The sequence below is a fragment of the Vibrio sp. M260121 genome, from assembly GCF_036533715.1.
In the GTDB taxonomy this organism is placed as follows: Bacteria; Pseudomonadota; Gammaproteobacteria; order Enterobacterales; family Vibrionaceae; genus Vibrio.
Map to the genome: position 1 here is coordinate 1 of NZ_JATABF010000025.1, position 57,671 is coordinate 57,671.

The 57,671-nt window shown below is 43.5% G+C and carries 50 protein-coding genes, 1 tRNA gene and 1 other RNA gene (1 of these 52 running past the window's edge); 24 read left to right on the forward strand and 28 right to left on the reverse strand.

The window, feature by feature from the left end; all coding sequences use genetic code 11:
• Window positions 1-255 precede the first annotated feature (255 nt).
• The 5 genes from QTO06_RS14355 to QTO06_RS14375 all read right to left on the reverse strand — a co-directional run bounded on the left by QTO06_RS14355 (window position 256) and on the right by QTO06_RS14375 (window position 4,949).
• Window positions 256-1,815, reverse strand: coding sequence for an AbgT family transporter (locus QTO06_RS14355; protein WP_050905587.1), 1,560 nt, complete (start codon window positions 1,813-1,815; stop codon window positions 256-258).
• Between the two features lie 287 nt (window positions 1,816-2,102).
• Window positions 2,103-2,513 (reverse strand): type IV pilus modification PilV family protein, encoded by a 411-nt coding sequence (locus tag QTO06_RS14360; RefSeq protein ID WP_331408637.1) that lies wholly within the window; start codon window positions 2,511-2,513, stop codon window positions 2,103-2,105.
• Window positions 2,503-3,798, reverse strand: coding sequence for a hypothetical protein (locus QTO06_RS14365; protein WP_331408639.1), 1,296 nt, complete (start codon window positions 3,796-3,798; stop codon window positions 2,503-2,505). Before QTO06_RS14365 ends, QTO06_RS14360 begins: the two co-directional genes overlap by 11 nt.
• A complete protein-coding gene (locus QTO06_RS14370) occupies window positions 3,798-4,424 on the reverse strand; it encodes a PilW family protein (RefSeq protein WP_047482223.1) in 627 nt (208 codons plus the stop codon). The genes QTO06_RS14365 and QTO06_RS14370 overlap by 1 nt, the downstream gene beginning before the upstream one ends.
• Before the next feature lie 9 nt (window positions 4,425-4,433).
• Window positions 4,434-4,949 carry a GspH/FimT family pseudopilin gene (locus tag QTO06_RS14375; RefSeq protein WP_331408641.1) on the reverse strand — a complete coding sequence of 172 codons (516 nt, stop codon included), beginning with the start codon at window positions 4,947-4,949 and terminating at the stop codon, window positions 4,434-4,436.
• Between the two features lie 103 nt (window positions 4,950-5,052).
• Between QTO06_RS14375 and QTO06_RS14380 the strand changes: the two genes are divergently transcribed.
• Window positions 5,053-5,487 carry a type IV pilin protein gene (locus tag QTO06_RS14380; protein ID WP_331408642.1) on the forward strand — a complete coding sequence of 145 codons (435 nt, stop codon included), beginning with the start codon at window positions 5,053-5,055 and terminating at the stop codon, window positions 5,485-5,487.
• A gap of 103 nt (window positions 5,488-5,590) precedes the next feature.
• On the opposite strand, the gene dnaJ is transcribed toward QTO06_RS14380, so the two are convergent.
• Together dnaJ and dnaK are read right to left on the reverse strand one after the other, a co-directional pair.
• Window positions 5,591-6,739: a molecular chaperone DnaJ gene (gene dnaJ, locus QTO06_RS14385; protein ID WP_005440230.1), complete on the reverse strand. Its 1,149-nt coding sequence runs from the start codon at window positions 6,737-6,739 to the stop codon at window positions 5,591-5,593.
• Between the two features lie 204 nt (window positions 6,740-6,943).
• Window positions 6,944-8,860, reverse strand: coding sequence for a molecular chaperone DnaK (gene dnaK, locus QTO06_RS14390; protein WP_005440231.1), 1,917 nt, complete (start codon window positions 8,858-8,860; stop codon window positions 6,944-6,946).
• 326 nt (window positions 8,861-9,186) lie between these two features.
• Here dnaK and QTO06_RS14395 point away from each other — a divergent pair, with 326 nt between their 5' ends.
• The gene (locus QTO06_RS14395) at window positions 9,187-9,546 is read left to right on the forward strand and encodes a four helix bundle protein (RefSeq protein ID WP_050918157.1); all 360 of its coding nucleotides are present in this window, start codon (window positions 9,187-9,189) and stop codon (window positions 9,544-9,546) included.
• A gap of 316 nt (window positions 9,547-9,862) precedes the next feature.
• Here the strand turns inward: QTO06_RS14395 and QTO06_RS14400 are convergent, their stop codons facing one another.
• Together QTO06_RS14400 and grpE are read right to left on the reverse strand one after the other, a co-directional pair.
• Complete coding sequence (locus QTO06_RS14400; protein WP_010648318.1) at window positions 9,863-11,137, reverse strand: dicarboxylate/amino acid:cation symporter; 1,275 nt, start codon at window positions 11,135-11,137, stop codon at window positions 9,863-9,865.
• A gap of 419 nt (window positions 11,138-11,556) precedes the next feature.
• Window positions 11,557-12,153, reverse strand: coding sequence for a nucleotide exchange factor GrpE (gene grpE / locus QTO06_RS14405; RefSeq protein ID WP_005533732.1), 597 nt, complete (start codon window positions 12,151-12,153; stop codon window positions 11,557-11,559).
• 145 nt (window positions 12,154-12,298) lie between these two features.
• Between grpE and nadK the strand changes: the two genes are divergently transcribed.
• The 4 genes from nadK (at window position 12,299) to bamE (ending at window position 17,168) form a co-directional block, all read left to right on the forward strand.
• Complete coding sequence (gene nadK / locus QTO06_RS14410; RefSeq protein ID WP_005533734.1) at window positions 12,299-13,183, forward strand: NAD(+) kinase; 885 nt, start codon at window positions 12,299-12,301, stop codon at window positions 13,181-13,183.
• A gap of 236 nt (window positions 13,184-13,419) precedes the next feature.
• Window positions 13,420-14,607, forward strand: a complete 1,188-nt coding sequence (locus QTO06_RS14415; RefSeq protein ID WP_331408646.1) for a DUF3103 domain-containing protein — start codon at window positions 13,420-13,422, stop codon at window positions 14,605-14,607.
• 168 nt (window positions 14,608-14,775) lie between these two features.
• Window positions 14,776-16,440: a DNA repair protein RecN gene (gene recN / locus QTO06_RS14420; RefSeq protein WP_331408647.1), complete on the forward strand. Its 1,665-nt coding sequence runs from the start codon at window positions 14,776-14,778 to the stop codon at window positions 16,438-16,440.
• 368 nt (window positions 16,441-16,808) lie between these two features.
• Window positions 16,809-17,168, forward strand: a complete 360-nt coding sequence (bamE, locus tag QTO06_RS14425; RefSeq protein WP_005424693.1) for an outer membrane protein assembly factor BamE — start codon at window positions 16,809-16,811, stop codon at window positions 17,166-17,168.
• Window positions 17,169-17,309: 141 nt separating this feature from the next.
• Here the strand turns inward: bamE and QTO06_RS14430 are convergent, their stop codons facing one another.
• Both QTO06_RS14430 and QTO06_RS14435 read right to left on the reverse strand, forming a co-directional pair.
• The gene (locus tag QTO06_RS14430; RefSeq protein WP_045383397.1) at window positions 17,310-17,666 is read right to left on the reverse strand and encodes an RnfH family protein; all 357 of its coding nucleotides are present in this window, start codon (window positions 17,664-17,666) and stop codon (window positions 17,310-17,312) included.
• Window positions 17,656-18,099 carry an SRPBCC family protein gene (locus QTO06_RS14435; RefSeq protein ID WP_038890695.1) on the reverse strand — a complete coding sequence of 148 codons (444 nt, stop codon included), beginning with the start codon at window positions 18,097-18,099 and terminating at the stop codon, window positions 17,656-17,658. Before QTO06_RS14435 ends, QTO06_RS14430 begins: the two co-directional genes overlap by 11 nt.
• A 118-nt stretch (window positions 18,100-18,217) precedes the next feature.
• Between QTO06_RS14435 and smpB the strand changes: the two genes are divergently transcribed.
• The 3 genes from smpB to QTO06_RS14450 all read left to right on the forward strand — a co-directional run bounded on the left by smpB (window position 18,218) and on the right by QTO06_RS14450 (window position 20,543).
• A complete protein-coding gene (smpB, locus tag QTO06_RS14440) occupies window positions 18,218-18,703 on the forward strand; it encodes an SsrA-binding protein SmpB (RefSeq protein WP_005424760.1) in 486 nt (161 codons plus the stop codon).
• Between the two features lie 68 nt (window positions 18,704-18,771).
• Window positions 18,772-19,139: a transfer-messenger RNA gene (gene ssrA / locus QTO06_RS14445) on the forward strand.
• Window positions 19,140-19,304: 165 nt separating this feature from the next.
• Window positions 19,305-20,543 carry an integrase domain-containing protein gene (locus QTO06_RS14450; RefSeq protein WP_140291916.1) on the forward strand — a complete coding sequence of 413 codons (1,239 nt, stop codon included), beginning with the start codon at window positions 19,305-19,307 and terminating at the stop codon, window positions 20,541-20,543.
• Between the two features lie 77 nt (window positions 20,544-20,620).
• Here the strand turns inward: QTO06_RS14450 and QTO06_RS14455 are convergent, their stop codons facing one another.
• The 4 genes from QTO06_RS14455 to QTO06_RS14470 are packed head-to-tail and all read right to left on the reverse strand — an operon-like array spanning window position 20,621 to window position 27,627.
• Complete coding sequence (locus QTO06_RS14455; protein WP_276462648.1) at window positions 20,621-22,261, reverse strand: type I restriction-modification system subunit M; 1,641 nt, start codon at window positions 22,259-22,261, stop codon at window positions 20,621-20,623.
• A gap of 11 nt (window positions 22,262-22,272) precedes the next feature.
• A complete protein-coding gene (locus tag QTO06_RS14460; protein ID WP_276462647.1) occupies window positions 22,273-23,343 on the reverse strand; it encodes an AAA family ATPase in 1,071 nt (356 codons plus the stop codon).
• A complete protein-coding gene (locus tag QTO06_RS14465) occupies window positions 23,340-24,545 on the reverse strand; it encodes a restriction endonuclease subunit S (RefSeq protein WP_276462645.1) in 1,206 nt (401 codons plus the stop codon). Before QTO06_RS14465 ends, QTO06_RS14460 begins: the two co-directional genes overlap by 4 nt.
• The gene (locus tag QTO06_RS14470; protein WP_276462644.1) at window positions 24,538-27,627 is read right to left on the reverse strand and encodes a type I restriction endonuclease subunit R; all 3,090 of its coding nucleotides are present in this window, start codon (window positions 27,625-27,627) and stop codon (window positions 24,538-24,540) included. The genes QTO06_RS14465 and QTO06_RS14470 overlap by 8 nt, the downstream gene beginning before the upstream one ends.
• Window positions 27,628-28,119: 492 nt before the next feature.
• On the opposite strand from QTO06_RS14470, the gene QTO06_RS14475 reads away from it, so the two are divergent.
• Together QTO06_RS14475 and QTO06_RS14480 are read left to right on the forward strand one after the other, a co-directional pair.
• The gene (locus QTO06_RS14475) at window positions 28,120-28,557 is read left to right on the forward strand and encodes a DUF2787 family protein (RefSeq protein ID WP_140252924.1); all 438 of its coding nucleotides are present in this window, start codon (window positions 28,120-28,122) and stop codon (window positions 28,555-28,557) included.
• 436 nt (window positions 28,558-28,993) lie between these two features.
• Complete coding sequence (locus QTO06_RS14480; protein ID WP_276462642.1) at window positions 28,994-30,049, forward strand: formylglycine-generating enzyme family protein; 1,056 nt, start codon at window positions 28,994-28,996, stop codon at window positions 30,047-30,049.
• A gap of 54 nt (window positions 30,050-30,103) precedes the next feature.
• Here QTO06_RS14480 and QTO06_RS14485 read toward each other — a convergent pair whose 3' ends face one another.
• From QTO06_RS14485 to tssI, 3 genes are read right to left on the reverse strand one after another with little or no spacing between them, the layout of a single operon-like run.
• Window positions 30,104-32,647 carry a LysM peptidoglycan-binding domain-containing protein gene (locus tag QTO06_RS14485; RefSeq protein WP_331408656.1) on the reverse strand — a complete coding sequence of 848 codons (2,544 nt, stop codon included), beginning with the start codon at window positions 32,645-32,647 and terminating at the stop codon, window positions 30,104-30,106.
• Window positions 32,647-33,234: a DUF4123 domain-containing protein gene (locus tag QTO06_RS14490; protein ID WP_331408657.1), complete on the reverse strand. Its 588-nt coding sequence runs from the start codon at window positions 33,232-33,234 to the stop codon at window positions 32,647-32,649. Before QTO06_RS14490 ends, QTO06_RS14485 begins: the two co-directional genes overlap by 1 nt.
• Complete coding sequence (tssI, locus tag QTO06_RS14495; protein ID WP_331408659.1) at window positions 33,216-35,474, reverse strand: type VI secretion system Vgr family protein; 2,259 nt, start codon at window positions 35,472-35,474, stop codon at window positions 33,216-33,218. Before tssI ends, QTO06_RS14490 begins: the two co-directional genes overlap by 19 nt.
• 351 nt (window positions 35,475-35,825) lie before the next feature.
• Here tssI and QTO06_RS14500 point away from each other — a divergent pair.
• Window positions 35,826-35,900: transfer RNA gene (locus QTO06_RS14500), tRNA-Gly, on the forward strand.
• Window positions 35,901-35,902: 2 nt separating this feature from the next.
• Here the strand turns inward: QTO06_RS14500 and QTO06_RS14505 are convergent.
• The 7 genes from QTO06_RS14505 to QTO06_RS14535 all read right to left on the reverse strand — a co-directional run bounded on the left by QTO06_RS14505 (window position 35,903) and on the right by QTO06_RS14535 (window position 39,629).
• The gene (locus QTO06_RS14505; RefSeq protein WP_331408660.1) at window positions 35,903-36,274 is read right to left on the reverse strand and encodes a hypothetical protein; all 372 of its coding nucleotides are present in this window, start codon (window positions 36,272-36,274) and stop codon (window positions 35,903-35,905) included.
• A gap of 210 nt (window positions 36,275-36,484) precedes the next feature.
• Complete coding sequence (locus QTO06_RS14510; protein ID WP_012129587.1) at window positions 36,485-36,823, reverse strand: hypothetical protein; 339 nt, start codon at window positions 36,821-36,823, stop codon at window positions 36,485-36,487.
• A 9-nt stretch (window positions 36,824-36,832) separates the two neighbouring features.
• Window positions 36,833-37,417, reverse strand: a complete 585-nt coding sequence (locus tag QTO06_RS14515; protein WP_276462637.1) for a DUF2913 family protein — start codon at window positions 37,415-37,417, stop codon at window positions 36,833-36,835.
• Window positions 37,418-37,590: 173 nt separating this feature from the next.
• The gene (locus QTO06_RS14520; RefSeq protein ID WP_276462635.1) at window positions 37,591-38,493 is read right to left on the reverse strand and encodes an LPD25 domain-containing protein; all 903 of its coding nucleotides are present in this window, start codon (window positions 38,491-38,493) and stop codon (window positions 37,591-37,593) included.
• Window positions 38,494-38,572: 79 nt separating this feature from the next.
• On the reverse strand, window positions 38,573-39,055 hold the full coding sequence (locus QTO06_RS14525; protein ID WP_276462634.1) for a DUF2787 domain-containing protein: 483 nt from the start codon (window positions 39,053-39,055) through the stop codon (window positions 38,573-38,575).
• A gap of 11 nt (window positions 39,056-39,066) precedes the next feature.
• Entirely contained in the window at window positions 39,067-39,291 is a 225-nt protein-coding gene (locus tag QTO06_RS14530) for a hypothetical protein (RefSeq protein WP_039540862.1), read from the reverse strand.
• A 161-nt stretch (window positions 39,292-39,452) separates the two neighbouring features.
• A complete protein-coding gene (locus QTO06_RS14535; protein WP_039540865.1) occupies window positions 39,453-39,629 on the reverse strand; it encodes an AlpA family transcriptional regulator in 177 nt (58 codons plus the stop codon).
• A 145-nt stretch (window positions 39,630-39,774) separates the two neighbouring features.
• On the opposite strand from QTO06_RS14535, the gene radC reads away from it, so the two are divergent.
• From radC to QTO06_RS14555, 4 genes are all read left to right on the forward strand, one after another.
• Window positions 39,775-40,248 carry a RadC family protein gene (gene radC, locus QTO06_RS14540; RefSeq protein WP_039540868.1) on the forward strand — a complete coding sequence of 158 codons (474 nt, stop codon included), beginning with the start codon at window positions 39,775-39,777 and terminating at the stop codon, window positions 40,246-40,248.
• Window positions 40,245-40,676 carry a DUF2787 domain-containing protein gene (locus tag QTO06_RS14545; RefSeq protein ID WP_331408661.1) on the forward strand — a complete coding sequence of 144 codons (432 nt, stop codon included), beginning with the start codon at window positions 40,245-40,247 and terminating at the stop codon, window positions 40,674-40,676. The genes radC and QTO06_RS14545 overlap by 4 nt, the downstream gene beginning before the upstream one ends.
• A 113-nt stretch (window positions 40,677-40,789) precedes the next feature.
• The gene (locus tag QTO06_RS14550; protein WP_122020036.1) at window positions 40,790-41,614 is read left to right on the forward strand and encodes a helix-turn-helix transcriptional regulator; all 825 of its coding nucleotides are present in this window, start codon (window positions 40,790-40,792) and stop codon (window positions 41,612-41,614) included.
• Entirely contained in the window at window positions 41,611-42,768 is a 1,158-nt protein-coding gene (locus QTO06_RS14555) for a hypothetical protein (protein WP_331408664.1), read from the forward strand. Before QTO06_RS14550 ends, QTO06_RS14555 begins: the two co-directional genes overlap by 4 nt.
• Window positions 42,769-42,864: 96 nt before the next feature.
• Here the strand turns inward: QTO06_RS14555 and QTO06_RS14560 are convergent, their stop codons facing one another.
• Window positions 42,865-43,533 carry an inovirus Gp2 family protein gene (locus QTO06_RS14560; protein WP_331408665.1) on the reverse strand — a complete coding sequence of 223 codons (669 nt, stop codon included), beginning with the start codon at window positions 43,531-43,533 and terminating at the stop codon, window positions 42,865-42,867.
• A 400-nt stretch (window positions 43,534-43,933) separates the two neighbouring features.
• Here QTO06_RS14560 and QTO06_RS14565 point away from each other — a divergent pair, with 400 nt between their 5' ends.
• From QTO06_RS14565 to QTO06_RS14590, 6 genes are all read left to right on the forward strand, one after another.
• The gene (locus QTO06_RS14565; protein WP_331408666.1) at window positions 43,934-44,953 is read left to right on the forward strand and encodes a hypothetical protein; all 1,020 of its coding nucleotides are present in this window, start codon (window positions 43,934-43,936) and stop codon (window positions 44,951-44,953) included.
• Between the two features lie 459 nt (window positions 44,954-45,412).
• Window positions 45,413-46,534 (forward strand): ISAs1 family transposase, encoded by a 1,122-nt coding sequence (locus QTO06_RS14570; protein ID WP_331408667.1) that lies wholly within the window; start codon window positions 45,413-45,415, stop codon window positions 46,532-46,534.
• Between the two features lie 344 nt (window positions 46,535-46,878).
• A complete protein-coding gene (locus tag QTO06_RS14575) occupies window positions 46,879-47,772 on the forward strand; it encodes a LysR family transcriptional regulator (protein ID WP_331408668.1) in 894 nt (297 codons plus the stop codon).
• 98 nt (window positions 47,773-47,870) lie between these two features.
• On the forward strand, window positions 47,871-49,913 hold the full coding sequence (locus QTO06_RS14580; protein ID WP_331408670.1) for an FUSC family protein: 2,043 nt from the start codon (window positions 47,871-47,873) through the stop codon (window positions 49,911-49,913).
• Between the two features lie 145 nt (window positions 49,914-50,058).
• Window positions 50,059-50,634, forward strand: coding sequence for a DedA family protein (locus QTO06_RS14585; protein WP_039984988.1), 576 nt, complete (start codon window positions 50,059-50,061; stop codon window positions 50,632-50,634).
• A gap of 179 nt (window positions 50,635-50,813) precedes the next feature.
• Entirely contained in the window at window positions 50,814-52,181 is a 1,368-nt protein-coding gene (locus QTO06_RS14590) for a Na+/H+ antiporter NhaC family protein (RefSeq protein WP_005447666.1), read from the forward strand.
• 177 nt (window positions 52,182-52,358) lie between these two features.
• Here QTO06_RS14590 and QTO06_RS14595 read toward each other — a convergent pair whose 3' ends face one another.
• Window positions 52,359-53,204 carry a 3-keto-5-aminohexanoate cleavage protein gene (locus tag QTO06_RS14595; protein ID WP_017818902.1) on the reverse strand — a complete coding sequence of 282 codons (846 nt, stop codon included), beginning with the start codon at window positions 53,202-53,204 and terminating at the stop codon, window positions 52,359-52,361.
• The gene (locus QTO06_RS14600) at window positions 53,198-54,526 is read right to left on the reverse strand and encodes an aspartate aminotransferase family protein (protein ID WP_331408672.1); all 1,329 of its coding nucleotides are present in this window, start codon (window positions 54,524-54,526) and stop codon (window positions 53,198-53,200) included. The genes QTO06_RS14595 and QTO06_RS14600 overlap by 7 nt, the downstream gene beginning before the upstream one ends.
• Window positions 54,527-54,908: 382 nt before the next feature.
• Between QTO06_RS14600 and QTO06_RS14605 the strand changes: the two genes are divergently transcribed.
• Window positions 54,909-56,651, forward strand: coding sequence for an amidohydrolase (locus QTO06_RS14605; RefSeq protein WP_331408673.1), 1,743 nt, complete (start codon window positions 54,909-54,911; stop codon window positions 56,649-56,651).
• Window positions 56,652-56,821: 170 nt separating this feature from the next.
• Window positions 56,822-57,671: the 5' portion of a mechanosensitive ion channel family protein gene (locus QTO06_RS14610; RefSeq protein WP_331408674.1), read on the forward strand. The gene runs 827 nt beyond the window's last position; 850 of the gene's 1,677 nt are visible here — the first part of the coding sequence; the start codon lies at window positions 56,822-56,824; the stop codon falls past the right edge of the window.

A 57,671-nucleotide genomic window follows, 5' to 3' on the forward strand; every position in this document is an offset into this window, starting at 1 on the left:
ATGCGGGATGCGGGATGCGGGATGCGGGATGCGACTTATTTTGTTTTTCTAGGAGCACATTCTGTCAACGCTGTTTTAGCTGAGTTTCTTTCACTAATCTTTCAGTACACACTTCTCGATTTCTAAAGCGAAGCGTTCCCGACTCTCGAAGCGCAGCGTCCTGTAGGACAAAGTCCGTTCTTCAATTCCCGAAAACAAAAAAGCGCCAGTCTCTCGACCAGCGCTTTCTAAATTTACTAAATAGCTTCAGCGTTCTTACATTGTGTAAGTGTATGGCGCTTGAATACCTAGAGGAATATTTAGCATCCAGTAAACCACTAGGAAGATAGACCAGCCGATTAGCATTGCAATCGAGAATGGCATCATTAGCGATGCTAGCGTACCGATACCTGTCGACTTCACGTAACGTTGACAGTAAACCACGACTAGAGGGAAGAATACCATCAGAGGTGAAATGATGTTCGATACAGAGTCACCTACGCGGTAAGCCGCCTGAGATAGCTCAGGAGAGATACCCACAGCCATTAGCATAGGAACTAGGATTGGACCGATAAGAGCCCATTTCGCTGATGCAGAACCGATTAGAAGGTTTACAGAAGCTGTTAGAAGAATCATACCGATGATAGTTGCTTCACCAGGTAAGTTCATTGCTTTCAGACCTTCCGCACCGTAAAGCGCTAGCATCGTACCGATGTTTGATTGCGCGAATGCAGATAGGAACTGTGCACAGAAGAACGACATTACGATGTATGCGCCCATAGTAGACATAGTATCCGCCATCGCTTTGATGATGTCGTTACTTGTCTTGAACGTGCCTGAAACGCGACCGTAAACGTAACCCGGAATGATAAACAGGATGAAGATCAACGGAACGATAGACTTCATGATTGGCGCAGAGAACGCTGTGATTTCACCTTCAGGTGAACGCAGTGCAGAGTTTTCTGGGATAAGTGCCACAACAAGAAGTGCGATACCTGCCATCATAGCCCAACCAGCGTAACGGAACGCTTTAGACTCAAGCTCAGTGAAAGAACCTAGATCTGGTGCTTTCTCTGCGTCTTCGTCGATTGGAGTGTTCTTTAGGCGTGGTTCGATGATTTTCTCAGTTACGTACCAACCAATAGCAACAATGATTACTGAAGATAGACCAGTAAAGAAGATGTTCGCTAGTGGGTTAACCACGTACTCAGGGTCTAGAACCTGTGCAGCTGTTTGTGTGAAACCAGCCAATAGAGGGTCAATACCTGAAGGAATAAAGTTAGCAGAGAAACCACCTGATACACCTGCAAACGCTGCTGCGATACCCGCTAGAGGGTGACGACCTGCTGCGTGGAAGATGATACCACCAAGAGGAATAACCAGAACGTAGCCCGCATCCGCCGCTGTGTGCGATACGATTGCTACAAGAATTAGCATTGGAGTAAGAAGTTTTGCTGGCGTGAAGTTCAGCATCTTCTTAAGGCCAGTCGTGATGAAGCCAGAAGAATCGGCAACACCTACACCCAACATCGCTACAAGAACGATACCAAGTGGCGCAAAGCCAGTGAACGTTGTCACCATGTTAGCAAGAAAACTTGCCAGTGCTTCACCTGTTAGAAGGTTAGTAATAGTAAGAGCTTCGCCAGTTCGAGGGTTTAGAAGGTCGAAAGAAACATTCGACAAAAGTGCAGACGCAGCCCAAGTAATGATTAGTGCCCAGAAGAACAAAATCGCTGGATCAGGAATTTTATTACCTACTCGCTCGATAAAGTTCAGAAAGCGATCCATCCCGCTCGGCTTCGGTGACGGTGCCTTATTTACTGCTTGGTTACTCATGGTAACTCCATATGAATGATGTTGGTGCCATGGCCTATTTGAGTAATTATAACGGCCTATTTTCAACCGAGCATTCTATTAAATAGTCATTAAGAAAGCACAAGGTTCTACGCTTTTTTCCATATTTGGAGACATATTTTGCAAAAAAGCCATATCAATTAAACATAAAAAAACAGTAGCACACCATTCGCATTAACAGTTACAAAACCACCTATTAACCACCCAACCAAGCATAAAAATTGTCAATATTTACGATAAAAGCAATTGTACGAGAAATGCAAAACACCCTAGTTTTCGAACTCACTGTAACGCGAAATCATTGTTTTTAGCTCAATCGATTGCGTTTCCCCCATCCTATCTTTCCAGCTAGAAGTTATCGTGATGGTCTTGAGAGATCCGGAGCTCGTTGCTGCAGGCACTTCCCACTCAACGATATAAGATCCAGTAGCAGAAGATCCTGTTGCAATAGCAGCGAAACTGGCCGGTGTGATAGTAGACATTGCCTCAGAAGCACCTCGAGTGCGAAACCATTCGAGTTGATTTTCAGCTAAGCGTAATGCTTCCACACTTTGAATCGCGTAATCCGATTCACGTTCCATGTAAATTTGTAGCTTAGTTAAACCAAGTGCGCCAATACCAAGCAGCAGAAACGAAATCAGCACCTCGATTAAGCTAAAGCCTTTTTGTTTAGAGATCATTCCAAGAACCTTTTTTCCAACGGAAATAAATAATCGGATCAACGACCTCATCGATATTATCTCGGTTGAATGCAAAATTTAGAGAGTTAACAAAATAAGCACTATAGCCAGGGCTATCTAAAACTTGTCCCCCCGAAAAACTAAATGAGCCGCGCTGCAGGTAAACGACTTTATCTAGAGCAAGTGTGGGAAAGTTAGCAGCATCACCAAAATGATCTTTGGCCTCGAACAAGTTCCAATGCGTATCCAAATCTGTAAGTGTATTAGTCGTCAGTTGATAGAGCATGCCAGGGAATGTCATTGAGCCATGCACAGCAAAAATACCATCTTGAACCACAAGTAATATTGGCGCTTCCCCAGTAGCGGCAAAAGCTTCATTAAGATAATCAATGCCCCCTTTGATTGGTATCCCATCAGGATCAGTCTCATACTCTCCGGAGCCATTCTTTTTCGAGGAAGTAAACTCACAGGACCCATTAACCCAAATATGAGTTTTGCCTGCTGAAATTTTCTCCCCAACCTTCTTTCCACAATCGGTAACGATTTGGTTAGTTGAGTCGTCGTAATCAATCGCAGTAAAGCCCCAGCCTGATTTCACCGAGCTCCAGTTGCTGCGTTGCTCCCTAAAAATGTCGTAAAATGGCTCTAGATCTGCATCTTGAATAAAGTCCTCACCGTAACCTGAGTCAGAAGAGGTCACACTCATATGTTCTGATTTACAATCTATATTGTTGTGAACAAAATCAGCGTAAGGAGCAGAACCATGTATAACCCCTTGATTTGTAGCTCCGGCACGTGAGTGAAATGCATTCTTATAGCGAATAGCAACACACTCCCACCCACTTCCTACCAACTCGCCAGGATCTGGTGTTGAAAATGCGGAGCTACCATTTACGTATAAATCTGTACTACTTTTTAGAGCTCCGGACGCTCTTCCTCTTAAAAGAACAAGTTGTTTTTCAATGGCTCGGCTGGAGTTTGGTACAGGCTTACTTAACAGCTTATTGTCGGGTTCCAATGCTAATTGATGTAAACCTAAAGGCGTTTCACATCGGCTTGAAATTAGCGAAGCTGCAGAAGAAACATCCCCGGTACTTTGAACTAAAGAATAGAAACACTCCAATCCCCCCTCAGCACGCCAATGCTCTTGCCGCGCTTCAATTTGGTTATTGGCACGTTTGATCTGATAAAAAAGAGACTTGTAGCTACCAAGCGACATCATTAACGCAGCGACAAGTAATACACTGACAACCAGTAACGCTGCTGCACCTTGTTGTTTATTCATTATTGCCAGTTCCTTTGTTTCACAGTAAAGGACTGCTCCGTACGAATATTCGTCGCATCTTTCAATTCAGTCCCCAAGGTAACGGTTATTAAGGCACTCTTGGCGTCGGTGTTTTCTAGTACCTCACTCACAAGATCAAACCGATTAACGTGGATCGCCTTTTTGTCGAAGAGTGTGTTACACGTCCCTGTACCGGAGAGATTAGCCACATCATTGATATCCCATATAGTGGCTTGCTTCTTTTCACACACAAAGAGCGATTCAGGTGTGCCATCCCGTTGCTCATACACCACGTTTTTATACAAAGACGTAGCTCCAGAAACCCCAACGTTATAAACGTATGCAATAAGCCCAGAGTCAGCGCCACTAATGGTATAAAGTGTGTTACTTGCACCGGATATTTTGACCGAATTTCCATCGCTACCATCAAATCCTGCGCGCTGAATATCGCTCTTCATCATCTGCAGAACACTGGCCGTGTTTTGCAATAACATCAGCTCTTTAGAACGCTCCATCGCCACCTTTTGGCCACTGATATAAAGCGAACCGACAATAGCGAGAGAGATCAGCCCTAAAGAAGAAGCAATCATGAACTCAACGAGGCTGGCACCTTTTTGGTTAAACATATTCATCCCTTAAGAGCAGGTTGAGTACCCGAAGAACTCGGTATTGTTGTTATCACTACATACACGAACGCGAGCAGAAAGAGTGTGAGAGATGAGTTTGAGTGCTTTTGTAGATTCTCCTGCCGGATAAAATTTGATGTTGCCGGAAGAAGGACGACCATGAACGTCATCGAAACTGATTTGAGTCGATGAATAACTTGGCGTAACCACAATTCCGTTGTAAGCCTCTCCCGAAAATGACAACAAAACCGTACCTGCTCCTTCGGTTCCGTTATCAGTAAGTTCTATTCGCCAATTGCCATCACTTGATGAAGCCCCAGACATAATAATGTGGGCCCAGAGTCTTTCTCTGCGTAAAACCGCTTCCGACTTACCTTGAAGAACAAAACCGTGTAGCTCATCAGCTAAGCGCTGCATTTTGTTGGTTTCAAAAACATTTTGGAAAGATGGTGCTGCCGCCGCCAGTAAAACACTCATTACTGCGATGGTGATCAGAAGCTCCAACAACGTAAACCCGCGAGGCATTTCCCAAATTCCTATGCAAACGGCAAAAGGGCCGTAATTCATCTTGCGCTGATGCTATCACCTAAGAAAAATAGGCGAAAAAGTGAAAAGGGAACTACTCGTCATGATTCGAATTTCTGGTTGTAACGGATACAACAAACGATTTAGAGGGATGACATTGATCGAATTACTGATAGCCGTTGTGATCGTCGGTATCATTACTGCTATCGCCTATCCGTCTTATAGCAACCACAGTATCACTGCCCATCGCACCGTTGCGATCAGTGATATTGCTCGTCTTCAATTGGAACTCGAGACGTCTTATGACGGGGGCTATGACTGGAGTGGATTAGTATCTGGTGGGCATTGTACGATCTGCGATTCAGACTCAGACCGCTTTTCATTTAATATCGTCAGTTCAGCGACTTTAGCGTACAAAATTGAAGCGACAGCCAAGTCTGATTTAGGGCAAGATAACGACAGTTGCTTCACTGGCCAAGACAAAAAAATAACACTCACTTCAACCAACATTGAATCGCCAAGCGATTGTTGGAACTAGAGCGCATTTGCTTGCATCCATCAAGCTATCAAGCTATCAAGCGCTAAATACACAAAAGCCTGCATCGTTGCAGGCTTTTTATTGGATTCAGTTAACCACGCAATTAGCTGGTTAGGTCATCAAAGAACTTCTTCACACCGTTGAAGAAACCTTCTGATTTTGGCTTGTGCTTAGTTGCAGCATCGCCACCACAAGACTCATCAAACTCTTTCAGCAATTCTTTTTGACGAGAACTTAGGTTAACTGGAGTCTCAACCACTAGCTTAACGATTAAGTCACCCACACCGCCGCCACGAACGCCTTTCACACCTTTACCACGCATACGGAACATACGACCTGTTTGCGTTTCTGTAGGTACTTTAAGGTTCACACGACCATCTAGCGTCGGAACTTCAACTTCACCACCTAGAGCTGCCATAGCAAAGCTTACTGGCACTTCACAATATAAGTTGTTGCCTTCACGTTCAAAGATATGATGCTCTCTCACGTGAACTTGTACGTATAGGTCACCTGCTGGTGCGCCCATTTCTCCCGCTTCACCCTCGCCAGATAGACGAATACGGTCGCCAGTATCAACACCAGCTGGGATCTTAACGTTAAGTGTCTTAGTTTTCTGCTTACGACCTTGACCATGACATTCGTTACATGGGTCTTTAATGATCTTGCCTTTACCGTGACAGGTAGGACAGGTCTGTTGTACTGCAAAGAAGCCTTGACGCATCTGAACTTGACCGTGACCATGACAGGTACCACACGTTTCAGCTGACGAGCCTTTCTTCGCGCCACTACCATCACAGGTATCACAGTGTACAAGCGTAGGTACTTCGATCTCTTTTGATACACCACGAACCGCTTCTTCTAGCGACAGTTCCATGTTGTAACGTAGGTCTGCGCCACGTTGCGCGCGCTGCTGACCACCGCCACGACGGCCGCCACCAAAGATATCACCGAACACATCGCCAAAGATGTCGCCGAAATCAGCGCCACCGCCACCAAAACCGCCGCCGCCGAAGCCGCCACCGCCTTGTTCAAAAGCAGCATGGCCGTACTGATCGTACGCCGCTTTCTTTTGAGGGTCAGTGAGAATTTCATACGCTTCTTTTACTTCTTTAAACTTGTCCGCAGCAGACTCATCACCCTGGTTACGGTCTGGGTGGAATTTCATCGCTAGACGCTTGTACGCCTTTTTGATATCGCGCTCAGAGGCATCACGGCCTACGCCTAATACTTCGTAAAAATCACGTTTTGACATGTTCTTCGTCACCAATTAATTACTGCAAACGGCATGATTTACCGCTTGGTGTTTGTATCGTTCTAGGTAAGTGCACTCATTGCAAAATACTTAACTAGAAAGACAGCTTTGACAAACAGACGGGCGTAAGAGTTACCCCAAACGCCCGCACACAAAAGTCTTATCGACTCTAGGCGACCATAGGCCGCCTAGTTAGAAATAATATTATTTCTTGTCGTCTTTAACTTCTTCGAACTCAGCATCAACTACGTCGTCTTCTTTAGACTGTTGAGCATCAGCGTCAGCACCTTGTGCTTGTTGCGCTTGAGCTTGTTGTTGAGCGATTTCCATTAGCTTTTGAGCTGCCGTCATTAGCGCTTGAACTTTAGCGTCGATCGCTTCTTTGTCATCGCCTTTACGTGCAGTTTCTAGCTCAGAGATAGCTGCTTCAATCTTCTCTTTCTCTTCTGCAGGTAGCGCTTCACCAGCTTCTTCTACTTGCTTACGAGTACCGTGAATCATTTGGTCAGCTTGGTTACGTGCAGTCGCTAGCTCTTCGAACTTTTTGTCCGCTTCTTTGTTAGCTTCTGCTTCTTGAACCATTTTCTCGATGTCTTCGTCGCTTAGACCGCCAGAAGCTTGGATAGTGATCTTCTGCTCTTTACCAGTCTGCTTGTCTTTCGCCGAAACGTGTAGGATACCATCCGCATCTAGGTCGAAAGTAACTTCGATTTGTGGCATACCACGTGGTGCAGCTTGGATACCTTCTAGGTTGAATTGACCTAGAGATTTGTTGAAAGACGCTTGCTTACGCTCACCTTGAAGAACGTGGATAGTTACCGCGCTCTGGTTGTCTTCTGCTGTAGAGAAAACTTGGTTCGCTTTAGTTGGGATAGTCGTGTTTTTCTCAACTAGCTTAGTCATTACGCCGCCCATTGTCTCGATACCTAGAGACAGTGGAGTAACGTCTAGTAGAAGTACGTCTTTAACGTCACCAGCAAGTACACCACCTTGAACTGCAGCACCCATTGCTACTGCTTCATCAGGGTTTACATCGCGGCGAGCTTCTTTACCGAAGAACTCAGCAACTTTCGCTTGAACCATAGGCATACGAGTCTGACCACCAACTAGGATTACGTCAGTGATGTCGTTTACAGATAGGTCAGCGTCAGCTAGAGCAACTTTTAGTGGTTCAAGAGAACGTTGTACTAGGTCTTCAACTAGAGATTCTAGTTTCGCACGAGTCACTTTCACGTTCATGTGCTTAGGACCAGTCGCGTCTGCAGTCACGTAAGGTAGGTTTACGTCAGTTTGAGAAGTAGAAGAAAGCTCGATCTTCGCTTTTTCTGCTGCTTCTTTAACACGTTGCATCGCTAGTGGATCGTTCTTAAGGTTGATACCTTGCTCTTTGTTGAACTCGTCTACTAGGTAGTTGATTAGACGCGTATCAAAGTCTTCACCACCAAGGTGAGTGTCACCGTTAGTTGCTAGAACTTCGAACGTTTTCTCGCCTTCAACTTCATCGATTTCGATGATAGAGATATCGAATGTACCACCACCAAGGTCGTATACCGCGATAGTGCGGTCGCCGCCTGACTTGTCTAGACCGTATGCTAGAGCAGCCGCTGTTGGTTCGTTGATGATACGTTTAACTTCTAGACCTGCGATACGGCCAGCGTCTTTTGTTGCTTGACGTTGAGCATCGTTAAAGTAAGCAGGAACTGTGATAACTGCGCCAGTTACTTCCTCACCTAGGAAGTCTTCAGCAGTTTTCTTCATTTTCTTCAGGATTTCAGCTGAAACTTGAGGAGCAGCCATTTTTTGGCCTTGCGCTTCTACCCAAGCATCACCGTTGTCAGCCTTAACGATTTTGTAAGGCATGATTTCGATGTCACGTTGAACTTCTTCGTCTTCAAAACGACGACCAATTAGACGCTTAATTGCAAATAGCGTGTTAGTTGGGTTTGTTACTGCTTGACGTTTAGCAGGTTGGCCTACTAGCGTTTCGCCATCCGTGTATGCAACAACAGATGCGGTTGTACGCTCGCCTTCTGCGTTTTCAATTACGCGTGGCTTGTCACCGTCTAGAACAGCAACACAAGAGTTAGTAGTACCTAAGTCAATACCAATGATTTTACCCATCAGGCTATCTCCGAATAAATTCTATTTTCGTTTTGCTATATCCCCTATGTGGGGACGTAGAATCGGGTTTCAACCCTTACTCACAAACTAAAATAATGTTGTTTGCTTCTCTTATGCCCAATAGATAAGGGCTGCAAATGGCTTTTCAAGGGAGAGAGCAAAAAAAATTGAAAAAAGTTGCGCAAAAGAAGAGATGCGGGATGCGGGATGCGGGATGCGGGATGCGGGATGCGGGATATACTCAATATAAGCTCCCAATAACTAACACCAATTCCATACACGCAGCGTAAATTCAAATTCAATACTCATTACTTTTGAAAGTGATAATGAAATATCAAAACTTAGATGTTTGGAAAATGAGCTTTACGTTGTGTAAGCATACCTACCAAGCAGTAGAGCACATCAAAGATTATGCGTTTAAAGATCAGATTCGTCGTTCTTCACTCTCAGTACCAAGCAATATCGCCGAAGGTATTGAAAGAGGCAGTCCAAGAGAAACCGCTTACTTCCTTAACGTAGCAAAAGGCTCAACTGGTGAGCTCAAAACTCAAATTCTACTCGCCTATGAGTTTAAATATATCAGCCAGTGTGACCGCGATGCACTTTGTGAGAAATGTGAACGTATCTCCCGCATGCTCTATTCCTTAATTGCCAAGCACAAAAACCAAAGCAGCACTAATCTATAGCACTACGCTCCACAGGATTAAGTCTGTTTCCTGATGCTTCGCGAATTTTACTAATAACCGCTATGTGTGTTCTTGCAAACGAGATTCTTAACAATGCTCCTTGGTCGCTTTCGGGAATGATACTGAGTAAGTGCAGAGCTATTTTCTCGTCATACTCAAGAGTGAGGCTCGAACAAGTCGGGGATCAAATTATCTCCCTCTCAAATCTCGGAGCGCAGCGTTCCATAGGACGAAGTCCGTTCCCGGAGCGTCTCTAAAAAGAAAAAGCGAGGCCCTTAGACCTCGCTTTGAATTCGATTGAGTGAGCAATTATCAATTATGCACTTGCTTGTGCAGGCTCAGCATCCACGATTTCTTCTTTACCAATCTCGCCTTCAGACTTAGCAACAATCGTGTTTACTGCAGTGTCGCCGACTACGTTAGATGATGTACAGAACATATCGTTAATACGGTCAACCGCAGCAACAATTGCTAGACCTTCTGGTGGTAGACCCAATTGGTGAAGGATAACACCAACCATTACTACACCACCGCCAGGAACACCGCCAGCACCGATAGACAGTAGCAGAACCGTAAAGCCTAGAGTCACTAGGTCAGATACCGCGATAGGCTGACCAAATGCGTTTGCACAGAATACCGCTGCGATTGCGATGTAGATTGAAGCACCTGCCATGTTCATCGTAGCGCCCAGTGGTACACCAAAACCAGCTACCGACTTAGACACACCAATCTTGTCCGTAAGAGTGCGCATCGTTACTGGAATCGTCGCGTTTGAGCTTGCTGTAGATAGAGAGAACAGCACTTGCTCACGCGTTTTACGAGAGAACTCACGCGCAGAAATACCTGTAAACATTTGAACCGCTAGTGGGTAAACAACGAAGATCCAAAGCACCAGCATTGAAACCACAAGAGCAACATAACCTGCTACCGATGCAAGCGTTCCTGCATCCAGTGTTGCGCCAAGTTGAATCATCAGAGCGAATACACCGTATGGCGCAAGGCTCATCACAAGGCCAATCAGCTTCATCATGATTTCGTTCGCCATCTTAAAAGTACGAACCGCAGGGCCGCCTTTTGAGTCAAGCGCTTGGATAGCAAGACCTGTCAGAATTGCCATAAAGATGATTTGTAGCATGTCGCCATTTGCAAACGCCTGTACCGGGTTGCTCGGAACGATGTTCACAACCATAGAGAAGATATCCGGCGTTTCTGTTGACTTAAGTGCCACAGAGTCAGAAATCGTACCCGCTAGGTTTGCGCCAGCACCAGGCTGAACAATCATAGCAACAGTAAGAGCAGCAATAATCGCAACGACGGTATTCAAAATGTAAAGAGTAAAGGTTTTACCACCTAAGCGACCAAAAGAACGAATGTCTTTAAGCTCAACAATGCCACATACAATTGATACATAAACCAAAGGAACAACCAGAAGTTTAATCAGCGAAACGAACATGCCGCCTGCCCCTTCTGCCGTACCTAGGATATAGGTATCAAAAATCGCAATACCGCTAAATAAGTACTGAATAGCTGTACCCAGCACAAGGCCGGCGAACAAACCAATAAAAATCTTACTAGAAAGCGATTTATCCATCATAAATCTCCGAAATGTTGTGTTTGCTATTTATATTTTTATAGTTACATCTACTGATTTTTACGGCAGACCTCGCAAATAATACACACCAGAGTTACAAAATAAAGACTTTCTTTACAGAAATGTTAATGGGCAACATTAAAAGTAAATCACTAGATCCACATTCATATTCAGAATTAAATCTCGAAGGCAAGTCAGAACAGCCACTTATAGACACAGCATTCCATAAGTAAGCAATATAAAGAAAGGATGTATCCTATAAGAAAAATATTTCCCAATAAGAAAAACTTTGAAGAGGATCAAATTTCAAATTCATCGCATATTCAGAGGAGTGAATATGCTAAGGACATGTTTGAAACAAAAACGCCCGCTATTCAATAGCGGGCGTTTTAATATATTTATATCAATGGGTTAACTGATTACTTAGCAACCATAACCATTGCAGGACGTACAACACGGCCGTTTAGCTCGTAGCCTTTTTGCATCACAAACATCACTGTGTTCGAGTCGTGATCTGGGCTCTCTTGAATAGACATCGCTTGGTGGAATTCAGGGTTGAATGCTTCACCTTCTGGGTTGATCTCTTTCAAACCAAATTTCGATACTGCGTCTACAAATGTCTTGTGTGTTAACTCAACACCTTCAAGAATTGGCTTAACCACTTCGTGCTCTGCATCTGCAGCTTGGATTGCACGCTCTAGGTTATCGATAACTGGAAGTAGTTCTTCAGCGAATTTGTTCAGAGCGTACTTACGAGCTTTATCGATTTCTTGCTCAGTACGACGACGCATGTTTTCTACTTCAGCTTTAGCGCGAAGAACCGCATCTTGCTGGTCTTTCACTTTTGTTTCGCTAGACAGTAGTGCTGCTTCTAGTTGAGCAATCTTAGCGTCTTTCTCATCACCAATGTCTTCAAGTTCTGCTTCAGCTTCTTGTGCTGCCGCTTCTACTTTCTCCGCTTCTTCGATGATTTGATCAAGCTCTTCTTCTGTAACTTTGTTTTCTTCGTTGCTCATGATATCTCCAGAATTCAACTTAATGTCCTTAAAGCCACTCACGTTTTGTGGGCTTTAACCACATAAAAATTCGCATATTTAGGTAACTTGCCATTATTATGGGGATGAAGATTCCTGATTCAAGCCTCTTTAATGCGGAAATGCTATGAAAAACCCATGTAACGTGATCGCGATTATCGGAAAACCACGAGATCAGCAGGCAATTCAAACTCATAGAGAGTTGTACGAATGGCTGACATCCGAAGGTTACCAAGTGTTTATCGATGATCGCCTTGCTGCAATTTTAGACGAAATCCCGCAAAGCCAATTTGCTAGCCTCGTTGAACTGGGTAAAAACGCGGATCTCGCTATCGTTGTTGGCGGTGATGGTAACATGTTGGGCGCTGCGCGTATTTTGTCGCGCTTTGACGTGGCCGTCATCGGTGTAAACCGTGGTAACTTAGGCTTCTTAACGGACTTAAATCCGGACGACTTCAAAGAAGCATTGAAGGCTGTACTGAAAGGCGAGTACATTGAAGAAGAGCGCTTTTTGTTAGAAGCAGAGATTCATCGCCACGGACAAATCAAAAGCCACAACGCGGCCTTGAACGAAGCAGTGCTTCACCCAGGGCAAGTAGCACACATGATTGAATTTGAAGTCTACATCGATGACAGCTTTGCGTTTTCCCTACGTGCTGACGGCTTGATCGTATCGACCCCAACAGGTTCGACTGCCTACTCGCTTTCTGGTGGTGGTCCAATTCTGTCACCAAGCTTAAACGCGATATCTTTGGTGCCAATGTTTCCACATACCCTTTCAAGCCGACCACTAGTGGTGGATGGTAAGCGCCGTATTAAGCTGATCGTGTCACCAGAAAACCGCGGCACACAAGAAGTGAGCTGTGACGGGCAAGTCTCTCTACCAGTGTCTCCAGGCGATGAAATTCATATCTATCAGAGCCCAAACGTTCTCAAGCTGATCCACCCGAAGGACTACAGCTACTATCACGTACTAAGAAATAAGCTTGGCTGGTCAAGCAAACTGTTTTAGCAATAAAGGTTGGTGTGAAAGCATCAACCTTTTTTCTTCTCTGCCATAAAAGCCTCTTGTAAAAGCCAAACGACATTCAATCAAGCAACGTTAAAATTAATTTTATAAATTTAGATCTTGTGTGCAAAATTTATACAAACCTTAACGCTCGAATTGAATGCTCGATGTCCGGTGATATTCTCGCCATGAATAGAATATAAACTCTATTTCATACCAGTTATCTCAAAGGACGCATTATGAAAAAAACAATTATATTGTCCGCTCTCAGTACGTTAGCGCTTATGGGCTGCCAATCTGAGGAGGCAAAGGTTACCGATATTTCAAACGCAAAAGCCGAGGACATCACCAACACTAAACGAGCGTTGGCACAACAACTCAGTGAGAGCTACACCGACATAGAACCGATGCTGCGCCGAGACATCACCGCAGAGCACATCAATGTCCCTGTTTCTTCTTTTGTTGAACAAACTCCCCTATCAGCTTTCAGTAAACAACTTGTGCAAGCCGATACACAAATTCGCTCATGGAAAGGCATTTCAGAATACTCAGAACAGCTTCTCGAAGTTCGCCTTGCAAATGAAGAGATGCTAGATGTATGGCAAGAAGGCAAAATTAGCCCCCTATTTGCTTTTGAACCAAGTGGTGATGATGAGCAATGGCAATACATCGAAGCGTACGATGTCTATGGTCAAATCCATCAGTTGGACGTCTATCAACTTCCTGACGTGCCGGTTTTGGTTATTGATAACAATAGCTCAGCAGAACTCAAAGCTGGCCTGCAAGCCATGCAAGCAGAGATGAAAAGCTTAGGCCAAGCAACCATGGTCCAGCCATATCTATCCGATAACCAGCGAGCTAATGCCCCTCTTCTGGCTAGTGCAGCAAGCTCCACTCAACCAATTCAAACCACGCAACTTAAGAAGATTCGTCTTTCAGATGATCAAGAACCTTGGATCTCGGGTAAAGCAGAAATCTACGCCATCGTTACTGGCGTCAATCCAAGCCGTGACGAGCCAGCGTTAGATTTGGTCGAACTTCCATATTTGGATTACGACAATCAAGATTACTATCCGAACCAAATCATCATTCACTGGTCTCGTTACCGTTGGGGGGCGGCGGATATCGTCTTAATGGAGCAAGATGACGGCACCGATTACAAACAGTTAGCTAAGCTGCTTGTTCAGGTTGCAGAAGAAGTTCTGAAGGCAATTCCAGATCCAGAAGTACAGGCTTACGCCATTATTCCTCAAATCACGAACAAAATTATCGATGCGATCCCTGATGGAGCACTCACCAACGATGATGATTTTGTCGATGTTTACTACACGCTGATGCAAGACACTTCTTATGTCGACCATCCAGGTGCTGGCGTCAACGCAGTGGTTACTTTAGAGCCGCTCACAATTAACCCAACTCGCCCGTAACTTGTTCAATTTAAATAGGTCGTTGCATTTTCTGCGACCTATTTTTCCCTTCTCCCTCACAAAAAATCGCTTCTTTGAGAAAAAATACCTAACCCACCTTTACTGTATAAAGAAACAGTATATACTGTTTTCTTATACAGTATTGTTCAGTTATACAGGTAAATAAAAATGCTGGCTCATCTAAGTGTTAATAATTTTGCGATTGTTAAATCTTTACAGCTCGAGCTTTCAAAGGGCATGACCACCATCACAGGTGAAACAGGCGCAGGTAAATCTATTGCAATTGATGCTTTAGGTCTTTGTTTAGGCGGGCGTGCCGATGCAGGCATGGTGCGACAAGGCGAAGAAAAAACAGAAGTCAGCGCTGCCTTTTTACTGGACAACAATCTACACGCAACGCGTTGGCTAGAAGATAACGACCTGCTGGATGGCAGCGAATGTATCTTGCGTCGCATCATCACTAAAGAAGGACGCTCTAGAGCCTTCATCAACGGCAGCCCAGTCCCACTTTCACAACTCAAATCTCTTGGGCAGTTGTTGATCAACATCCATGGACAGCACGCCCATCATCAACTGATGAAAAGCGAGCATCAAATGGCCATGCTTGACCAATATGCAGGACATTTAAACCTACTCAAAAGCACACGAAGTGCTTACCAGCATTGGCGTCAGGCAGACAATAACCTTAAGCAACTAAAAGAGAACAGCCAGCAAAACCAGGCGCAGAAACAGTTGCTTGAATACCAAATCAAAGAACTGAATGAGTTATCGCTAGGTGAAGAAGAATTTGCAGAGCTCGAGCAAGAGCACAAACGACTGTCCAACAGCGGTGAACTTGCCGCTACCTGCCAGCAAGCCATCGAACTTATTTACGAAGGTGAAGAAGTCAATGCGCTTGGTATTTTGCAATCGGCCAATCACTCCCTAATCCAATTAGCGGAATTAGATGAGAAATTAGCTGAACTACCAAACATGCTGTCAGAGGCAATGATCCAGCTAGAAGAAACCAAAAACGAACTTCGCAGCTACCTTGACGGCATCGATGTCGATCCAGGTCGCATGGCTTATGTCGAAGAACGCTTTTCTAAAGTGATGTCGATGGCTCGCAAACACCATGTGATGCCTGATGAGCTATACCAGCACCACCAAGATCTACTGGCACAAATCGAAGCACTAGATTGCTCGAATGAACGCTTAGATGAGTTAGAACAAGAAGTGGAGCAGAAATACCAAAGCTTCTTAACCCAAGCAGAAAAACTGCACAAATCACGCAGCCGCTATGCTAAAGAATTGAACAAGCTGATCACCCAAAGCATGCACGAATTAAGCATGGAAAAGGCTGTGTTCAGCATCGAAGTGAACAACGAAAACGCGCATCCATCTCCACTAGGCATGGACAGCGTATGCTTCTTGGTTTCAACCAACCCAGGCCAACCGTTACAACCTATCGCTAAAGTCGCGTCTGGCGGTGAGCTATCACGTATCTCCTTAGCGATCCAAGTGATCACAGCGCAGAAAATTGACACACCAAGCTTGATCTTTGACGAAGTGGATGTAGGTATCAGTGGTCCAACAGCAGCTGTTGTCGGCAAGATGCTGCGCAAACTGGGCGAATCAACTCAAGTAATGTGTGTAACCCACTTGCCGCAAGTTGCTGGCTGCGGTCACCAGCAAATGTTTGTAGCCAAACACACCAAAGGCGGCCAAACTGAAACACAAATGCGCTCACTAGATGAAGAACAACGCGTGGCAGAACTCGCTCGCCTACTTGGTGGCAGCCAAATCACTGACTCTACATTGGCAAACGCAAAAGAACTGCTTATCGCGGCTTAACAGATCGGCAAGGGATGAGAAATGGATATCAGAGCAATCAACAAAACCAACTGCTTAGATCTTGTCCCTATTTTTGTTGAGTTGGAGCGATACTCTACTTGAGTTTTCACAAGCCAAATAATCGCTGAACTTTCTCCTTTATTGGCCTGACAAAAATGCCATTATTGTGCGTGACAAACTGTTCAGCTCTCGGTTTAAGCGAATTTGTGAGTCATGTTCCGTCATTTAGCGTGCAATATCGACGAATAAATGCAACTCAACTCAAAATTCGTTGTCAGATTTCCTACCATACGACGCATAGCTTTTTACATCTGCGTCGAGCTTGTTTATTATCAGCGCAGTATTTTAAAGGTTACTAAGAAATTATTATGCAATTAAAGAAGTGGTTAGTTGCCGTACCATTAGCAATGACATTGCTGACAGGATGTTCGGTATTGGAAAAACTGGTTTATCGTATTGATATCAACCAAGGCAACTATGTAGAACAAAGTGCGGTTGATAAATTAAAGTTTGGGATGACTAAAGCACAGGTTCGCTACGTTCTTGGTTCACCTATGTTGGTTGAAAATGGCTACCCAAATACGTGGTACTACATTTACCACCACACTCCAGGTCACGGTGAATCAGTGCAAAAAGATCTTATCGTTAACTTTAACGACCAAGGCACATTGGCAGACATCACTGGTGACTACCCGAAAAGCGATGCGTTTTACGAGAAGATTCAGTAAACAACCTTTATTTTCGCAGTATTCCTAAAGCCTCCGCACGGAGGCTTTTTTATTTCGGCTGGCACGCACAGAGCGAGAAAAGTAAGCTCTAAAAACAACAAAACCTCCCAGTTGAGAGGTTTTGTTTTATATCTTCAGGCATTATTCCGCTGATTTTCTCAAAGCGTTTGGCTTACCACCCGTCACTGGGTCTGCATTGCCAACCACTTTTGCTTGCTCAGCTCGTTTACGACGAATCTCTTTTGGATCCGCCAATAATGGACGGTAAATTTCGATTCGGTCTTTGTCTCGAACCGTCACATCTAGTCGAACGTTGCGGCTATAAACACCCACTTTGTTCTTCTTCAAATCAATCTCAGGGTACAATTCAAGCACACCAGACTGACGAATAATCTCTTCAACAGTGGCATGGTTATTCACCACCAAGTTAAACACTCGCTGCTCTTGAGGTAAGGCATACACCACCTCAACGTGAATCATGTCCGACTCAATACTCATAGCACTCGTACACCTGTTTCGCTCGATTGGTAAAAGCATTCACCATGTTACTGGTGAGCTCGTTGAAAATCTTGCCGAAAGCCATCTCGATCATTCTGCTTGAGAATTCAAACTCAAGCTTGAGCTCCACTTTACACGCTTGCTCGTCAAGCGCCGTAAAGATCCAGCCACCACGCAATGTCTTAAATGGTCCATCAACCAAGTTCATCATGATAGCCTGGCCTGGAATAAGCTCGTTAGACGTGGTGAATGTCTTGCTGATACCTGCTTTTGCTACATCGACAGAAGCCACCATACCCTCGCCCGAAGACTCAATGATTCGTGAACCTGAACAACCAGGTAGAAACTCAGGATACTTCGAAACATCATTGACCAGATCGAACATCTGCTCTGCACTAAAAGACACCAAAGCAGAACGGCTGATTTGCTTCATACACACTCCTATCGATACGCGTACATGTTTAAGGCTTGTGCCAATTTTACTTTTATTCCACGATAGCGCAAATAAAAGGATTTCCTAACGTATATCCAACCCGTATAATGAGGCCATTATGGTAAAGAAAAAATCAAAGCAAAAAGCGGGTAGCAACACTATCGCGCTTAATAAAAAAGCTCGCCACGAATACTTCATTGACGATGAAATTGAAGCCGGCATGGAGCTACAAGGCTGGGAAGTGAAAGCACTTCGCCAAGGCAAAGCCAATATCGCTGAAAGCTACGTTTTCATGCGTGACGGTGAAGCTTTTGTCAGCGGGATGACGATCACTCCTCTTAACCAAGCTTCTACTCACGTTGTCGCAAACCCTACGCGCGTGCGCAAACTATTGATGAGTCGTCGTGAACTCGACAACCTTCTTGGTCGCATCAACCGTGAAGGTATGACGCTAGCCGCGTTGTCACTATATTGGTCTCGCTCTTGGGTGAAGATCAAAATCGGTGTTGCGAAAGGTAAAAAGCTTCACGACAAACGTACCGATCTGAAAGAAAAAGATTGGGCTCGTGAAAAAGCACGCGTGATGAAGAGTTCACTGCGTTAAACTTGACCACTTAGACGCATAGTACTGGACAGCCTAGGCTTTTCTGTTACTATGCCGATATTACCTCTGGGGCTGATTTAGGATTCGACGGGAATTCAGAAGTCTGAGGTGCATGCCGAGGTGCGGTAGGCCTCGTTAACAAACCGCAAAAAAATAGTCGCAAACGACGAAAACTACGCACTAGCAGCTTAATAACCTGCTCAGAGCTCTCTCGCCCTAGCTTCCGCACGTAAGACGGGGACCAACGAGGGATCAAACCCAAACGCGCTAGCCCGGATTCTCCCGCCTGAGAGATGAACGGCGAATTATAATTCAGGATAGTCATTTACTAGCGTGTCGGTTCGCAGGTGGGTGGTGAATTTAAAGATCGACTAAGCATGTAGTACCAATGATGAAAGGTTTTCGGACGCGGGTTCAACTCCCGCCAGCTCCACCAACTCAATAAACTAAGACGTCCCATGACGTCTTTTTTTATGTCTTCAACAACAAAAAATCAATAGCTTAGCGTCTATTAACATCTCATAGCATCCCACAACATCTTTGACTTTTAGTAACCGCTGTAGTAACCATAGATTATGGACACTAACTAATGGTTACTACGATGCCTAGAATCACGAAACCTTTAACTGCAACAGAAGTTAAAAACGCAAAACCCAAAGAAAAAGAATATCGTCTTTCTGACGGACAAGGACTGCAACTCCGTGTACTCCCAAGTGGTTCTAAGCAGTGGCAGCTCAATTATTACCGTCCAACAAATGGAAAACGAGCTAATTTCAACTTAGGTCGACATCCAGAGATTAATCTCGCACAGGCAAGAAAAAATGCTTTACTTGCAAAAGAGCTAATTGCACAAGGTATAGACCCTCAAGAAGAGCAAAAGAGAAAGCAGCAAGAGTATAAAGAGGTTCACGAGCACACCTTTGCAAACGTAGCAAAGGAATGGTTTGAAATTAAAAAAGATTCGGTTACTCCAGACTACGCTACCGATATCTGGCGATCTCTAGAGCTTCATATTTTCCCTTACTTAGCTGAAACACCTGTTAAGGATATCACCGCTCCACTAGTCATTGAGCTGTTAAAGCCTATCGAGGCTAAAGGTAGTTTAGAGACAGTCAAACGTCTATCTCAGCGTCTCAATGAAGTGATGAACTTCGCCACCAACTGTGGGCTGGTTCAAGCTAATCCATTAACTGGCATCAAAGCCGCTTTTAAGAAGCCCAAAAAAGAAAATATGGCAGCGTTAAAACCAGCAGAGTTACCAGAGCTTATGGGAGCTATTGCAAATGCCAGTATCAAACGAACTACTCGTTGTTTATTGGAATGGCAATTGCACACTATGACTCGTCCTGCTGAAGCTTCTGGTGCTAAATGGTGTGAAATTGATATTGATGAAAAAGTTTGGACCATACCAGCAGAACGAATGAAGAAGCGCAGAGAGCACCGTATCCCACTCACAGAACAAGCTATAGAGTTACTTGACGTAATGAAACCAATTAGTGGGCATAGAGAGTTTATTTTCCCTTCTGATCGAGACCCTAAGAAACCATGTAATAGCCAAACAGCGAATATGGCCCTAAAACGCATGGGATTTGCAGGAAGGCTAGTTAGTCATGGGCTACGCTCACTAGCAAGTACAACCCTCAATGAACAAGGATTTGAAGCCGATTTGATTGAGGCTGCTTTAGCTCACATCGATGATAATCAGGTCCGCAGTGCATACAACCGTACAGACTACCTAGAACGCAGAAAACCAATGATGTGCTGGTGGAGCGGGCATATAGGAGAGGCTGCCAAAGGCAGTCTCTCAGTAACTGGTATGAGGCAATTGAAGGTTGTTTAAATTTAACTAACGACAGAAAAAACAAAGGCTGCATCACTTTATTGTGTATGCAGCCCGTAATAGGTTGAAAATTATTGCTACCTAGGCAATGGAGGCAAACCTAGCTCTTTGAGGAAGCTGTTATGTTTGTCTAAAGCCTCATTGATGTCTTTCTCAATGTTCACTAACTTCTGGTGCTCCGCTTCTAAATTCACTTTAGGTTCAGCTTTAGCCGTACTTACGTATCGCGAGATATTTAAATTGAAATCATTCTTCTCGATCTCTTCCATTGAGACTCGACGAGAATAGCGTTCCTCTTGATCTCTAAATCTATACGTATCGACTATCTTTTGAATGTCTTCTGGGCGAAGCTTATTCTGGCGTTTACCTTTTTCGAAGTTCTCTTCATCACTAGCGTTGATAAACAAAACATCATCATACTTCTTACATTTTTTGAGCACTAAAATGCAAACAGGGATACCTGTTGAAAAGAACAGATTAGAAGGTAAACCGATAACAGTATCAATGTGCCCATCTTTTAATAGCTTACTGCGTATGCGTTGCTCAGCCCCACCTCTAAACAAGACACCATGAGGCAAGATAATAGCCATAGTACCTTCGTCACTTAAAAAGTGGAAACCATGCAGTAGAAAAGCAAAATCAGCCGCTGATTTAGGGGCGATGCCGTGATTCTTGAAACGAAAATCTTCTTTAAATTCAGCTTTATCTGACTCCCATCGATAACTAAATGGTGGATTTGCAACTACAGCGTCGAATTTCATCTTTTTGGCTGGATTCTTTTCATTGAGAATATCCCAATCATTAATCAACGTATCACCATGAAATATATCAAATTCAGTATCTTTTACTCCATGGAGCAACATGTTCATGCGAGCTAAGTTATAAGTGGTGATATTTTTTTCTTGTCCATAAATCTTACCGATGCTACCACCAGCAGAGGTGATATGCTTACGCACATTTAATAGCAAAGAACCGGAGCCACATGCAAAGTCTAATACTCGATTTAAGTTCTTCTTTTTCCCCATCTTGGGTTCTTGACTGTCTAATGTGACAATTTCCGACAGGATGGTTGATATTGGTTGCGGGGTATAAAACTCACCAGCCTTTTTACCACCATTGGCAGCAAACTCGCCGATAAGGTACTCGTAAGCATCGCCTAAAATATCAGTATCAGTCGAGAACTGAGCAATACCTTCAGAAACCTTTTGGATAATAGTACATAGCTTTGCATTGCGATCTGATGGCTTTTTTCCTAACTTCTCTGAATTCAAATTGATCTCGGAGAACAAGCCTTGAAAGCTGCTATTGAAGCTTTCATTTTCAATGTAGTTAAACCCTTCCTCTAGCGTTTTGAGTAATTCATCATCTTGAAGCCTAGCCATTTCAGCGATACTTGACCAAAGATGCTCAGGCTTAATAATGTAATGCAATTTACGGCGCATTTGCGTTTCAAAAAACGAGACGTCATCAGGGTTTTCGTCATACCACACTTCCAAAGGGTTAGACATATTTAGATCCCTAAGAACATCTTTAGGTAAATCAAGGTAGTCTTTTCCTAACTCTTTCTTAGCTGCCGCTTCAAAGTTATCAGATAAGTAACGTAAAAACAGGAAAGAAAGCATATAGTCACGAAAATCATCAGCATTCATCGCACCACGCAAAGTGTCCGCGATATCCCACAGAGTTTTACCTAACTTGTTTAATTGTTCTTGAGTCATAACTTTCCCGCTTAAAATTTGAAATGATACATTTCAATCAACTTACTGAATATCATTTTAAAATCAGACTGTTCAGTCTCATTCATCATTTCAGTCTGATAATAATATGGTGTTTTGTGTGAGTGTGTATTAACAAGCTCCATTAATGATTCAACACCTTCAAATCCTAACTTTCCGAGAACTCGCCCCGAACTACCACTTCCCTGAAATGACGAAATATTCTCCAAAAGCTGCCTAAGTAACGCAAAATGATAGGTATAAAGTTGCTCATTTATAGCTTCATTAAGAACTTGGAGTAAGTGTAAATGATAAAGAAAAACATTTCTTTTTGTCTCCTCCAACACTATATCACCACCTGAACGCTTTAATACTCGACATGTCGTCAAGTTTCTGTAACGCCCACTCTTTTCACCATTAAACAAACGATTAGCTAAAATAGAAAACAAGCCTATATGGTGAGTGGTTATTATTATTTTTTTCTTTTCATAGTGAGATTCTATTTGTTCAAAAATAGTATCTGCCGTAATAAATATGTTATTCTCATCTAAACTAGATACAGGATCATCAATAAAAAGATGAGCATCCTGTTCATCAGCCCAGCCATCAACATCAAGCAACGCCAGATAAAAACACCATATAAAAATACTTTCTTCTCCTCTAGAAATTTTTATAGGGTTATTCTTATCTTCATCATCTAAAGTATAGAAACTTATAGACTCAATGCCTTTTTCAATATCTTCGAACAAATTAAATTCAAACTTAAATCGAGCATTATATAACGCCAACTTACTCTCAATAACTTGAGGGTCATCAGAAATAAAACTATGAAACTGATTAAGGTTGCTTGGTAATAATGATAGTTTAACATTAAGCCCATCATTATCTTCATCATTATCCCAGTGAAATAAATCTTCACTATAGGCATTATAATAAACTCCAGCGTGTTGACCCTCATTTTTTTCTTTGGTTACATTTTTATAAGCCACTGACAACTGAGTTTTACCAGTCCCATTAAAAGCATAAATAAGAACGATCGCTTCCTTCATTTCGCTTATTTTATTTGCAACTTCCGTTAAGTTCATTCACTAACTCTCTCTAAATAAGGAAATATACGTTGCACCAAGCCTTTTTTATGAGCTTTAAGAGCTTCTATCTTTTTATTTAGTGCGCTTATCAACTCATCAATAGAAGACAATATATCTGCTATTCTTTTTTGTTCTTTTTCTTCAGGAACCATCAATACGACCTTGGAAAAAGTAGATTTATTGATAATAGGCACAGCTTGCTTTCCTGCTAGCTCAGATATAGTTAGCGAATGGAAGCTTAGCAAATAATATAAAAAATCATCATCATATCCTGGAAAAGCAGTTATGGCATTTATTTGTTGGTTTGTAGCACAGTCGTATTTAACTTGAGCGGTCTTTCCTATTGTTGAACCAATACAAACAAAAAGAACACTACCACTTTGCACTACTCTTGATTTACGAATCCCCTCTGTTGTAAGTGTTGATTTTGTTGTTTCAATAAATCTATTTTCAGAAATATCTGCGGGTGAAACAAATAAGTGCTCACCACCATAGTATTCTTTATGCGAAGTACTTGGAGTACTCCCTGTGACTACCATCCCCATTTTAGCTATCGATGCAGGTTTCCAATCGCCCTCAAAATCACTAAACCTCAATTCAGGCACCCTTTTCCCCTCTTCTGGAAAGAGTTTCTGTATCAAGCCTTTTTTGTGTAATTTTAATGAATCTGATTTTTTCGTATTTGTTGTAATCAAGCCATCTATCGAGACAAGACAATCAGCTATTTTTTGCTGTTCTTTTTCTACTAGAGGGACATGTGTATCAACTCTATACAAATTATCTACAGATAGCCCCGGTTGAGCTTGTCCTGTCGCAAACCGATTTAAATTTAACCTACATAATTCGTAATAAAGCCATGAGTTATCAACTCCTTCCTTGGGTTCCACGACTACAGCATGCTCGGTCGCATGAAATTTTCCAGATACAAAATTAATGTTTCCGCACAGCGCACCTTGGCGACCTATAAGAGAATAGTTGCCATTATGTGTAAATGATTCAGTGAAACCACGTAAACCGTTACCACCATAACAAGGATACAAACTATCGTCCTTTTCACTCTTGATATTGGCAGCTTTAACAAATTTTCCAGCTTGCAGATCACAGACTTCTTCCAATATCTTAGGCTTCCATCCATCTTGTTCTACAAATTCAGGGAACCTTAGTTCAGGTACTAAAGTTGGATACTCAATCTTACTCATAAGCTGCTAACCCGGATATTTCACGCCCTTGGGCTAGTTTATGTAGATAAGGAACCAAATCTTCCATTAATGCTAACTCTTTCTTCGTACGTTCTTTCCAGCCAAGATCTAGTGGCTCTAACAGATCCCCCAGCTTCTCGCCATCGAAAATCATTCGTCCCATAATTCCATCAACAAACGCCTGTAAACTCTCTGTAGCTAAACCGTGCTTTATAGCCATATCATTGAGTTCATTGGTAGCCTTTTTCATTTTAAATGCTTGGTAGCCTGCATGAATTTGTGACACATCTAATGCCTCACCAGAAGGTAAACTATGAATATAAGCAATCAGCTCATCGCGCTCAGACATCAAATTCGCTTGCGAGCAGATTAAATCGATGAGTTGCTGACGAGTCATGCTTTGCTTACTTGTTCCCTGAGTCGATTTAGCAATTAATCCCATGATGTAGTCGTAATCGATTAAAGCGGATGCAAATAACACAAACTCAAACTCTAACTGTTCGACTTCTTCAGGTAAGTCCCCTCCCCCTTTATTCGTATCTAGCTTGCGTTTCAAGTCTTTGGCAGTTTCTAAATACGCACCTTTAAAACCACGTAAGGTATCAATTGGTAATGTCGCGGCAACCTGAGCTTTCTGTTCGTCATCTAGCTCTGTGTACTGTTCTAGTTGGTTCTTAAATTTTTGTACTTCTTTAAAGTGATTGATAAAAGAAGCCCTTTGCGCGTCACCGTGAAGGTTTGTTACTTCTGAAGGTTCACATGCTAAGCCTTGCTTTTGCATAAAGGCTTCTAGCTTATCAACTGCTTCTTTATATTTTTCAACGACAACAGGCGCAGGATCTACCAACCAAACCTGCTCAGCGCCTTCTTCCTTTTCACCAGAGAAAAGTTTAATCGCTTCATTAACTTCTTTTTCTTGACCTCGGAAATCTAAAATATTCCCCCAAGGCTTACTATCATTCAATACACGATTAGTACGTGAGAATGCTTGAATCAATCCATGATGCTTTAAGTTCTTATCCACATACAAAGTATTCAGATACTTGGAATCAAACCCTGTCAACAGCATATCAACGACTATGACTATATCGATCTTGTTTTTATGAGGGTAATCAGCATTGTCGTATTGCTGATCTTTAATCCGCTGCTGCACGTCTTGGTAATAAAGATCAAACTCGTTAATAGTATGATTAGTCGAATATTGTTGATTATAACCATTAATAATATCGATTAATGCTCGCTTCTTACGCTCAGGTTCAACTTCGTTATCGGCTTTTTCTTGTGGTAGATCTTCCTGTAACTGCTGGATGTCTTTCACATTTCGGGCAAGTGCATTTGAATCCGAATCTTCTTTGTCTTTATCGCTAAGCTGCGCTGGTGGTGAAAAGACACAAGCAATATTTAACGGAATATAGTCTTCAGATTCTGATGCTTTAAGTGCTTGCTGGCTCTTAAACTCTTCGAAGTATTCAATCGCATGGTTGATAGAAGCGGTCGCGAGAATTGCATTGAATCGACGGTGATTCGTCACTGCATCATGTTTCTTTAATATCTCTTGAACAACAGCTCGTGGTGGAGGTGTAGCTCTTGTAGCTGTTACTTCAGCTTCATCACTGTTAGTATTGTCGTCTGGTTGTTTGCTCGCAGAATGTTTGCCAAAAAAGTCAATATGGAAGCTGAGTACATTCTTATCTTCAATTGCATGAGTAATCGTATAGTGGTGTAGCTCTTGCTCAAAGATGCTCTCTGTGGTTTTAAACGAACCTACATTGCCATCGATCTGAATATACGTTGAATTTTTATCGAATATAGGCGTCCCCGTAAAGCCAAACAATTGTGCTTTAGGGAAAAACTCTTTAATCGCTTTATGGTTTTCACCAAACTGAGAACGGTGACATTCATCAAAGATAAAAACAATACGCTTATCTCGTAATGGTTCTAATCGCTCTTTGAAAGTTTTCTTACCCTCTTTCAATTTACTCTGGTTGCGCTTGCTGTTTTCATCTAACGCTAAGCCGAGTTTCTGGATCGTTGTAACGATGACTTTATCAGCATAGTCTTCTGACAACATACGACGAACTAACGTTTCTGTATTGGTGTTCTCTTCCACACAGCCGTCTTGAAACTTATTAAATTCTTCTCGGGTTTGGCGATCCAAGTCTTTTCTATCTACGACGAACAAGCATTTTTCAATGTCAGGATTATCTTTAAGCAGCGTTGATGCTTTAAAAGACGTTAGGGTCTTGCCTGATCCTGTTGTATGCCAAATATAGCCATTTCCTCGCCCTTCATGGATACAGTCAACAATAGCTTCCACCGCATAAATTTGATACGGACGCATAACCAGAAGCTTTTGTTCCGATTGAACTAGTACCATATAACGGCTAATCATTTGGCCGAGAGTACACTTCGCTAAGAAGGCATCGGCAAAGTCATGTAAGTGCGAAATTTTACGGTTATTTTCATTAGCTAGTTGATAAACAGGTAAAAAACGCTCATCAGCATTGAAGCTAAAATGCTCATTACGGTTGTTAGCAAAGTAATAAGTATGGTGCTCATTACTGACAATAAACATTTGAATGAAGCACATCAGCGTATTGGTGTAGCCATTACCAATATCGCTTTTGTAATCAACAATTTGCTCCATAGCTCGACGCGTCACAATGTCGTAAGCCTTAAGCTCAATCTGAACCGTAGGAACGCCATTAATCAATAAAATCACATCGTAACGGTGATTGCTTTCATCCGTGTTCATGCGCAATTGGTTAATGACTTCAAACTCATTTTTACACCAATCTTTAATGTTCACTAAGGTGTAATGTAATGGTGTGCCATCTTCACGCTGAAAGTAACCACGTTCACGCAGCGTTTGAGCAGCTTCAAAAACATCAGCTGTGATGATGTCTTGGTACAAGCGCTCAAATTCATTGTCAGTAAGACTGACGAAGTTTAACGCCTCAAACTTTTCACGAAAGTTCTGCTTGAGAGCTCGCTCTGTTCGGATATCTTTCCGGTACGAATACTTTAGATCGCCCAACTTATCTATGAGCGCTTGTTCAATTTGAGCTTCTTTCGTTATCATTTTTTGCTACCAAATACGTAAATCAATAAATACGTCATAATGACTGGTCTCGACTGATGGGCATTGTACCCTAACCACATCGAACTATGAATCGAATGGAATGACTAATAGCACTCTCTGGTTAACGAACAAACTAACCGTAAAATCCATAAAGCACGCCACACTCTGCTCTTCCTTTTCTATCGTTTATTTGATCATCAATGAATTTAATGATTCCCAAGGTTTCTCAATGAGAAAGCCACACTTGTAGCTTCACCAATCTCTAGCACAAACAACGCTTATGACTAGCCCATCTAAACAAAATAAACTTAGATATATATTACCTTCGTGCATACCTTAACCAATTAATTTTTAGGAGTTTTTATGCACAAGACACTCTCCAAAGTAAACATTCTAATTCCTCGCCTGTTAACTCCCGATGTTACCAATCCAAAACAGAATATCCCCTCCTTCAATAACTTTGACGATGAATTTCTTTCTTAGGAAGCTCACATGACAACACTAAACTTCACTTCCGTTTCATTACCAGTATCCAAGCAGTTTCAACAACTATTAAGCGAACACTGTCAAACGTTACTTGCTTCAGATGGTTGGGAAGCCACCAGCAAGCGCTTGACTCTCAGCTTTCGTGATAAAAGCTATAGCGTAGAAAACGGCGGTTCCCATCCAGTTGAAGTTGGTCTAAACATAACCAATAAGGTAAATGTAACGATCATTTACATCACTGATTTCGCTTATGTAGGGAATCTGTATCCAGAGATAAAACGTCATATTGATTTCGACTTTAGTCACCAACTCTATTTCACTATTGAAGCGGGTTGGCAGCGTATCCAATCATCCAAAGTGGAGGACTTATATCGAATATGGGAGAAAAGCTTTATTAAGCATGTCCGAGAGGGGAGCTATGACGAAATTAAAGTCATACTCTAATATTCGTTTGTAAACTCTCGCGCAGCTAGCACATAGCAAAAGTATTTAACGATGGCTATTCACTCTAAACTTATCAATAAACACACGATAAAGCACTTATTCGCTCATCGCGCCCCCTCCCTCCTAGCTATCATCCAATTTTGTACTTCAAATACATGTCATCGCTGTGAATATCTTTCCCTATGTTACTTAGAGGGCAAGTTATGACTTATTCCCCTAGCCATCATAATCTGGTTCAGTTTAAGATTGCTATTTGATGGCACTGAATACTCCTTATCTTTGGAGTATTCAGTGCTTGACCACAAAGTAGCTTCTAAGACAATGTCCCCCCTAAAACAGGAACGAAGTCGTTATAACTAGTCATACAGTGTCTTTGAAACTGTTTTCGCCTTTTATTTTTGCGTAAAATATGCCCATAAAGTAAAAGGAATACCAAATGAAAAACAGATGGTTAGGTATGGCTTGTACGCTTCCTTTATTGGTTGCGTGCAATAGCGAGAGTTCAGCAATCCCAGTGTCTAGCGAGACCGTATCTCAAAAGCAAATTGATACGATTGTGTCGAACATCAATAAGCTTTATCCAGAGGCAACTCAAGAGCAAAAGCTGAGAGCAGCAAAAACCGTAGTTCGAGCAATTGAAGAGCTTGTATTTGTTGAAGGCGGAAGTTTTGAGATGGGGGACTTTGGTGCACCATGCGAAATTCCAAGCGGTACACCAAATCGCATGGACTGGTCGCCGGATGTACAGTGCTTTAGCTCCCCAAATACCGGAGAAACCGGTGCTTATAACCTGCATAAGGTAACATTAGACTCATACTCCATTGCAAAATTTGAAACGCGTTTTATTGATATGGAGTGGATGCGCCAGCTCACGGGACTACCTGTTGGACGTAATTTACCCAAAACTGGAGGACACGTTGAGAGAGGTACAAAGTTCTATAATGCGTTAATAGCTAAGCGAAAAAATAATGCTGCATCAACGAAAACATGGCAAGAGGCTAAAGATTATTGTCAATGGCTAGGCGATGTCAGCGCATTGCCATTTGATCTGCCAACGGAAGCACAGTGGGAGTATGCCGCAAGAAGTCGTGGGGAAAAGGTCTATTTTGCGACTAATAATGGTTATCGACAACTGTATGGCTCTCATTATTTTGTGCCTGAAATGGGTTACTATGTCGAGTATAAAGAGAGTGAAGTCAATAGCTCTACAGGTATCGAAGACGTCGACGCATTTCCACCTAACCCCTTAGGTGTATCTGGTATGTCTAACCAAGTCAGTGAGTGGGTTAATGATTGGTATGCCAAGGATTATTACCTTGTCTCACCAGAGTATAACCCGCAAGGTCCTAAGTCAGGCACAGAAAAAGCGCTTCGAGATGCTGGAGGAATGACCATGGTCTTTTCACGCATCCACCATCTCCCTGTCTATAAAAAATATTATCCATCAGTAAGCTTTCGCTGTGCGCTTCAGCAAGCCACACCAGCCAAGTAATGGTGCGAAAAAGAGGAAATCGGTCACAGCAACCTATTTCCTCGCTTATTAGGTTTATCGATACGGCAGATGTTCATCGCTAGGCGCGGTAATTTTGGCTTTCTTACGTGCAAGTGCTTCACCGCTTAATGGTGTGTAAGGCATGCTGGTCGCATCCAGTTTATTTTTCTCTGCTAACTGCGTCACCCACAAGTTAAAATCATGCTGCTGTGTGTTGTCCAAAATCGCATTAATGCGCGCAAGGTTATCAAACATCGCTTTCTCACCAGCAATAGCACGCCCATCTGGGTTCATGCGTTGCAAAATCTCTTCAAACTTATGCCAACTGTAAGTGCTTTTGCAAAGCAATTTATGTATCGCACTCTCTTGTTGCTCATTAAAACTAAACAAAAACTCTTCAACCAATACATCAAGCATAATCCCAATAGCCTCGGGTAACAGTTGCTCAAATGGCACACCAGATAACGTTGAGTCATCAAGAATACGATGAGCTAATGAATTAGCTTTTTCCTGACGATCAAGAATATCATTATAACTCTGCCTCCAATCATCCACAGCATCTTTACCCGCCGTCAATACTTTTTCAAATGATTGGGAAGGTTCGCCAATCAGGTCTCTAGCAAATGCAACCAGTGTTGAGTTCACCAAGTAATCATAAGCATCTTTGTTTAGATTATTTAGGTGACGATAGTCGACGTACTGCAACCCTTGTAAAATAATTTTGGTCAGCGCCCAGAGTTGGGTCGTGTCGAGCATCGCGCCAAAACCGCCGCCAGCACCAAAACCACAAACAATCTGACCTGAGCATTTGACATAAAATTTACCGCCCTCTAGAGCCAGTTGGAACTCAGCGTTGACGCCTGCGCCAAACGCAATATTGCCCTCAGGTTTGACTTCGGCTAATGCTTGAAACTCTGCTTCTTTGCTTTCCTTTTGATTACCTTCCGGCTCATCTGTTGAAGAAGAGGCATTTTTAGGTGGTAGCCACTCAACGCCACCCACTAACTGACCATTTGCCTGCATACCAGCAAACCCTTGCACCTTAAAACCGACGTCACCTTTAGCCCCTTGGGCAAGGTTCACTTTCGGTGAATACATGACGCCAACGCTCTCACCATATTCATTGACCTCTCTGCTTTGTTGACGCCCACCTGCGGCAACGCTTGCTCTGCCTTCCGCCATTGCGCCAGTAAAGCAGCCAATTGCCACTTTGCCGACAAAACGGAAGCAACCAAATGAATAAGTCGCCGTTTTTTTATTTGCATCGAGGTAAGTGAGTCGGATGTGCCAACCTTTCTCGTACGGAAGGTAAAGGTTGGCTTCGACTTTGGCTTCTGCGAGCGATACACTGGCCTCTGCGCCAATGCCGATGTCGACTCGCCCGTTCGTGGGTTCAAACACTGTCGCGACACTGGCCTGAGCACCCCAGCGAAGCAACTGCGCTTCTGGGCTAATCGCAAATCGTGTTTCACCACTTTCCGTTAAGTATTTCTGAGTGGACTTCCATTCGTGGAATTTACCGCCGTCTGCTTTCCATTCGGCAAACTTCGCTTCAACCTTAAACTCTTTGGTGCTCTCTTTGATGTCTTTCGCAATCTCCTGACTCAGACGATTTAAGTCCCCTCGCTTAAGCGCCGCGTGGGCATTACTGTGATGGTAAGACTGGCTCCAACGAGGTTTTTCTCGTTCAAAAAAGGCGTGACGAAGGTACACGTAACGACCTTGGTTGATGGAGTAGGCTTCAACAACATGACGCTTGGCCTTTTGTGTTACAAGCTGAGTTTTATCATTGGTGAAATTGTTCGCCTCAATGCCAAGTTTGGTTGGGCTTTCTTCTTTGGGTTTTGCTTTCGTTTCTAGCTTTTTGAATGCATCAATTTGACGGTCTAACTGACGAAGGGTTTCTTTTCTCAATGTTTCCATCGAGGTTTCTTCAAGCCAACGGTAGCGGTATTGCTCTACAAAAGCTTTTCGCTGTTGCAGTGAAGTGAGTCTGTCTTGAGTTAAATCGAGGTTCGGGTTTGGCTTGGGCTGCGCCGCTCTCATGGCGGCGGCACGTTGTGAAGCTGGGCTTAACGAGCGGCTGTTATCACCGAAAATACCCGCGCGCATGGCATCTTCAAACCACGCAGTTCTCTTCAAGGTATGTTGCTCAAGTGCTTCTCGGGTCGCCTCTTTATCGCTAGGCGCTGAGCTTAGCAACGCTTTATAGCTTTCGACTAAGCGGTCGGTTTCCTTTGCTTCATGCTCTAGCTGGTTGCTGGCTTTCTCGTCTAATAAATAATATTCCAGCGGACCATCGCCTGTAATAAAGACGACATCATAAACACTCTCTCCCTTCTTACACAGCGGAGGCGCAAACAATGTGCCGTCGTTAGAGCACGGACGCATCGCTGAAACAGGTTCTACTGGGTAGGTAGGCTCAACAGGTTCAATCGCCGATTCATCCGGTAAGGTAAGCGCCTCACCGATACGAATAAAATCAGGGTTCGCTTGATATTGAGGATTCAGTTCAAGCAATGTCGTGAAGTCCACCTCTTGCTCAATCGCAATTTGTAGCAGTGTGTCACCGGATTTGATGGTGTAAGTTTGGCTCATTAGGCGTTTACTCCTTGCCAATGGGCTGAGATTAAGTTCATGAGTTGGATTTGTGACGGCGTTAAGTCCCAAATGGATGGCGCGCTCTGCTCTGGCATGTGCCATGAGGCGTCCAGCCAATCGCGGTCAAACCATTGGATACGAGTTAACGATGGAAAGAACTGCTGCCTTTGATGGGTTGTCATTGACCCGATGAGTGAGACCAGTTTGCGAGGCTCATAAAAACGCATCATCGCTTGTGTCTTACCATGCTGCACGACAAGGCGTCGGCGTAAAGACTCGACCAGACCCGCCATATCTATCGAGCTAGGAGCGAAGAAAAGGGCCCCCGAAGGCGTCACTTCTAGGTGGCTTTTAACGCTTTCGAGTGTTTGTTTACTGACAACCTCCGCCAATACCGGCCCATTACTCAAGGCTGCGAATCGAGTGTTAGCAAAAAGTGGAACACTTTCGCCTTCCGATAGGGTTTCCTCCCAGCCCGACCACAACGTAGGTTCAAGCAGCACATAAAGCTTTTCATCAGCGGATGGAAATAGCGGCTCGTTAAGTTGTATGTTCCATTCAGGGTTTAGCTGTGCAGTTGGCATGTTCTTCCACTCCCACAATCACAAATCTCTTGCAGTAACGTACCGTCTTCAACCAATCCGGCATACGCCGCTGGTGACATCACAGGCATCGCTTTCATCGCCAACGATGGTTTCTTTGGTCTTATTGTGGAAACGCTGTTGTTTCCGTTTGCCGCGCCGCCAGGATTGATGTCTACCTTGCCACCCGTAGCGGTAACGTTACTTGCACCGTCAATTGTGATTGAAGTGCCGTTTAAATGAATATTACCGCTGCTCTTTAGCACTAAGCTGGATGCACCGACTTGCACCTTGATTTCATCCGCAGAGACCACTGCTGTTTCACCATCAGAGCGGATAGAGGTATTGCCGTTGACTTCAACACTGAGGTTACTACCGACATTGTTCGTGTCATCTGCGCCCACATCGATAGAACGTGATGCCTTGATGACCGTATTTTGGTCTTGACCTACATCCAATGAATCGTCTTTACCAATCAAGTTCTGACGATTTTCATCGATGTACAAATCTCGGTTGTTGGCGATTTTCTCGGATTCGTTGGCGTTGTAAGTAACGTGAACGTCTTTCTCAACTCTCTCCATAAAGGTCTGCTTAGTGATGGACGTTTTATGCCCATCAATGACTTCTTTACGGTCGCCTAAGATGTTGTTTTCTTGGTTGTTGCCGACCTTCAGTTCTTCATCATTACCGATATCTCGGTAACGGTTATTGAGCACTTTGGTCTTCATGTCTTTTTGAGCACGGAAGTGAACCTCTTCTTGGTCACTCTCATCCTCAAAGTACATTTCGTTGTAACCTTCAGCCTTATGGCTTTGGGTTCTGAACACGGTGCGCGTTTTGTTTTCTGGTAATGGGTATGGTGGTGTATGTAAACCGTTGTACACCGCGCCCGTCACTAACGGGCGGTCTGGGTCACCCTCTAGGAAGGTCACAATCACTTCATGCCCAATGCGAGGTAGATAGACTGCTCCCCAGTTGGGTGCTGCCATTGATTGACTAACACGTAGCCAACATGAACTATGCTCATCACTTTGCGCATAGCGGTCCCAATGGAACTGAACTTTGATGCGTCCATATTCATCGGTGTAGATTTCTTCACCCGCAGGACCAACCACAACCGCAGTTTGAGGACCATCAACGACAGGTGACGCCATTTTAGGTGCACGGAATGTTACGTCTCGTGGTAAGCAGACAAACTGATTGTGATAAGTCGTAGGCTCATCGCTCGCTTCTTCTTCGTGCACACGAGGGTTAAAGCCCGTGTGCATCACCGTCAACATGAGGTAATCACGGTTGATGTTGGAACGAGGATGCTGGCTGATATCGAAGCTGTAACCTGCGGTGAGACGCATGATGTCGCTCGCAGCTTCAATCTGATGGCTGTCCACCGTGTATTCGGACATCCACTCTGTTGCACGCTGCTGACCTAGTTCTGGCGTTGTGTAGCGACCAAGATAGTCGTAGCGCTGCAAATCAAAGTTTGGACCTTCATCGGCGCTTGTACCTTGCGGAATTTTTGGCGTGAGATAGTTGTAATCGCCGTAGCTCACTAACCCAGTGCGAGTTCGATGGATTTGCTCAAGGTCGAAGATATGTTCTCGATCTGGCGTGCCACCACCTTGGGCATGATAAATCACAGGTCCTAGGTAAGAAGCATTAGTGGGTGAACTGATAAGCTCAGGTATCGCATCGTTGCTATCTACAATGACCATAGTATGCCCAGCGTCGCTGTGTTCGAAATAGTACCAAAGCCCATGCTCTGCCATTAATCGCTGCACAAAGTGCTGGTCATTCTCACGATATTGGAGAACGTACTCTTTCGCTTCGTATTGCGCCGACAACTCAAAGCGGTAATCGCTCATTCCTGCATCATCAAAAACCTGACGAAGGATGTCGGGCGCGGTTTGCATCTGGAAGATGCGACAGTCTTGGCGTTGAGTGAGAAACCAAAGATGTGGAACCAAGGTAATATGATAACGCGAGAAGCGGCGACCAGTACCTAAATAGCGAAGCTCAGAGATACTGCCGTTAAACTGACGAGCTGCCCCCACACCTTGACCAAACAGGCTCAGAACACCCATTTTTCGACTTAAGGCATCAAACGTGATGGCATCGCCATCGGACAATACCGTTAGATTTATTTCAAAGGGAGAAGAGACTGTCTCTGTTATTCGAAAGCTTTCGACTTTAAATGCACCGGAGAATCCAGAAACATCAAAGGTGAAATTTACATCATTAACCATACCATTCGGCTCTTATGACAACGAGGAAATGAGCGGAAAAGGGTTCACCGCCACACGTTAAATAGTCGAACTGTATCAAGGTAATGCAGCAAGGGCATCGTGACGAACTGACAGGATAAACGCCCTTTCAAAGAGGCTATTTATCTAAACACAGACTTATATTGATTGTCGGCACTCAATAAAGAAAGGATGTATTAGTGATAAGAGCGGCGACTTAATTTTCGCTTGCTCTCATTATGAGAAGTTATTCACATTAAATCTTTGTAGCGAGACATTTGAAGCGACAAAAAGGCATCGAACGTAAAAAGCACTAGACACCACATTGTTCTTCAAGGAAGATACATCAGCATCGCGTACATCGTATAATGGCTATTACCTCAGCCTTCCAAGCTGATGATGCGGGTTCGATTCCCGCTGTACGCTCCAGTTCAAAATTCAAAACGCTCATCTCTCAGCACACTCCAGATATCCGTTAATCGGTGCCCTTTCTTTTGTAAATACATAACCACTTGAGATTGATGATGTTCATCTATTGGTCGCTCTGAACCGAAGCGAGCTACTTTACAACGCTTAGTTTGCGCCATATGGTCAAATTCCGCTTGAAGAAGCCTCAAAGCTTGCTCCACTTGCAAAAAATTATAACGCCCACTAGCCAACTTTTGCGCTATCACACTAAACCCTAAATGTTCTTTCATCATAGCTCTTATTGCTCGTTGAATATCTGCACGATCATCAATTCGTCCACTCTCGTAAAATGGGACAAAATAAGAGTATAGATAGCTCGGTTTTACTGTAAGCATTAAACGCTGTCGTACGTCTTGTGATGTTGAAGTTGGATATCGTTGTAGGACTCGTTCAATACGGAGCTTTATCTGTGATTCATTATACTTGGGCATTACTGACCTAACCGATGATATAGCATACCAAGTCAATATCTTGCCACCATCAGAGAGTACATTTAAAGTTGGGCATGTGAAGTCAATCGCAAAGCTTGTTATAAATAGCTTTTATTAATCAAACACTTTGAGTAATAAATGTGGATACTTCTTTGTACCTCCACGCACATTAAAATGATCCGTTTCACACCCTTTTGTTTCTTTTGCTGGTGTATTTTCCTTCATTTCATATTGAAACCGTTTTTCACGGCTACAATAGGGACACCCTATTTTCTTCACCGTAGCGAGAAAATTTTTCGGCGAAGAGTAGAATGCACCATGCTTTGAACACCCAATCTTGACGTGAGTGGTTTTGTTTACATACTCAACCTGAGAGTAATCGTACAGGTCACCGTATTTAGCTTGCGCTTTTATTAAAAACTGCTGAGCTCTATGCTTTTCATCAAAAGGCATTTCTGCGATTTACTTAACTGGATGTACCAAGATATGCGCTTGGTGTGTATCTAAATTCCACTCTTTCATCTCTGCGACAAAAAAACCATGTTGATTAATCACATCAATGAGCTCTGGAGCCCTTTCTAGCTGGATAAGCATAGAGAGAGGTGTAACTTGTTTATGACTTTCATCAAAGCCGTATTCTATTTGCTCATCAAGCATATATAGGATGCCCGCCTCCGCTTCCATCCCCTCATCGAATAAACGAGATTCAATCCCTTCAGCATCGTAGAGATAAACCAGTAAGTTGTAGAGTTTTTCTGCCCCAACGAGCTTCGTTTTATTCGCTTGAGAGTTAAGTTCATGCAATTTCATTTCTAAGTTACCTCCTTTCCTTCTCGCCACATTAAGCATCAATTTGATGTCTTTCTTTACATTGGCAAGCGATTTATCCGTTAGCTTAGGCTTTAAGAACTTAATGAGAATATCATTTCGAGTCGTCACTGGAACATGGCGCTCGGTCGCAGAGACTTTACAAAGCAGGTGAAGCAAAGAGTAGGTCACCACATGATGTAAGTTGTAGTAATAATCAAAATCTCGTTTGATTTGCATGGATGTTTTTTTAGTCTGTAAGTGATACCCACCATATGGGGAGGGGCTTTTCGAATTTCAAGGGCAATCAATTCAAGCAATAGACGGGGTAAAATGTGGATATGATAGCTATATTTCGACAAAAAATAATACGACTTGAGGTGAAGCATAAAGCGCTTCACCTCAATCGCTGACTAATCAGGTACAACCAACTCACCCAATGGCACATACTTCGCTTTCTGCGCTTCGTTATAAAAGACACGCTTTCGAACTGACCAACCATAGCGAAGGTATTTAATGTCCGTCAGGTAGTAACCATCGCCTGACCAATGCGTTTCACGGTGTTCATTACTTTGCTCTGGATGATTAAGAAAAGCCGTGGACGGATGATTCAAACACGCCTTACGAAGTTCAGGAAACAAATTACGGGAATGTCTGGACCACGCCAGTATTAAAGTTCTGACCGCTTTCGTGGCATGATAGCCTGAACGTGGGTCACTATTTTCTGCATCGTAATCCGTGTAGGTGGCAACAATGACGGCCTTTGCCCACGGCGGGATAGTCAGTGATGCTTGAAACGCTTTCTCCTTCTCTTGATGCTCCTTGTTTTGTCGCTCCCATTCTTGTTGCTCTGCTTGCGCTTTGGCTTCATCTTCGGCTTTAGCATTCATTTCTGCTTGTTCAATGTCTTGTTTGGCATTTTCTACAAACGCCGTATCGAACTCGTAGTTTTGAATAGCTTCTATGAGTGATAGGTGGTGCTGGTCGTGCAGCCATGATTTATCTACGTCGTGTTGGTGGCGTAGATAGTAAGCCAGCATATTAAGGCAGTGCGACGCAAATCCAGCATCATTACCACCACAGCCTAAATCTAAGCGGCATTCGTAACGGTCTTCATTATCAAAAAGCACCGTGACTTTTGTTTTATCGTAACCACCTCGTGGATTGGTCTTGGCGACCTCTAAGGCTTTGCGCTCAAAGTCCATAAAGTCATAGTGGGTGTCTTCATCAAACTCACGTGATTCTGACCAATGCACCTTGACCGATATCGGTTTGATTTTCTTTTGCGTTCTCGACGCTTCTATAGATGTGTTCAAAATAAAGATCCCTTGATTTCTGGGCATAAAAAAACCGTGACGTTGTGTCACGGTTAAATCGATAGAAAAGAGCCAGTACTTAAGCTGACGTTATGCTGATAGCGTCGTAAACGTCCATTTCAAAATACGTCAAAAAGTTATGCTCCCACAATTGGTAAAGTTCATTTGCCTCTTGTTGGTTTCGCATAGGAATACCGCACGAATACGCTCCGCAACTGTGGAAATCAAAATCCAGTGCTTTTTCTAACTCCGGATAATAATTGCCAATATAAGCAAACTCGGTCACGTATTGGTATTGCCAATCGCCATCAGCGTTTCGAAGCAAACAAATTTCAACAGGGCGAAAACCGCCTCCTTCAGCACTGTAGCTTTTGTCACGAAAATTAAATACCACGCGATGACCAGAGAGTAATGACTCTGCAACTTCTCCCTTAAGCGAGATATGAGATGCGAGTGCCCTGACAAGGCATATCGCTAACCGCTCCGATACTGGAAACGCTTTGCCTGAAATACGATGAGTAAGGAAACCTATTTGAGTTCGGATTGAAGATTGTTTGGACATAATGAGTCCTCCTATTGGTCGTCAGAGTATTCGTTCGATGTCACCATGGGATGTGGTGTACGTGTCGATTGCACCGCTTTATCGATTAACGCTGCGGATGTGCCAACAAAAGCAGACACAACAATACCGCCAGCGGTGATGGTTCCAATTGCACCAAATACTGGGGCTGCGGTGATCACACCTGCAACGCTTGCTGTACCAGCGACCGCTTTACCAACTGTTTGATACCAAGACATAAAAACTCCTTTATCATTGAGCATTAAAAAGGGGTTGCCATCGGCAACCCCTTCTATGAAATAACATGATATTGAACTTCTCTTTTTGGTAAGAGAAGCCTGCACATCTAGATGATATATATTCATAAATAACTCAAATCAAAGCAGCTACGCTCCTCACCTCAACGTGTCGATAGAATACTCTCCATCCAGTCATCAACTTCACTTTCTACCCACGCTACCGCGCGATCACCTAAATTGACTGATTTAGGGAAAGCATCTTCGCTCATTTTTCTGTAGATGGCCGAACGGCTCAGTGCGGTCTTTTCCATTACTTCTTTCAGCTTTAAAAATCTCATGGGATTGACTCCTATTTCTTTTACCCATGGGATAACGCGGTGTGTTAGAAAAAACGTTCAGAGCTCTTTCTCTCCCATCAAATCAATTACTTTCAGATATATGTCCTCTTAGTGAAGTTCCAATCGTTTCACTCTTGGAGGACCTATGTCGACCGATAACCTTCACTACCAAAAACAACAGAAATACCAAGAAAATGAAATCCTAGAGCATGCCGCCGAAATCCTCGCTAACCGTTATGTTCGCGGCGATGCCCTTTGTGATCCGAATGCAACAAAGGAGTACGTTCGATTTAAATTAGCCAGCTCAGAGCATGAAGTATTCGCGCTACTACTGCTCGATAGTCAGCACCGCCTCATTGAGTTCAAGCCGCTCTTTAAAGGAACCATTGACTCAGCCAGTATTTACCCACGTGAGGTTGTCAAAACCGTCTTGGAGGTCAACGCTGCCGCCGTCATTCTGGCGCACAACCATCCATCCGGAGATCCATCACCATCTCAGGCAGATAGACGCATTACACGTAAGCTTGTCGATACTTTAGCGTTAGTGGATGTCAAAGTTCTGGATCACATTGTGGTTGGAGAAAGCAGTGTCTCATTTGCAGAGAAGGGATGGTTATGATCAATTCAGCTTATGGTGACGTTTCGTTAGTGCCTCAACTTCATCAACAACTAGAAGCGTTGTTCACGCGTTACAACTTATCCGATGAGGCAAAGCGGCTAGTCTTGAATTGTCGTCAAATGAACTATTATCGGAATGGTCAAGGAATACATCCTGTTGAAGTGCAGTTCAAACGCGCTTCAAGTTCAGAGCCTTGGCAGGTTGTCTTCTTTGCTAGCTTTTCTTACCCATTTGAAGGCGCGCACTCAGTAGAGCCTGAGCTTTATTTCCATTTAGCAAATGGTTGGTGTTACCAACCGGATACTGGCTCAGCTAATCTCAATCATCCAGAGGTTCTAGATCTTTTGCAGATATGGATGAAAACGTTCGCTCGTCACCTTTCAAAAGTAGTTTTTGATGAGATCCATTTATCTATCGTTGGAAAGTGACCTTCTTCCCCTTCATTACGACACATCATGGCGCAAGTGCGATAGAGTTCGTCGTAGCAATTTAGCCTAAGACATTGATACGACAAGCTTTGTCGCACCTTTTTGATATCGTCATGCCCAACAGAACGAACCTCGTTGAGCTTACCATGACGCAACCTAACCAAACTCAGTACCACCTTGAGCTTATCTTGGCGATTTACAACCTTATTCCATACAATAAGAAAATCACCGCGAAACAAATCCAAGCTCAACTTTCACCGCTTGGTTTAGAGCGCTCCTTACGTACTATCCAACGCAATCTGTCCGCTATTTGTGCCATGTTTCCAGATGTCATGATAGATGACCGCGATAAACCTTTTGGTTACCAAAAAGCCGAAACGCTTGCATTGAGTACCACTGCTCATGAAGCAGTGCTGCTCTATTGGTTAATCGAGTCAACCAAACATCAACTGCCTAACAGCCTTACTTCTCTACTGGATAACTTTCTCTCAGGTATTGCACCTGAAAACATAAAAGACATTCAAAGTCATTGGTCATCCAAAGTGCATGTTACTGACACTGCGATGAGCGGTGAGCCGCTATACATTAACGTTGGTGTATTCCAAATTGTTTGTTTGGCGACGCTTCAGCAACGTCTTATCTCATTAAAGATAAACGACGGTGACCAGAATCTACATCTAACTAACGTTCAACCAGTCGGTCTTGTACTTCATCACGGAAACGCTTATCTCATTTGGCGTAAACACGCACATACCAAACTAAACACCCTCGCCCTAAGTAACATCCATGAAGCCACGATGTCGAGCTTTCGCTTCGATCTCCAAACCGACGCAACGCTACTGTCTTTGGACGTTCAGCAACTATTTGATGTGACTGACATTCACGTTGAACTCAACACGATACCACCCTCTTACACTCATTATGGAGAAATAGAATGAACCTATCTAAAACCTTACTTGCCACCGCGCTTGTTGTACCTGTCGCCTTAACAGGGTGTGGAGGCTCATCAGACGGACATAACAGTGGTTCTGGTCAGCAGTATCAATTTAGTGGTGCTGTTCAGAAAGGTCCTCTACAGCCGGGCTCTGTTGTAACCATCAACGAACTTAATCAAGACCTCCAGCCAACTGGTCGCAGCTACACAACTCAAATCGAAGATTATGAAGGTAACTACAGCGTGAAAGAGCGATTTAGCACTCCGTATACTGAGCTCGTTGCCCACGGCTATTACTTTAACGAACTAACAAACCATGCTGACGAACAGATGAGTATGAGTGCATTCGTCGATATGAATGCAACCACACAAGTGAACTTCAACGTTGCAACTGCCGCGATGAAGCAATCTGTCATGGCACAAGTACAAGCTGGCACTGAGTTTAACGAAGCGGTAGACAAAGCAACGTCAGATTTGATGAAACTTTACAGCTATGCCCCTGAACAATGGTCAGGTCATATTAACTTCTACAACACCAACCTATCTAATTCTGGCGATACCAGTACGCTACTACTGGTGATCTCTACCAGTACTTTAAAAATGGCTACCGATAACGGACTCACGTTAGAGGAACAAATTGATGAAATTGGTCAGGTGTTGTTAGAGCCTGAGTCAGTCCAGTTTGAAGAAATGAAACAAGCGCTGAGTACCTATAATCTTGCACTATACAAAACAGCAGCTTATGAAAACACCCAAAAGTATTTCGCTGATAACGGTCTTGAGTTCGACATTCCACACATCGATTACTTTATCGATGTTGATGATGACGGCGTACTGCCTAACAAAGACCTACCTGTGTTCCGCTACACTTCAGGTGTTGGTATCGGTTCTGATGAAATCGGAGAACTACGTCCAGCTGGCGCTGGTGCTATCGACTACCAAGGTCGTCCTATGACGTTCGAGGTCATCGGTGAATTCCAGCACGGTGAAATCGCATCAATTGAATACACTGATACTGGCGTTAGTATTTGGTATCGCCTAACGGATGTGAACTTTGAAGGTCAGTCATTCGAAGACTGCGTTACGGTTAATACAGTAAAACCTGCACCTGCTAACTTTCCGTGGAAAGCATGTGTAACTTTGGTTAAGAATAACTGATAGATAAAAAGAAAGGGGCTTAGGCTCCTTTCTTTTTTCACACCCAACACATCATTATCCACTGCCGCATGAATACTCGTCATAATATACGATAAATTATTTACTACTTCGGCCAAAACTCCTAGACAACCCTATTGCCTGAGTACGTGCTTTAGCTAAATAAATAGAACGATTAAACAATTTTGTGAATTCTTCATTTCCCGCTACCACTTCTCCATCAAAAGTCTGAACTATATAAGTTGCATTTTCTGGTATGTGTACCGCTCTATGAGCCTCTTCAAGTTCAATACCTAATACTCTCGACCAAGCACATAATAACATTTGGTATAAGTGCTTACATTTACGCTCATCTCTAATCACACGTTTAAAATTGCCTAAACTTTGGAAGTTATCTTTGTTGAGGAATATCACCAGATGATAGTGTGGATTCTCTGATTTATCGATTTCTTTACACCATATATATCGAAGCCTCTCCTCACTAACAGAGCTAAACCTCCGTTTTCTTCTTTTTAATTCTTCTGTTATTTGGCTTTCTAAAGAACCAAAGAATTTCTTCATATAAGGGAATGTCTCACCAAACTTATAACCATGAGGAAATCTAAGATCCACTCTAAAAGCAAACGTTCTAGGAAAGCTGTTTGTAGCTTGAACTAGTACTTCATAAATCTTGTTTACTCTATCCTCTAACAATTCATTTTCTCTAGACGTTAAATTTATTCCTTTGAATTCTTTTTGTTTAAGTAGTTTGTTTTTACGATTTGTCATGTGAGTTCTCCTTTTGTTCATAGAGGAGAGTTCTCTGTTATTTTTTAGTAGATACTCAATGAGTTGTTATCTTAGAGATATGGATATAGGTATAGATGGATAGTGATAGGTAGATATAGGTAATGATATATATTAAACATTACCGACAGTGTTTCTTTCGGTGAAGGTAGTACATAAAAAGGATTGACGCCGCTTTTCAACTCGGAAGTTAGAGTCATAGAAAGTGATAACATACTCCTTTAAAACCTTAGTAAACTGGTTACAAGAAGCATTAAAATCTGTGAATAGGCATCACAAGTTCCAAGCAAAAACCTCGCAAATACTTGCACTATCTTTCGCAAATACCCACAGTATAACCAGCACGTTTTGCAACATAACACTAACAACGAGGTTAAGGCTCATGGCAGTTAAAGGGATAAAACAAGAGATAGAAATAAAACAAAACATCGATTTTATTAACGCTGGACACTTCCTTTATAAAAAAACCAAATCGAGTAGAGGAATAGGTAGATTTCTAAATTCACTAACTGATAATCCAAATGTGTTTAAGAATAAAATTAATCAATACAATAAACATTCACCCGATGGTAAACAAATAACTATCAGTGAAATAAATTTATTTTTAACCAAAAACAATACAGAAAATAAAATCTATGATTTATTTGATATTAAGCTTAACAACCTCGAAAAGTCATCAAGAGTAATTAACTGGCTTTGGGGATATATACAATTAAATTTTAACCGCGAAGCGGAGTACCTAAAAATGACTCTGAATAGTCTTGCATTCTTTAGGAAAAATAAGGGTAAAATTAATCAATTGTCAAACATAATAATTAGTGAGGATGTGAACAATTATTTCAACAATAAGAGTAACCATTTGGAGAATAAGTTAGAACAAGTCATTAACTTCATAAACTATAAATGTTTGCTATTTGATGTAATAGATGATTATCTAAGACAATTACACGATAAATGGAAACTGGTTTTTGCAAACAAAAAATTTGAACAATTCATAACAAAATACAAAAACAAAGACGAGCTATTTAAAAAGAGTCAATTCTTTTATGGTGAATTAATCAAAACAGATGATATTGAGAAAGAAATAGGAATCTTTGAACATTGCACAGTTAATGACTCAACTGCGTTATCTCAAGCAATTTTAGATCTCCTGAATTCTAATCTTGAACAACAAGCAATTATTTCTAAAATAAGCAAGAAGTGGAGCAGCAAGAAAAACCGACATAATGGAAAGGTTTCTTTTTCGACGACTATGCTACCTGAGACAAAGAATAAGCTAGACCAAATAGTCAATCATAGCTATAGCAATATCAGCACTACGTTACAAAAAATCATCGACCAAGAGCATGAAAGGTTGTTTAAAAAGTCAAACAATTCATTATCTAAAAATAAAATAATTTAAACTGGTAACCGAGCAATTCGTAAATAACTAATAGAAAAAATATAGAACTTAATTTAATTACTAATAAATAGGGTTGTCAGCTTTAATTAAAAAACCTGTTATTGCAAACATAGCTTTCATGCTTCAATCTAACAATCCAGTAGTGGGTTGAAACTGCAATCTCAGACTAACAGTCTCAATATCATAAAACTATCAACCTGACGATTCAGGTTGATAGTAAAACAGAACCGAGCATAAACTAAGCTAGAGCTAGCATTTCCATTTCTTCAAGTTACACACCTTCAATATTGCACAAGAATGAACTTGCTCTAAAGAACCTCAAGAAACGATAAAATACCTCTTTTAATCACAAGGGACTAGGGTCAGGGTGAGATCGTGAACGTTTTTTAAGCAAAATGACGACTAATTTGACGATCCTATTTAGCTGTGATCTTATACTCCCTTTTTAGGGAAAGCATCATGCACATCGATCACTTCAAGGAACATTTTCAAACGATTACTGATCTACGCCAAAGTCCTAAGGTCACTTATTGCCTCTTCGAAGTCCTTTTTGGCTCGCTATGTGCGGTGATTGCTGGTGCGAAAGGTTGGTTTGATATCCGTGAATACATTCTCGGTCATCATAATTGGTTTAAGCGCAAAGGCCTATTTTTGCATGGTGTTCCTGTTGATGACACGATTGCTCGAATAATTTCAACGATTGACCCCGAGCAGTTTCATGAATGCTTCATTAACTGGATGTCATCAATACACACCCTTACCGACGGTCAAGTGATTGCGATTGATGGCAAAACACTTCGAGGCTCATACAATCGTGACGACAGGGCGAGTACCATTCATATGATCAGTGCTTATGCATCGTCAAACAAGCTCGTGTTGGGACAGCTGAAAACCGAAGCAAAAAGTAATGAGATTACAGCGATCCCCGAACTGATAAAGATGCTTGATATTAAGGGAACCTTAGTAACCATTGATGCTATGGCCTGCCAAACTAAAATTGCCAAAACCATTATAGAGCAAGGCGGGGACTACTTGCTTGCAGTAAAGAGCAACCAAGGAAAACTCCGACAAGCAATAGAAAAGGCGTTCTCTTCTCAGAGAGCCAATGTAGCTGATGACCTTTCTCTTGAACAAGGACATGGGCGTATAGAATCTCGCCAATGCTATGTTTTTGATAGTACGAAACTTGAAAGTGACTTCTCTCGCTGGAAAGGCTTGAAGAGCATTGTTATGGTTGAAAACTTTCGCGTTGAGAAGGGCAAATCTGTCGATCTAGATTACCGTTATTACATCAGTTCAAAAAAGCTCAGTGCAGAGCAAGCAGCGATGGCAGTCAGAGAACATTGGGGCATAGAATCAATGCACTGGATACTTGATGTAACCATGAATGAAGATGCGTGCCAGATATACAAAGACCACGGAGCAGAGAACCTATCATGCTTACGTCATATGAGTTTGAACATGCTCCGAGAAGAACCAACCAAGCTAAGCATTGTTGGTAAGCAAAAGCGCTGCATGATGAATACAACGATGCTAGAGGCAGTATTAAGTACTGGTTTTAGTCAAGTGGTGGAAAACTAGGCGCTCATGCGCTCGCCCTGGGACTAGGGTGAGTAAATGTGACATTTCTTGTGTTCTCGACATCAAGATAACTCCTTTTTTTGCAGCTTGATATTGATATCACGATTTTTAGTAACCATCTTGGTAACCAATCGAAAAATCAAATCCAAACAAATCCATTAAATTCATACCATTAAGTAACAAGATCAACTTACGCCAGCTCCACCAAACGTTTGGAAAGGGCCAACTCGAAAGGGTTGGCCCTTTTTGTATCTGCGATTTGTATTTCCCTTCAACTCATCGCTTTGATTCCTAGCCAAAATCTCTTAGTCTGTGGTTAAGCATTCATCAATGGATATGAGATCATGCTAAAAGGCAGTGAATACCCCTCTATTCGTGCACTTCGAACCTTTGTTGCAGTTGCGAACCATCTGAGTTTTTCTAACGCGGCAGAGAGTTTGTGCGTAACTCAAGGTGCCGTGAGCAAACAAATTGCGACGTTAGAGCAACTGGTTGGGCTACCTTTGATTCAGCGTGGTATCAATGGTATTGAGCTCACTGAAGAAGGAAAACGTTACTTACCCAAGGTGACCGAAGCGTTGGAAATCATCCAACATGCGACGGCAAGCTTGATTCAAACCGACACAGAGCAAGAATTATTGGTGGTCGATGTCACGCCTTCTTTCGCCAGTTTGTGGTTGGTACCGAACATTGATGCCTTCCATCAAAACCATCCTGATATCCGCATTAAATTGCGTACCAGTGATGGTCCAATAAATCAGTTAGACGTAGACAGCGACATCACAATCCGTTGCCTTCCTCTCTCCAGTCACTACGAACATGGTCGATTGTTGCGTCAAGAAACGCTGCTGCTAACGGGCTCATCAAGTTCTTCAACGTGTAACGACAAACAGTCCATTACGGATTTCGCATTTATTCCTCAAACGACACGTCCGCAGTTGTGGGAGCAGTTCAAACTAGAGCAATCTCTGCAAAGTGCGATTCATTATCACCCCGTCGGTCATGAGCATTTCTATCTTTCTTATGAAGCGGTAAAGCTTGGCAAAGGGCTTGCTCTTCTGCCTGATTTTATGGTGCAACAGCCAATGTCGAGAGATGAGGTCTACCACATCCAGCAACTGAGCATGCTTAGCCATTATGGCTATTACGTATTTGTGCCGAACTACCGTCTAGCAGCGCGAAAAGTCTCGCTGTTCAATGATTGGCTATTTACTCAGCTTGGGGAAGGCGTCGGTTAAATAACGACTCCGCTTCAATTTTTCAATCTGTGGTTGAAGCCAGCCATCAAAAGATATTCGCGTTACACTGAAGGTGTTGCCAACTGTAATGAGGGTTTATGACGTTATCTCCTGCCTTTCTGCGTAAAATCTGGTACTCCCCTTCAGTCAACCTTGGTCTGCGTGCCACCAGCGCGATTGTTCTGTTCATGGGATTGGGTGTGCTATTCAACCAAATCAATCTCGCCATGACGGCTTTAATGACCATGCCCGCAGCGTTGATCAGTGGTTTAGACACTGCCGGTCCTAGACGCTGGACACGCTTTGCAATTACCGCTTTCACGTGGAGCATTACGCTCGTCATCAGTTATGCTCTGCTGAATATGGCCTTACCGCTGTGGCTGACTTACGGCGCGATGGGAGCAGTATTGGCGAGTACAGCAGTGAATGGTCCGTTTTGGGGACGTCTTGGCATGTCGAGCTTACTGATCGCGGTCGTAAGCTTGTCGTTGCATAATTCCAGCGCGGTACTTGGTCTCTATCCTATGTTGGTGTTGGGACCACTCACTTTTGCGCTGTTCAGTTGGCTTTGGTTTGCCTTATGGAAACATTACGCGCTGCGTGTTTGTCTTTCTGCGATTTACGAGACGCTGGCGGACTACATTCAATATCGCCAGGCTTTCTTGCTTGGAAGCGAAAACGATGCCCCGAAACGGCGCATCAAATATCAGTTGATTGAACTGTTCCAACAAGCGCTGCAATCAGAATCTTTTCGCTCGAAACATGAAGACGCAAACTCTCTACGTCAGGCTTTGTTTTTGGCGCTCGATACATTTGAAGTCGTCTTGAGCAGCCATACCAGCAACCCTGATCTGCTTAAGCAATTTCAATCCAGTAAACCGAAGCGAGATCTGCTCTTGGTTTGGAGCCAACACTGTCAGCAAAGATTAAGACACAAAGCCAAGCAGCTTTTGCATAACACGCCTGAAGAGATGGAACACTTAAGCTCACTGGAGCAGGAAGCCCATGATTTGATTGAGGCAGTGAAGCTAGAAGACCAACCTCGCTTTCGCTACTGGGCATACGCGGTCAAGCATATTTCTCGTCGTATTGAGCTCAATGAACCTGCTTATGAACGCTCCTTTGAGGTGCAACCATTCGAGCTGTCTTTTCGTTTACCAAGTCGAGGCAACCCGATTTGGCGCCACGTGACTCGCGTTGGTTTGATGTTTGCTCTTGGCGCTGGGATTGCTGAATACTTTGAATTGATTCGCCCGGATTGGGTGTTGATTTCCATGTTGATGGTGATCCAGCCGAGCTTCTTAGCAACCCGAAGTAAAACTTGGCAACGCTGTTTAGGTACGGCGCTTGGGGTATTGTTCGCCACCTCATTGATTCATCTAGGCGTACCAACGTCCATCCTGTTTGTGTTAATAGCTGTCCTATTACCCGTCGCAATGCTCAATATTATGCGTCATTACTCGATGGCGATTGGCTGTATTACCGCACTGTTAATTTTGGTTTATCAGACCATGGCACACCAAGGGCTCGACTTTGCTGCACCGCGCTTGATCGACAATGTCGTCGGTGGCGCAATTGTCCTACTCGGTTATGGCTTATTGTGGCCGCAGTGGCGAGGTAAGGAGATTCATACCCAAGCATTAAAAGCGCTCGATAGTTCAAAAAGCTTATTTGTGTATTGCTATGAGCAGTTACAAGTCGACACAGAGCAACGTGATCATATGACGCTCACTAAGCAACGTGCCGCTATGCTCACTGCTGAAAGCGACCTTGAACTGATTTACAACGAGATGCAGCAAGAGCCAAGGCACACTCGCGCCGATCCGCATTACTACGAAGATATGTTGAGCCATTATCGCTTGTTGAGTCACTACCTCTGCTTGCTGATCCCTCTAGTGAGAACGGGCACCCATTATCAAGGCTCACCGCAAGTCGAACGCCTGATTCATGATGCGATGGATGCGTTGATCAGTACGATTCGTGACAATCGCGTGCATGAGCTGCCAGCACTGAGCAATAAAACCGATGCCAATCATCCCTCCTCAACGACTGGTCAACGATCTGTCGAAGAGATCATCTGGTTAGCATTGATGACGATTAAGCAAATGCACGACTTAGTAAGGCGTAACCTAAAAGACTAAATCCGCAGCACTATTATCAACGGCGTGTCAGATTTTACTAACGGAGAACAACGTCGATTGACCAAGCGAACTAACAGGAGTATCACTCCAGCTTCGTTCCAGTTTTGTTAGAGGAAAGCGTTTGGAACACATAAATGAACTATTAATGGCGATGAAGCCGCTGCTTGAGCAATATGGCTATCTCGCCCTTATCGTCAGCATCTTTCTTGAAGGCATTGGTATTCCGATGCCCGGGCAATCGCTGATGATTGCAGCGTCTATCATCTCATCTGAGCATGTCATGAACCTTAGCCTAGTAATGATAGTCTCTTGGTTGAGTTGCTTTTTGGGCAACACGTGCGGCTACCTGATTGGCTATTACTTCGAAGGTTGGCTAGATAAGAAAGGCTATATATCTGGCCCTAAGATGCAGAAGCTACAAAGTACGATTCAGAAGTACGGTCCTGCTTGTTTGGTTGTTAGTCGCTTTGTAGAAGGGATGAAGCAGTTTATGCCGCTTGCTTGCGGTATTGCTAAGATGCCGCGCAAAGAGTTCTTATTGGGCAACGCCCTTGCAACCACCATTTGGGTTGCCGTGTTCAGTTTGCTCACCAACTTCGCGTTTGAGCACTTGAGCGTCCTTAGCCAGTTCTATACCGATCATCGCTACGTAGTTTGGTCGAGTGCAGCACTGCTGTTCTCACTGATGATCTTCGCTCTTCTCAAACGAAAAAAAGCGTAAATGCTCTAAACCAATGTAATTCCGCAAAGGCTCACGGTATCAATAAGATATGTTATGTGAGTCTTTTTTACTGGTCTTTTCGATTAAAAATAACCAGCCATTTAGACGTCTAGACGTTGACAAGTCTTTGGTGTCAGATTAGTCTGCTCGCCTTATTTATTGATTATGTTGTCGTTCACATGTCTGGTTCTAAAAATTCTAATAAAGCAATCGCACCATCAGCGGTCGCACTTTTACCTTTAGTGCTATTCCTTGCGCTGTTTATTGGCGTGGGCACTTACTTATCTTTGCAAGGCGTTGATTTCGCATTCTACCAATTGCCAGCGCCTATCGCGGTATTGCCTGCGGTGATCCTTGCGCTCATCCTAAGCAAAGACAAACTCAATCGTTCTATCGAACACTTTATGCGTGGCGTTGGTCATCAAGACATCATCGCGATGTGCATGATCTACCTGCTTGCCGGTGCCTTTGCTGCAGTAGCAAAAGCGTCTGGCGGCGTAGATGCGACGGTTAACCTTGGTCTTTCTGCGATTCCAACCAGCATGATCTTGCCAGGTATCTTCCTGATTTCCGCGTTTATCGCGACAGCGATGGGCACCTCAATGGGCACCATCGCAGCAGTTGCGCCAGTTGCTCTGGGCATTGCTCAATCAGCAGGTATGAGTCTTCCATTGACTGCTGGTGTCGTCCTTAGCGGCGCAATGTTTGGTGATAACCTTTCGATCATCTCAGACACCACGATTGCGGCAACCCGCTCTCAAGGCTGTGAGATGAAGGACAAATTCAAAGAGAACATCCGTATCGCACTGCCAGCAGCACTAGTGGCGCTTGTGATCTTTGCCTTTAACAGCACAGCGACTCAAGTACCAGAAACAGGTCCTATCGAGTGGTTGAAAGTGCTGCCTTACGTGACGATTCTTATCCTTGCTGTGTCAGGTATGAATGTGTTTGTCGTGCTTACTATTGGTATCGTTTTGGCAGGCGGCGTGAGCTTGTCTTCTATCGATGATTACGGTCTAACCAACTTCGCGCAAGACATCTACTCAGGCTTTGGCAACATGCAAGAGATCTTCCTGCTATCCATGCTGATTGGTGGTCTGAGTGAGCTTATGCGTCGCCAAGGCGGTCTCGCGTTTCTAACTAACCTAGTGAGCGGCATCATCCGTACGTTTGGCTCTAGCCACTCGAAAGAAGCAAATGGTCGTGCAAGTGAGCTCGGTATTGCTGGTCTGGTTTCGATGGTGAATACCTGTACCGCCAACAACACCGTTGCCATCATCGTATCAGGTAGCGTGGCTCGTCAGCTGGCAGAAGAGAACAACGTTTCACCGCGTCGCTCTGCAAGTTTGTTGGACATTTTCTCGTGTGTTATCCAAGGTGTATTGCCATACGGTGCGCAAGTTCTGCTATTGGGTTCGGTATTTAACCTTTCTCCACTAGAAGTTGTCGCGAACTCTTATTACTGTTTCGCGCTTGCAATTGCAGCTATCGTGGCGGTGTTTATCAAGCATCCGGCACGTCAGCCTGTCCCTCAGACTGAAAGCTAAAATTAACTTTGAAGAAGGGCTCCGATTGGAGCCTTTTTTGTGTCTTAAGAAAAGAAGCGATTCCCTACTCGCTCCTTCGTCGCTCTAGATAATGACGCTATGTAAAACCAAGCATCAACCAAGGCTAACTCCGTCATTCTCGAGAAGGAGGAACGACTGAGTCGGGAATCTCTCAAATCAACTACCACTCAGGCTAAGGCGAAAACTCTCCGCATCATGCAGGGGCACATCGAGCAATTCACAAATCTCTTTTAATCGCCGAACTTGCTCTGCATTGCTTTTCGCGAGTTGACCATCCGAACTCAAATGGTTGTTCTCAAAGCCTACCCGAACATCCAATCCCAGTAACATTGCATGGGTTAAACAGTCTTGCTCTCTCGCGCCAAACGCGCATACGGCACATCTAACGTTCTCTTCGATAAAGCGCTCCAAATGCAGTGCCCGTAAATCCCATGGCGAAGATTGTTGAACCTCATGATATCGACCAAGTACCACTAACGCGTGTTGGTTTTGCTTTGGTAAAACGCCTCGCTCTCTTAGGGAGAAATAGCGCTCGATGTCTGCCTGATCATACAAAATGATTTGGCTGAGAATGCCCTGATCAGCGACCCAATCAAAAAAGATAAGACCTTGCTCCTCACTCTGCTCATCAGGAATCAGTTCACGCAAAGCAAAAGAGGCGGCTTCTGGTTTTACCGCTTTGATCAGCGCCATTTGCTGTTGTGGTGAATACATACCAACAGCCTCAGTTGTGAGCTGAACTATCATCGAATTCCCAACCGCAGCTTTCACCGCGTGGTAGATTTCTAAGTTGTCATCAACCTCTAGAGAATGCCTGCCTTGCACATCTCTCGCGTGCAAATGGATCATGGTAGACCCTGCCGTTTGACATGCTTTCGCCTCGGCAACCATTTCTTCAGTATTCATCGGCAATTGAGCATGGTCTTGCTTGGTTTTTTTCGCTCCATTAGGCGCAACAATAATCGCGATTCGAGCTCTTTCTATTGGGGAATTTATTACCATGTTTTCGACACATCTCTGAGTGTACGAGTGAGCTTTTCTACCAGCTCGTCGATGTGGCTTCGTTCGATGATAAAAGGCGGTGCAAGCAGGATATGATGCCCATTGACACCATCAATCGTGCCCCCCATTGGATAGCACATCAGTCCATTTTTCATCGCTTGATGTTTGATCTTTTTGTCTGCCAAAATTGAATTAGGCAGAGGGATTTTACTTACTTTGTCTGCCACAAGTTCAATGCCAAGAAACAGCCCTTTACCACGAATATCCCCAATATACGGGAAGTCTGAAAGTGCTGACTCGAGTTCTCTTTTTAACATTGCTCCTTGTTGGTTGACGGCTTGCAGGAGCTTTTGGTCACCGATGGTCTGAATGGTTGCAACGGCAGCTGCGCATGCGACGGGATGCGCCATAAAAGTATGCCCATGTTGAAAGAAGCCACTACCAGACGCGATTGCTTGATAGACTCTGTCATTGGCAACAACGGCTCCGATAGGTTGATAACCCGCACCTAATCCTTTCGCCATGCAGACTAAATCTGGGACGGCTTGCTCTTGTTCAAAAGCAAAAAAGCTACCGCTACGTCCAACGCCACACATCACCTCATCCATGATCAGCAACACATCATAGCGATCGCAAATCTCTCGTATTCGTTCGAAGTAACCTTGAGTGGCAGGTACTGCGCCAGCTGTTGCGCCAACAATCGGCTCTGCAACAAATGCCATGACGTTATCCGAGCCCAGTTCTAAAATTTTAGCTTCAAGTTCATTGGCAGCTCTCAGTGAATAATCGAGCTCTGATTCACCTTCTCTTTGATGACGATAGGCATAGCACGGCGCAATGTGATGGCTTGGGTGCAAAATGGGTTTAAAAGGCTCACGCCGCCATTCGTTACCACCAACAGCCAACGCACCAAGCGTATTACCGTGATAACTTTGCTGGCGAGCAATAAACTGCTTTTTCTCTGGCTTACCACATTCCACAAAGTATTGTCTTGCCATCTTTAGTGCAGATTCAACCGCTTCAGAGCCCCCACTGACTAAGTAGACGTGATTGAATTGCGATGGCATTTGCTGGCAAATCAACTCAGCCAACTGCTCACTTACTTCACTAGTAAAAAAGCCAGTATGAGCAAAAGGTACTTTTTCGATTTGATCGAGCATGGCTTGTTTAACAGCTTGGTGGCTGTGCCCAAGGTTTGATACGGCAGCGCCACCGCAAGCATCGAGATATTGATTACCTTGGCTATCGAACAGATAAACCCCTTCCCCTCTGGCGATAGTAGGCAACTTGGCGTGACAATGGCGGTGAAACACATAAGACATGAGCGTCCCTTCCTCGTGACTATTTGCTAAGCATAGTCAGGAAGGTGCGATTTATACGCAAGGTAAGAAAAGTGCACCGCGATGAGCATTTGGAATACCATAACCCAAATACTAAAAAAACCTTACAAATAATAACCTTAGAAAAATATACTCAGCTTTATTCAAGGAAAGCCTATAGGTGACCAAAAGCTTTATTAATAACGGATAGAGCTCCTTCGTTTCCCTTCTAAAACTAAGCTTCTAAAACTCAGAGTTTGCTAGCAAATTCGACATAAGCATCTCTCATTTATCTGATCTGGATTAAAGATCAAATCAACATCGCAACGCTCGTCTTCAATATGCACTAGATTAATTAAAGCATATGCCATTACGGAGCCTTTATATGAAATCAACATGGATTCCTTTCGCCCTCTCCAGTCTTGCACTAACAGGCTGTTTTTCAGACGAAACCAAACAAACAGAAGCCGTTGCCGAGCCAATTAAAGTGACCGCTGCCGATAAGATATTCTTTGGTGGCGATATCCTCACGATGGCTGGAGATACCCCAGAATACGCCGAAGCGATTGCAACATTAGGAGAGAAAATCATCTATGTCGGCAGCAAAGAAGGCGCAATGGAGCATAAATTTGGCAAGACCCAGTTGGTTGATTTAAAAGGGAAAGCTTTACTCCCCGGCTTTATTGATCCTCACAGCCATGTTTATGGTGTCGGCCTACAGGCAATGGTGGCAAATGTGCTTCCTTCTCCTGATGGGCAAGCAGACACAGTGGATGACATTGTGGCCATTCTAAAGTCGGCCGATAAAGACGATACACAACGCCTGTTTATAGAGAAAACAGGTTGGATCCTAGGATTCGGTTATGACGATGCACAGCTTGATCGCTACCCTACCAAAGCAGATTTAGACAAAGTCAGCACTGACAAACCCGTTCTTATTATTCACACCTCTGGGCACTTAAGTGTCGCGAACAGCAAAGCGCTTGAGTTAGCCGGCATCACAGCAGAATCTCAAGATCCTCAGGGTGGCGTCATTCGTCGGATGGAAGGCAGCCAAGAGCCAAATGGGGTATTAGAAGAAAATGCGCACTTTGCTATGCTCTTCGGCCTCACTAAAGTTATTGACCTCGAGCTACAAGACATGATGCTCGAAGCGGCTCAAAAGATGTATGCCGAATATGGTTACACGACCGCTCAAGAAGGTCGCGCGACCACCGAAGGTTATGAAGCAATGAAGCGTGCGTCCAAAGAGGGTAAGTTACTTATCGACTTGGTGGCTTATGCAGATATGGTTTCAAGCAGCGAGTTTATGAGCTCTGAATACAACTCTCCCACTTACACAAATCACTTCCGTATTGGAGGCGTTAAACTTAACTTTGACGGCTCACCACAAGGAAAAACAGCATGGTTAACACAGCCATACTTCCACCCACCTCATGGACAGTCCAAAAGTTATCTTGGGTATCCGACCTTCAAAGATGAGCAAGCTTATCAATACGTTGAAACCGCGTTTAAAAACGATTGGCAGGTACTGACGCACTCCAATGGGGACGCCGCCATCGAGCAGTTTATTGATGCTGTAGAAAAAGCGAACGAAAAGCTCGGCAAAAAAGACCGACGTCCAGTTCTAATACACGGACAAACCATTCGCCAAGATCAAATTGACCGTTTGGCGGAACTGGGGATATTCCCATCTCTCTTCCCAATGCACACATTCTACTGGGGTGATTGGCACGCTGAGTCTGTTCTGGGGCACCCTCGAGCGGACTTTATCTCGCCAACTAAAGCGGTACGAAATGCAGGTTTGATGTTCAGCACTCACCACGATGCACCTGTCGCTCTACCAAGCTCATTCCGAGTGTTAGATGCAACCGTAAACCGAACCACTCGAACCGATAAAGTGCTGGGACCAGATCAAAGAGTAGATGCCTATACGGCACTGCAAGCCATGACGATTTGGCCGGCATATCAACACTTTGAGGAAACAACAAAAGGCAGTTTAGAAGTCGGTAAAAACGCTGATTTGATCATCTTAGATAAAAACCCACTAAAGGTAGAACCTGACACTTTGAAGGACTTAAAAGTCCAACAAACCATCAGCCGAGGTGAAACTGCTTATCAACGCTAAAGCTATCAAACGTTTGAATCAACACCGCCTCATCTGAGGCGGTTTTGTTTTGTTAAGCAGTTTACATATCGGTTAGCTCGCAATCTACGCGAGAGAATGCAGCCCTTTGTTATCTAACCTAATATTTTAGCTAGACTTATTAGGACAAAAACCAAGGCTAGGAAAGGCACATGACAAAAATCGCATCATGGATGATGGGAGCTCTTATCTTGCTCTTCAGTCATTTAACTCAAGCAAGTGACCCTTTTCCACTTTCTCCCCCAAACCTTTCAACGCCACAACAAGCAATAATAAGCTTCAATGACCTAGTGTCTGAAGCGAATCAAGAGCTCAATCTCATACTGGCTGATCAAAAGCACAACACTGAGTCTAATCGACAGAAAGTGTATGCACTTTTTGATAAAGCAACTCAAGTCTTTGACTTAAGTGATGTGCCTGATTCTAGCCAAAATAGAGTGGCACTCGAGTCCGTGATGCTAATGAAAGAAATTCTCGACCGAGTGCCTCTCATTGAGCTTTCCAAAATTCCAAATAGCAATGCACTAGCACAGTGGAGAGTGCCAGAAACAGGTTTAGAACTAGTGAAGCAGGCCGATGGTCAATATCGCTTTTCCCAGCAAACCGTAAAAGGGTTGTATCGCGACTACCTTCTAGTCAAGCACTTACCCTCTCATTCCGAAGCATCCCTCGACTACTTTAAATACTACTCACTGAGTGCTGGACGTTTAATTCCGCCGCACTGGTTTTATCTTATCGAATCCTTGCCGGACGTATTTATGGTCGAGTATTGGAGCCAAGCCCTCTGGCAATGGCTGGGGTTAACCATATCGTTCATGGTAATGAGCGGCGTTCTCATTCTTCTGTTCCACAATGTTAGTGCGCCTGTAACAAGATCAATTCTCGCCGTATTAACCTTGAGCGGTTTTCTATACCTTGCAGACTACCAACTTAATTTAACGGGCACGTTAATGTCGACGTTGAATATAGTTATCGAACTCATCTGTTGGCTCTTGCTCAGCC

Coding starts and splice junctions, on each gene's coding strand:
- QTO06_RS14525 (WP_276462634.1), bottom strand. CDS start 39,055: ATGTCCAAACAATCTTCAATCCGAACTCAAATAGGTTTCCTTACTCAT.
- QTO06_RS14460 (WP_276462647.1), bottom strand. CDS start 23,343: ATGAACTTAACGGAAGTTGCAAATAAAATAAGCGAAATGAAGGAAGCG.
- QTO06_RS14605 (WP_331408673.1), top strand. CDS start 54,909: ATGAAATCAACATGGATTCCTTTCGCCCTCTCCAGTCTTGCACTAACA.
- QTO06_RS14485 (WP_331408656.1), bottom strand. CDS start 32,647: ATGAGCCAAACTTACACCATCAAATCCGGTGACACACTGCTACAAATT.
- dnaJ (WP_005440230.1), bottom strand. CDS start 6,739: ATGTCAAAACGTGATTTTTACGAAGTATTAGGCGTAGGCCGTGATGCC.
- nadK (WP_005533734.1), top strand. CDS start 12,299: ATGAAAAACCCATGTAACGTGATCGCGATTATCGGAAAACCACGAGAT.
- QTO06_RS14475 (WP_140252924.1), top strand. CDS start 28,120: ATGACAACACTAAACTTCACTTCCGTTTCATTACCAGTATCCAAGCAG.
- QTO06_RS14505 (WP_331408660.1), bottom strand. CDS start 36,274: ATGCTTACAGTAAAACCGAGCTATCTATACTCTTATTTTGTCCCATTT.
- QTO06_RS14545 (WP_331408661.1), top strand. CDS start 40,245: ATGATCAATTCAGCTTATGGTGACGTTTCGTTAGTGCCTCAACTTCAT.
- QTO06_RS14555 (WP_331408664.1), top strand. CDS start 41,611: ATGAACCTATCTAAAACCTTACTTGCCACCGCGCTTGTTGTACCTGTC.
- QTO06_RS14565 (WP_331408666.1), top strand. CDS start 43,934: ATGGCAGTTAAAGGGATAAAACAAGAGATAGAAATAAAACAAAACATC.
- QTO06_RS14365 (WP_331408639.1), bottom strand. CDS start 3,798: ATGAATAAACAACAAGGTGCAGCAGCGTTACTGGTTGTCAGTGTATTA.
- QTO06_RS14590 (WP_005447666.1), top strand. CDS start 50,814: ATGTCTGGTTCTAAAAATTCTAATAAAGCAATCGCACCATCAGCGGTC.
- QTO06_RS14400 (WP_010648318.1), bottom strand. CDS start 11,137: ATGGATAAATCGCTTTCTAGTAAGATTTTTATTGGTTTGTTCGCCGGC.
- QTO06_RS14450 (WP_140291916.1), top strand. CDS start 19,305: ATGCCTAGAATCACGAAACCTTTAACTGCAACAGAAGTTAAAAACGCA.
- QTO06_RS14535 (WP_039540865.1), bottom strand. CDS start 39,629: ATGAGATTTTTAAAGCTGAAAGAAGTAATGGAAAAGACCGCACTGAGC.
- grpE (WP_005533732.1), bottom strand. CDS start 12,153: ATGAGCAACGAAGAAAACAAAGTTACAGAAGAAGAGCTTGATCAAATC.
- dnaK (WP_005440231.1), bottom strand. CDS start 8,860: ATGGGTAAAATCATTGGTATTGACTTAGGTACTACTAACTCTTGTGTT.
- QTO06_RS14530 (WP_039540862.1), bottom strand. CDS start 39,291: ATGTCTTGGTATCAAACAGTTGGTAAAGCGGTCGCTGGTACAGCAAGC.
- QTO06_RS14575 (WP_331408668.1), top strand. CDS start 46,879: ATGCTAAAAGGCAGTGAATACCCCTCTATTCGTGCACTTCGAACCTTT.
- QTO06_RS14435 (WP_038890695.1), bottom strand. CDS start 18,099: ATGAAGCAAATCAGCCGTTCTGCTTTGGTGTCTTTTAGTGCAGAGCAG.
- QTO06_RS14355 (WP_050905587.1), bottom strand. CDS start 1,815: ATGAGTAACCAAGCAGTAAATAAGGCACCGTCACCGAAGCCGAGCGGG.
- QTO06_RS14375 (WP_331408641.1), bottom strand. CDS start 4,949: ATGCCTCGCGGGTTTACGTTGTTGGAGCTTCTGATCACCATCGCAGTA.
- recN (WP_331408647.1), top strand. CDS start 14,776: ATGCTGGCTCATCTAAGTGTTAATAATTTTGCGATTGTTAAATCTTTA.
- QTO06_RS14585 (WP_039984988.1), top strand. CDS start 50,059: ATGGCGATGAAGCCGCTGCTTGAGCAATATGGCTATCTCGCCCTTATC.
- bamE (WP_005424693.1), top strand. CDS start 16,809: ATGCAATTAAAGAAGTGGTTAGTTGCCGTACCATTAGCAATGACATTG.
- QTO06_RS14480 (WP_276462642.1), top strand. CDS start 28,994: ATGAAAAACAGATGGTTAGGTATGGCTTGTACGCTTCCTTTATTGGTT.
- QTO06_RS14550 (WP_122020036.1), top strand. CDS start 40,790: ATGCCCAACAGAACGAACCTCGTTGAGCTTACCATGACGCAACCTAAC.
- QTO06_RS14360 (WP_331408637.1), bottom strand. CDS start 2,513: ATGATCTCTAAACAAAAAGGCTTTAGCTTAATCGAGGTGCTGATTTCG.
- QTO06_RS14370 (WP_047482223.1), bottom strand. CDS start 4,424: ATGTTTAACCAAAAAGGTGCCAGCCTCGTTGAGTTCATGATTGCTTCT.
- QTO06_RS14580 (WP_331408670.1), top strand. CDS start 47,871: ATGACGTTATCTCCTGCCTTTCTGCGTAAAATCTGGTACTCCCCTTCA.
- QTO06_RS14465 (WP_276462645.1), bottom strand. CDS start 24,545: ATGAGTAAGATTGAGTATCCAACTTTAGTACCTGAACTAAGGTTCCCT.
- QTO06_RS14595 (WP_017818902.1), bottom strand. CDS start 53,204: ATGGTAATAAATTCCCCAATAGAAAGAGCTCGAATCGCGATTATTGTT.
- QTO06_RS14600 (WP_331408672.1), bottom strand. CDS start 54,526: ATGTCTTATGTGTTTCACCGCCATTGTCACGCCAAGTTGCCTACTATC.
- QTO06_RS14415 (WP_331408646.1), top strand. CDS start 13,420: ATGAAAAAAACAATTATATTGTCCGCTCTCAGTACGTTAGCGCTTATG.
- radC (WP_039540868.1), top strand. CDS start 39,775: ATGTCGACCGATAACCTTCACTACCAAAAACAACAGAAATACCAAGAA.
- QTO06_RS14490 (WP_331408657.1), bottom strand. CDS start 33,234: ATGCCAACTGCACAGCTAAACCCTGAATGGAACATACAACTTAACGAG.
- QTO06_RS14570 (WP_331408667.1), top strand. CDS start 45,413: ATGCACATCGATCACTTCAAGGAACATTTTCAAACGATTACTGATCTA.
- QTO06_RS14395 (WP_050918157.1), top strand. CDS start 9,187: ATGAAATATCAAAACTTAGATGTTTGGAAAATGAGCTTTACGTTGTGT.
- QTO06_RS14430 (WP_045383397.1), bottom strand. CDS start 17,666: ATGAGTATTGAGTCGGACATGATTCACGTTGAGGTGGTGTATGCCTTA.
- QTO06_RS14515 (WP_276462637.1), bottom strand. CDS start 37,417: ATGCAAATCAAACGAGATTTTGATTATTACTACAACTTACATCATGTG.
- QTO06_RS14560 (WP_331408665.1), bottom strand. CDS start 43,533: ATGACAAATCGTAAAAACAAACTACTTAAACAAAAAGAATTCAAAGGA.
- QTO06_RS14380 (WP_331408642.1), top strand. CDS start 5,053: ATGATTCGAATTTCTGGTTGTAACGGATACAACAAACGATTTAGAGGG.
- QTO06_RS14455 (WP_276462648.1), bottom strand. CDS start 22,261: ATGACTCAAGAACAATTAAACAAGTTAGGTAAAACTCTGTGGGATATC.
- QTO06_RS14470 (WP_276462644.1), bottom strand. CDS start 27,627: ATGATAACGAAAGAAGCTCAAATTGAACAAGCGCTCATAGATAAGTTG.
- tssI (WP_331408659.1), bottom strand. CDS start 35,474: ATGGTTAATGATGTAAATTTCACCTTTGATGTTTCTGGATTCTCCGGT.
- QTO06_RS14510 (WP_012129587.1), bottom strand. CDS start 36,823: ATGCCTTTTGATGAAAAGCATAGAGCTCAGCAGTTTTTAATAAAAGCG.
- smpB (WP_005424760.1), top strand. CDS start 18,218: ATGGTAAAGAAAAAATCAAAGCAAAAAGCGGGTAGCAACACTATCGCG.